This window comes from Burkholderia sp. Ac-20349, from assembly GCF_017104865.1.
GTDB classification, from domain to species: domain Bacteria; phylum Pseudomonadota; class Gammaproteobacteria; order Burkholderiales; family Burkholderiaceae; genus Burkholderia; species Burkholderia aenigmatica.
In genome coordinates this window covers 1-50,643 of record NZ_JAAGPM010000055.1, presented here as the reverse complement: position 1 = coordinate 50,643, position 50,643 = coordinate 1, and the positions used below count along the sequence as shown (strand labels likewise).

47 protein-coding genes and 1 pseudogene are annotated in these 50,643 nt (G+C 66.8%); 20 read left to right on the top strand and 28 right to left on the bottom strand.

Annotation, left to right across the window (positions count from 1 at the left end):
* The 3 genes from G3N61_RS39615 to G3N61_RS19385 all read right to left on the bottom strand — a co-directional run.
* A partial coding sequence (locus tag G3N61_RS39615; protein ID WP_241017816.1) for a zf-HC2 domain-containing protein occupies window positions 1-284 on the bottom strand: 284 nt, incomplete at its 3' end.
* Entirely contained in the window at window positions 274-915 is a 642-nt protein-coding gene (locus G3N61_RS19390; RefSeq protein ID WP_205823339.1) for an RNA polymerase sigma factor, read from the bottom strand. The genes G3N61_RS39615 and G3N61_RS19390, both read right to left, overlap by 11 nt.
* A 177-nt stretch (window positions 916-1,092) precedes the next feature.
* Complete coding sequence (locus tag G3N61_RS19385; RefSeq protein WP_043188170.1) at window positions 1,093-2,004, bottom strand: LysR family transcriptional regulator; 912 nt, start codon at window positions 2,002-2,004, stop codon at window positions 1,093-1,095.
* A gap of 166 nt (window positions 2,005-2,170) precedes the next feature.
* On the opposite strand from G3N61_RS19385, the gene gcl reads away from it, so the two are divergent.
* The 4 genes from gcl (at window position 2,171) to lysM (ending at window position 6,689) form a co-directional block, all read left to right on the top strand.
* The gene (gene gcl / locus G3N61_RS19380; protein ID WP_174914744.1) at window positions 2,171-3,946 is read left to right on the top strand and encodes a glyoxylate carboligase; all 1,776 of its coding nucleotides are present in this window, start codon (window positions 2,171-2,173) and stop codon (window positions 3,944-3,946) included.
* Window positions 3,947-3,993: 47 nt separating this feature from the next.
* A complete protein-coding gene (gene hyi / locus G3N61_RS19375; RefSeq protein WP_043188167.1) occupies window positions 3,994-4,803 on the top strand; it encodes a hydroxypyruvate isomerase in 810 nt (269 codons plus the stop codon).
* A 41-nt stretch (window positions 4,804-4,844) separates the two neighbouring features.
* Window positions 4,845-5,735 (top strand): 2-hydroxy-3-oxopropionate reductase, encoded by an 891-nt coding sequence (locus tag G3N61_RS19370; RefSeq protein ID WP_205823338.1) that lies wholly within the window; start codon window positions 4,845-4,847, stop codon window positions 5,733-5,735.
* 483 nt (window positions 5,736-6,218) lie between these two features.
* Window positions 6,219-6,689, top strand: coding sequence for a peptidoglycan-binding protein LysM (gene lysM / locus G3N61_RS19365; RefSeq protein WP_205823337.1), 471 nt, complete (start codon window positions 6,219-6,221; stop codon window positions 6,687-6,689).
* Between the two features lie 100 nt (window positions 6,690-6,789).
* Here the strand turns inward: lysM and G3N61_RS19360 are convergent, their stop codons facing one another.
* Window positions 6,790-7,812 carry an asparaginase gene (locus tag G3N61_RS19360; protein WP_205823336.1) on the bottom strand — a complete coding sequence of 341 codons (1,023 nt, stop codon included), beginning with the start codon at window positions 7,810-7,812 and terminating at the stop codon, window positions 6,790-6,792.
* Between the two features lie 271 nt (window positions 7,813-8,083).
* Here G3N61_RS19360 and G3N61_RS19355 point away from each other — a divergent pair, with 271 nt between their 5' ends.
* The 3 genes from G3N61_RS19355 (at window position 8,084) to G3N61_RS19345 (ending at window position 9,912) form a co-directional block, all read left to right on the top strand.
* On the top strand, window positions 8,084-8,374 hold the full coding sequence (locus G3N61_RS19355) for a PsiF family protein (RefSeq protein ID WP_043188161.1): 291 nt from the start codon (window positions 8,084-8,086) through the stop codon (window positions 8,372-8,374).
* Window positions 8,375-8,644: 270 nt separating this feature from the next.
* Entirely contained in the window at window positions 8,645-9,094 is a 450-nt protein-coding gene (locus G3N61_RS19350) for a membrane protein (protein WP_039367018.1), read from the top strand.
* A gap of 230 nt (window positions 9,095-9,324) precedes the next feature.
* The gene (locus G3N61_RS19345) at window positions 9,325-9,912 is read left to right on the top strand and encodes a YSC84-related protein (protein WP_043188158.1); all 588 of its coding nucleotides are present in this window, start codon (window positions 9,325-9,327) and stop codon (window positions 9,910-9,912) included.
* Window positions 9,913-10,017: 105 nt separating this feature from the next.
* Here G3N61_RS19345 and G3N61_RS19340 read toward each other — a convergent pair whose 3' ends face one another.
* The 9 genes from G3N61_RS19340 to mltG all read right to left on the bottom strand — a co-directional run bounded on the left by G3N61_RS19340 (window position 10,018) and on the right by mltG (window position 18,641).
* On the bottom strand, window positions 10,018-11,082 hold the full coding sequence (locus tag G3N61_RS19340; protein ID WP_043188157.1) for a glycosyltransferase family 4 protein: 1,065 nt from the start codon (window positions 11,080-11,082) through the stop codon (window positions 10,018-10,020).
* 252 nt (window positions 11,083-11,334) lie between these two features.
* Window positions 11,335-12,510 (bottom strand): AAA family ATPase, encoded by a 1,176-nt coding sequence (locus G3N61_RS19335; protein WP_205823335.1) that lies wholly within the window; start codon window positions 12,508-12,510, stop codon window positions 11,335-11,337.
* 30 nt (window positions 12,511-12,540) lie between these two features.
* Window positions 12,541-13,713 carry a mechanosensitive ion channel domain-containing protein gene (locus G3N61_RS19330; protein ID WP_205823334.1) on the bottom strand — a complete coding sequence of 391 codons (1,173 nt, stop codon included), beginning with the start codon at window positions 13,711-13,713 and terminating at the stop codon, window positions 12,541-12,543.
* A gap of 90 nt (window positions 13,714-13,803) precedes the next feature.
* A complete protein-coding gene (locus tag G3N61_RS19325) occupies window positions 13,804-14,160 on the bottom strand; it encodes a Rap1a/Tai family immunity protein (RefSeq protein WP_006485939.1) in 357 nt (118 codons plus the stop codon).
* A 119-nt stretch (window positions 14,161-14,279) separates the two neighbouring features.
* Window positions 14,280-14,990: an ankyrin repeat domain-containing protein gene (locus G3N61_RS19320; RefSeq protein WP_043188152.1), complete on the bottom strand. Its 711-nt coding sequence runs from the start codon at window positions 14,988-14,990 to the stop codon at window positions 14,280-14,282.
* Between the two features lie 43 nt (window positions 14,991-15,033).
* A complete protein-coding gene (locus tag G3N61_RS19315; RefSeq protein WP_205823333.1) occupies window positions 15,034-15,813 on the bottom strand; it encodes a TatD family hydrolase in 780 nt (259 codons plus the stop codon).
* 140 nt (window positions 15,814-15,953) lie between these two features.
* Window positions 15,954-16,982: a DNA polymerase III subunit delta' gene (locus G3N61_RS19310; protein ID WP_043188146.1), complete on the bottom strand. Its 1,029-nt coding sequence runs from the start codon at window positions 16,980-16,982 to the stop codon at window positions 15,954-15,956.
* A gap of 19 nt (window positions 16,983-17,001) precedes the next feature.
* Window positions 17,002-17,622, bottom strand: a complete 621-nt coding sequence (tmk, locus tag G3N61_RS19305; RefSeq protein WP_089450743.1) for a dTMP kinase — start codon at window positions 17,620-17,622, stop codon at window positions 17,002-17,004.
* Window positions 17,622-18,641 (bottom strand): endolytic transglycosylase MltG, encoded by a 1,020-nt coding sequence (gene mltG / locus G3N61_RS19300; protein ID WP_089450744.1) that lies wholly within the window; start codon window positions 18,639-18,641, stop codon window positions 17,622-17,624. Before mltG ends, tmk begins: the two co-directional genes overlap by 1 nt.
* A gap of 77 nt (window positions 18,642-18,718) precedes the next feature.
* Between mltG and G3N61_RS19295 the strand changes: the two genes are divergently transcribed.
* Window positions 18,719-19,753, top strand: a complete 1,035-nt coding sequence (locus G3N61_RS19295; protein WP_043188138.1) for a folate-binding protein YgfZ — start codon at window positions 18,719-18,721, stop codon at window positions 19,751-19,753.
* Between the two features lie 76 nt (window positions 19,754-19,829).
* Window positions 19,830-20,675 (top strand): NRDE family protein, encoded by an 846-nt coding sequence (locus G3N61_RS19290; RefSeq protein WP_205823332.1) that lies wholly within the window; start codon window positions 19,830-19,832, stop codon window positions 20,673-20,675.
* A gap of 20 nt (window positions 20,676-20,695) precedes the next feature.
* On the opposite strand, the gene G3N61_RS19285 is transcribed toward G3N61_RS19290, so the two are convergent.
* The 4 genes from G3N61_RS19285 to G3N61_RS19270 form a co-directional block, all read right to left on the bottom strand.
* Window positions 20,696-21,136 carry a GNAT family N-acetyltransferase gene (locus tag G3N61_RS19285; protein ID WP_089450745.1) on the bottom strand — a complete coding sequence of 147 codons (441 nt, stop codon included), beginning with the start codon at window positions 21,134-21,136 and terminating at the stop codon, window positions 20,696-20,698.
* A 42-nt stretch (window positions 21,137-21,178) separates the two neighbouring features.
* The gene (locus G3N61_RS19280) at window positions 21,179-22,138 is read right to left on the bottom strand and encodes an alpha/beta hydrolase (protein ID WP_089450746.1); all 960 of its coding nucleotides are present in this window, start codon (window positions 22,136-22,138) and stop codon (window positions 21,179-21,181) included.
* A gap of 170 nt (window positions 22,139-22,308) precedes the next feature.
* Window positions 22,309-22,788, bottom strand: coding sequence for a PaaI family thioesterase (locus G3N61_RS19275; RefSeq protein ID WP_046545900.1), 480 nt, complete (start codon window positions 22,786-22,788; stop codon window positions 22,309-22,311).
* Window positions 22,785-23,099, bottom strand: coding sequence for a Dabb family protein (locus G3N61_RS19270; protein WP_205823331.1), 315 nt, complete (start codon window positions 23,097-23,099; stop codon window positions 22,785-22,787). Before G3N61_RS19270 ends, G3N61_RS19275 begins: the two co-directional genes overlap by 4 nt.
* A gap of 127 nt (window positions 23,100-23,226) precedes the next feature.
* Between G3N61_RS19270 and G3N61_RS19265 the strand changes: the two genes are divergently transcribed.
* Together G3N61_RS19265 and G3N61_RS19260 are read left to right on the top strand one after the other, a co-directional pair.
* Window positions 23,227-23,475: an Arm DNA-binding domain-containing protein gene (locus tag G3N61_RS19265; RefSeq protein WP_089450748.1), complete on the top strand. Its 249-nt coding sequence runs from the start codon at window positions 23,227-23,229 to the stop codon at window positions 23,473-23,475.
* A 418-nt stretch (window positions 23,476-23,893) separates the two neighbouring features.
* Window positions 23,894-24,817: a recombination-associated protein RdgC gene (locus G3N61_RS19260; RefSeq protein ID WP_089450749.1), complete on the top strand. Its 924-nt coding sequence runs from the start codon at window positions 23,894-23,896 to the stop codon at window positions 24,815-24,817.
* A 94-nt stretch (window positions 24,818-24,911) separates the two neighbouring features.
* On the opposite strand, the gene G3N61_RS19255 is transcribed toward G3N61_RS19260, so the two are convergent.
* From G3N61_RS19255 to G3N61_RS19245, 3 genes are read right to left on the bottom strand one after another with little or no spacing between them, the layout of a single operon-like run.
* A complete protein-coding gene (locus G3N61_RS19255; protein WP_205823342.1) occupies window positions 24,912-25,244 on the bottom strand; it encodes a carboxymuconolactone decarboxylase family protein in 333 nt (110 codons plus the stop codon).
* Window positions 25,245-25,256: 12 nt separating this feature from the next.
* Entirely contained in the window at window positions 25,257-26,504 is a 1,248-nt protein-coding gene (locus G3N61_RS19250) for a PatB family C-S lyase (protein ID WP_205823330.1), read from the bottom strand.
* A gap of 60 nt (window positions 26,505-26,564) precedes the next feature.
* Window positions 26,565-27,953 (bottom strand): amino acid permease, encoded by a 1,389-nt coding sequence (locus tag G3N61_RS19245; protein ID WP_277405108.1) that lies wholly within the window; start codon window positions 27,951-27,953, stop codon window positions 26,565-26,567.
* Between the two features lie 302 nt (window positions 27,954-28,255).
* On the opposite strand from G3N61_RS19245, the gene G3N61_RS19240 reads away from it, so the two are divergent.
* Window positions 28,256-28,714 (top strand): Lrp/AsnC family transcriptional regulator, encoded by a 459-nt coding sequence (locus G3N61_RS19240; protein ID WP_043188112.1) that lies wholly within the window; start codon window positions 28,256-28,258, stop codon window positions 28,712-28,714.
* Between the two features lie 185 nt (window positions 28,715-28,899).
* On the opposite strand, the gene G3N61_RS19235 is transcribed toward G3N61_RS19240, so the two are convergent.
* Window positions 28,900-29,430 carry an isochorismatase family protein gene (locus tag G3N61_RS19235; protein WP_205823329.1) on the bottom strand — a complete coding sequence of 177 codons (531 nt, stop codon included), beginning with the start codon at window positions 29,428-29,430 and terminating at the stop codon, window positions 28,900-28,902.
* A gap of 821 nt (window positions 29,431-30,251) precedes the next feature.
* Between G3N61_RS19235 and G3N61_RS19230 the strand changes: the two genes are divergently transcribed.
* Complete coding sequence (locus tag G3N61_RS19230; RefSeq protein ID WP_205823328.1) at window positions 30,252-32,393, top strand: hypothetical protein; 2,142 nt, start codon at window positions 30,252-30,254, stop codon at window positions 32,391-32,393.
* A 161-nt stretch (window positions 32,394-32,554) separates the two neighbouring features.
* Here the strand turns inward: G3N61_RS19230 and G3N61_RS19225 are convergent, their stop codons facing one another.
* The 5 genes from G3N61_RS19225 to G3N61_RS19205 all read right to left on the bottom strand — a co-directional run bounded on the left by G3N61_RS19225 (window position 32,555) and on the right by G3N61_RS19205 (window position 40,036).
* Entirely contained in the window at window positions 32,555-33,955 is a 1,401-nt protein-coding gene (locus G3N61_RS19225) for a sensor domain-containing diguanylate cyclase (RefSeq protein ID WP_089450752.1), read from the bottom strand.
* A 261-nt stretch (window positions 33,956-34,216) separates the two neighbouring features.
* Complete coding sequence (locus G3N61_RS19220; RefSeq protein WP_089450753.1) at window positions 34,217-35,395, bottom strand: acetyl-CoA C-acyltransferase; 1,179 nt, start codon at window positions 35,393-35,395, stop codon at window positions 34,217-34,219.
* A 56-nt stretch (window positions 35,396-35,451) separates the two neighbouring features.
* Window positions 35,452-36,078, bottom strand: a complete 627-nt coding sequence (gene pncA, locus G3N61_RS19215; RefSeq protein ID WP_043188102.1) for a bifunctional nicotinamidase/pyrazinamidase — start codon at window positions 36,076-36,078, stop codon at window positions 35,452-35,454.
* Between the two features lie 40 nt (window positions 36,079-36,118).
* Window positions 36,119-38,203, bottom strand: a complete 2,085-nt coding sequence (locus G3N61_RS19210) for a 3-hydroxyacyl-CoA dehydrogenase NAD-binding domain-containing protein (protein WP_205823327.1) — start codon at window positions 38,201-38,203, stop codon at window positions 36,119-36,121.
* 189 nt (window positions 38,204-38,392) lie between these two features.
* Complete coding sequence (locus G3N61_RS19205) at window positions 38,393-40,036, bottom strand: 3-(methylthio)propionyl-CoA ligase (RefSeq protein WP_205823326.1); 1,644 nt, start codon at window positions 40,034-40,036, stop codon at window positions 38,393-38,395.
* Window positions 40,037-40,181: 145 nt separating this feature from the next.
* On the opposite strand from G3N61_RS19205, the gene G3N61_RS19200 reads away from it, so the two are divergent.
* The 5 genes from G3N61_RS19200 (at window position 40,182) to G3N61_RS19180 (ending at window position 43,989) form a co-directional block, all read left to right on the top strand.
* Window positions 40,182-41,750 carry a protein adenylyltransferase SelO gene (locus tag G3N61_RS19200; RefSeq protein WP_205823325.1) on the top strand — a complete coding sequence of 523 codons (1,569 nt, stop codon included), beginning with the start codon at window positions 40,182-40,184 and terminating at the stop codon, window positions 41,748-41,750.
* A 43-nt stretch (window positions 41,751-41,793) separates the two neighbouring features.
* Window positions 41,794-42,225 carry a peptide-methionine (R)-S-oxide reductase MsrB gene (gene msrB, locus G3N61_RS19195; RefSeq protein WP_043188091.1) on the top strand — a complete coding sequence of 144 codons (432 nt, stop codon included), beginning with the start codon at window positions 41,794-41,796 and terminating at the stop codon, window positions 42,223-42,225.
* A gap of 122 nt (window positions 42,226-42,347) precedes the next feature.
* Window positions 42,348-42,878 (top strand): septation protein A, encoded by a 531-nt coding sequence (locus tag G3N61_RS19190; protein ID WP_174961081.1) that lies wholly within the window; start codon window positions 42,348-42,350, stop codon window positions 42,876-42,878.
* Window position 42,879: 1 nt separating this feature from the next.
* Window positions 42,880-43,188 carry a BolA family protein gene (locus tag G3N61_RS19185; RefSeq protein WP_043188087.1) on the top strand — a complete coding sequence of 103 codons (309 nt, stop codon included), beginning with the start codon at window positions 42,880-42,882 and terminating at the stop codon, window positions 43,186-43,188.
* Between the two features lie 18 nt (window positions 43,189-43,206).
* Window positions 43,207-43,989 (top strand): peptidylprolyl isomerase, encoded by a 783-nt coding sequence (locus G3N61_RS19180; protein WP_043188085.1) that lies wholly within the window; start codon window positions 43,207-43,209, stop codon window positions 43,987-43,989.
* A 164-nt stretch (window positions 43,990-44,153) separates the two neighbouring features.
* Here G3N61_RS19180 and G3N61_RS19175 read toward each other — a convergent pair whose 3' ends face one another.
* A complete protein-coding gene (locus G3N61_RS19175; protein ID WP_205823340.1) occupies window positions 44,154-44,693 on the bottom strand; it encodes an N-acetyltransferase in 540 nt (179 codons plus the stop codon).
* A gap of 5 nt (window positions 44,694-44,698) precedes the next feature.
* A complete protein-coding gene (purL, locus tag G3N61_RS19170; RefSeq protein WP_205823324.1) occupies window positions 44,699-48,763 on the bottom strand; it encodes a phosphoribosylformylglycinamidine synthase in 4,065 nt (1,354 codons plus the stop codon).
* Window positions 48,764-49,106: 343 nt separating this feature from the next.
* Between purL and G3N61_RS19165 the strand changes: the two genes are divergently transcribed.
* Together G3N61_RS19165 and G3N61_RS19160 are read left to right on the top strand one after the other, a co-directional pair.
* Window positions 49,107-50,408, top strand: a complete 1,302-nt coding sequence (locus G3N61_RS19165; protein WP_043188080.1) for an FAD-dependent oxidoreductase — start codon at window positions 49,107-49,109, stop codon at window positions 50,406-50,408.
* A gap of 109 nt (window positions 50,409-50,517) precedes the next feature.
* A pseudogene (locus tag G3N61_RS19160) lies at window positions 50,518-50,643 on the top strand (SMP-30/gluconolactonase/LRE family protein); the annotation flags it as partial.

Below are 50,643 nucleotides of genomic sequence, written 5' to 3'. Positions count from 1 at the left end.
CGAGCTGGCAGATGTCGACGCAGGGGCTCGCGACGGTGCTCGCGGCCGGCGTGTCCGCCCTGCTGAGCCTGCTGCTGACGACCGACCAGCTGCATGCGTGGGGCTGGCGCGTCGCGTTCTCGGTCGGCCTGCCGCACGGCCCGCCCCAGCGCGACGATTCGCGTGCGCTCGCGGCGGCACGCTTCGCACCCTTCGACATGCTGCTGGACCCGCAACGCATCGGGCGCCGACAGCTCGCGGTCGACGTCCGCGTCCAGCAACGCTCGCACTTCGTTACAGTCCATCGATCGCCTCCGATGCGGTTCCGCCAGCCGGCGTACGGCCCGGCCTGCCTTCGGCCGCCGATGCCGGCGCGCCGCCCAGCAACGCGGCGAGCTTGCGCCGGCCACGCGCCAGCCGCGACATCACCGTGCCGACCGGCACGTCCGCGATCGCCGCAATCTCGCGGTAGCTCAGGTCCTCCATCTCGCGCAGCACGAGCACCTCGCGGTATTCAGGCGGCAGCTTCGCGAGGGCCTCGTTCACGAGCCGCACGTTCTCGCCACGCAGCAGGTGCGCAAGCGGATCGTCGGTGGCCGGTTGCCAGTCGTCGGGTACGTCGGTGTCGTCGAGCGTGTCGGGCAGCGCGACCTCGTGCGCATGCGTGCGGCGACGCCATTCCGTGTACCAGGTGTGGCGCACGATCGTCAGCAGCCACGGCCGCGCATTGTCGCCGCGGCACGAATCGACGAAGCGCAGCGCGCGCATGCACGCATCCTGGACGACGTCGTCCGCATCGCCGGCACTGCCGCTCAGCCAGCGCGCGAGGTTGTACGCGGCGTCGAGATGCGGCAGCACGAGCGCGCGAAACCGCTCGCCGCGCGCAACCGCGTCGTCCGCCGACCGCTCATCGACCGCCTGTCCGGCTTGCCCCACATGGCCTCCCTGGTCCCGGCGGCCGAAGCCGCGCCCGTTCCGCGCACGGCGCCCGGACAGACCGGCAACGTGCCCGCTCGATGACCTTACCGCCGTTGCGTCGAGTTTATTCCCGCGCCGTGCGCCGGACGCGTAAAAAATCGTCGGGCGATCCGGTGGCCGTGCCGTCCGCGCCGGTTACGGCGTGGTGCTCCAGTAACCGGGGCTGGCGTAAGCGGCACGCAGGTAGTCGATGAAGTAGCGCACCCGCGCCGGCACGTAGCGCTGCTGCGGGTAGACCGCGAGGATGTCGTAGTCGGGCAGCGCATACTCGTCGAGCACGGTCTCGAGTTCGCCCGTCTCGAGCTGCGCGGCGATTTCCCACGTCGAGCGCCAGCCGAGCCCGAGGCCTTCGGCCACCCAGCGGTGCAGCAGCTCGCCGTCGTTGCAGTCGAGATTGCCCGCCACGCGCATCGTCGCGATCTTGCCGTGGCGCTGGAAATACCAGCCGCGGTTCTGCCCGCCCTGCAGGTTGAACGCGAGGCAGTTGTGCTTGAGCAGGTCGTCGAGCGACTTCGGCCGGCCATGCCGGCGGAAATACTCGGGCGTGCCGCACACGACGCGCCGGTTCGACGCGAGCTTCACCGCGACGAAGTTCGGATCGACGGCGCCGCCGATCCGGATCGACAGGTCATAGCCCTCGCGCACCAGATCGACGACGCGGTCGGTCAGGTTGAACGACAGCTGCATCTCGGGCTTGTCGACCAGAAAACCGGGTGCGTGCGGCGCGACGTGCTTGCGCCCGAACGCGGCCGGCGCGGACACGATCAGGTGCCCGCTGACCGCGCGCCGTCCGGCGGCCAGCTCGTTCTCGGCCTGGTCCCATTCGGACAGGAGGCCGCGGCAGCGCTCGAGGAATGCGGCGCCCTCCTCGCTGACCACCAGCCGCCGCGTCGAGCGGTACATCAGCTTCACGCCGAGACGCTTTTCGAGCGCGTCGATGCGCCGTCCGAGCACGACCGGCGACACCCCCTCCTCGAGCGCCGCCGCCGCGAGGCTGCCGGCATCGGCCACCCGCACGAACGTCTCGATCTGCTTGAAGCGATCCATCTCCCGTCTCCGTTCCGACACCGGCGGAAAGCCCCGTCCGGCCGTCATTCCATACTTTTAGTTTCGAAAAAAGCGACTCCGGCTGATCTTATCAAACCTTTCCTGCGTCCCTAAAGTGTTCCCAACAGACCGATTCGCAAGATCCATCACATTCAAGGAGACATTCATGGCCAAGATGAGAGCCGTCGACGCAGCTGTGCTCGTGCTCGAGAAGGAAGGCATCCAGACCGCGTTCGGCGTGCCGGGCGCAGCGATCAACCCGTTCTATTCCGCGATGCGCAAGTCCGGCGGCATCAGCCACGTGCTGGCCCGCCACGTCGAAGGCGCGTCGCACATGGCCGAAGGCTTCACGCGCGCGGCCCCGGGCAACATCGGCGTGTGCATCGGCACGTCGGGCCCCGCCGGCACCGACATGATCACCGGCCTCTACTCCGCATCGGCCGACTCGATTCCGATCCTCGCGATCACGGGCCAGGCGCCGCGCGCCCGCCTCTACAAGGAAGACTTCCAGGCCGTCGACATCGAATCGATCGCGAAGCCCGTCACGAAGTGGGCCGTCACCGTGCGCGAGCCGGCGCTCGTGCCGCGCGTGTTCCAGCAGGCTTTCCACCTGATGCGCTCGGGCCGTCCGGGCCCGGTGCTGGTCGACCTGCCGATCGACGTGCAGCTCGCCGAAATCGAATTCGACATCGACACGTATGAACCGCTGCCGGTCTACAAGCCCGCGGCTACGCGCGCGCAGATCGAGAAGGCGCTCACGATGCTCAACGACGCGGACAAGCCGCTGATCGTGTCGGGCGGCGGCGTGCTCAACGCGGCGGCGGAAGACCTGCTCGTGCAGTTCGCCGAAACGATCGGCGTGCCGGTGATCCCGACGCTGATGTCGTGGGGCGCGATTCCGGACGACCACCCGCTGATGGCCGGCATGGTCGGCCTGCAGACGTCGCACCGCTACGGTAACGCCACGATGCTCGCGTCCGACTTCGTGCTCGGCATCGGCAACCGCTGGGCGAACCGCCACACGGGCAGCGTCGAGGTCTATACGAAGGGCCGCAAGTTCGTGCACGTCGACATCGAGCCGACGCAGATCGGCCGTGTGTTCGGCCCGGATCTCGGCATCGTGTCGGACGCGAAGGCGGCACTGGAACTGTTCGTTGCCGTCGCGCAGGAATGGAAGGCGGCCGGCAAGCTGAAGGACCGCAGCGCATGGGTCGCCGACTGCCAGGCACGCAAGCGCACGCTGCAACGCAAGACGCACTTCGACAACGTGCCGGTCAAGCCGCAGCGCGTGTACGAAGAGATGAACAAGGTGTTCGGCCGCGATACCTGCTACGTCAGCACGATCGGCCTGTCGCAGATCGCCGCCGCGCAGTTCCTGCACGTGTTCAAGGCACGCAACTGGATCAACTGCGGCCAGGCCGGCCCGCTCGGCTGGACGATCCCCGCCGCGCTCGGCGTGCGTGCAGCAGACCCGAGCCGCCCGATCGTCGCGCTGTCCGGCGACTACGACTTCCAGTTCATGATCGAGGAACTGGCAGCCGGCGCGCAATTCAAGCTGCCGTACGTACACGTCGTCGTGAACAACTCGTACCTCGGGCTGATCCGCCAGGCACAGCGCGCGTTCGACATGGACTACTGCGTGCAGCTCGCGTTCGACAACGTCAATGCGCCGGAACTGAACGGCTATGGCGTCGACCACGTGGCGGTCGCGGAAGGCCTCGGCTGCAAGGCGCTGCGCGTGTTCAAGCCGGAAGAGATCGAGCCGGCGCTGCGCCAGGCGCAAACGCTCGCGGAAGAGTTCAGCGTGCCGGTGGTCGTGGAAGTGATCCTCGAGCGTGTGACGAACATCTCGATGGGCACCGAAATCGACGCGATCAACGAATTCGAGGATCTCGCCGAAAAGGCCGAGCACGCCCCGACCGCGATCTCGATGCTCGACTGAAGCGCACGACATTTTTGACTGACTGACCGACCGAAGAGGCTTAGCTCATGCCGAAGTTTGCTGCAAACCTGACCATGCTGTTCAACGAAGTGCCGTTCCTCGACCGCTTCAAGGCGGCCGCCGATGCGGGCTTCGACGCCGTCGAGTTCCTGTTCCCGTATCCGTACGCGAAAGAGGAACTCGCCGAGCGGCTCGAGACGCATCGCCTGCGCCTCGTACTGCACAACCTGCCGGCCGGCAACTGGGACCAGGGCGAGCGCGGCATCGCGTGCCTGCCCGATCGCGTCGGCGAATTCCAGGAAGGGGTCGGCCGTGCGATCGAGTACGCGAAGGCGCTGAAGGTGCCGCAGCTGAACTGCCTCGTCGGCATCCCGTCGGCGAGCACCGCACGCGACAAGACGTTCGTCACGATCGTCGACAACCTGCGCTTTGCGGCCGATGCGCTCAAGCGCGAAGGCATCCGCCTGCTCGTCGAGCCGTGCAACAGCTTCGACATCCCGGGCTTCGCGCTGAACCGCTCGTCGGAAGGGCTCGACGTGATCCGCGCGGTCGGCTCGGACAACCTGTTCCTGCAGTACGACATCTATCACATGCAGCGCATGGAAGGCGAACTGGCCGCGACGATCGAACGCAACCTCGCCTCGATCGGCCACGTCCAGCTCGCGGACAACCCGGGCCGCAACGAGCCGGGCACGGGCGAGATCAACTACGCGTTCCTGTTCGCGCTGCTCGACCGGCTCGGCTATGCCGGCTACGTCGGCTGCGAATACAAGCCCCGCACCACCACGACGGAAGGCCTCGGCTGGCTGCAAAGCGTCGCCGGCTGCGCAGCCGGTTCGGCGCGCCGCGCCGCCTGAGCACCGCCCTTTCCGCATACGCCCCTATAGGAGACTTTCACATGGCAACCATCGGTTTCATCGGCCTCGGCATCATGGGCGCGCACATGGCGCGCAACCTGCTCAAGGGCGACCACCAGCTCGTCGTGAACGGCGCATTCCCGATCCCGGACGACCTGCGCGCCAGCGCGAAGGTCGTCGCGAACTCGACCGAAGTCGCGCAGAACGCGGACATCATCATCGCGATGGTGCCGGATACGCCGGACGTGCGTAACGTGCTGTTCGCCGACGACGGCGTCGCGAAGGGTCTCTCGGCCGGCAAGCTCGTGATCGACATGAGCTCGATCTCGCCGCTCGACACGCAGGAATTCGCGAAGCAGATCAACGCGCTCGGTTGCGACTACCTCGACGCGCCGGTGTCCGGCGGCGAAGTCGGCGCACGCGAAGCGACGCTGACGATCATGGTCGGCGGCCCGGAACAGGCATTCGAGCGCGCGAAACCGCTGTTCGAGAAGATGGGCAAGAACATCACGCTCGTCGGCGACAACGGCGCGGGCCAGACCTGCAAGGTCGCGAACCAGATCATCGTCGCGCTGAACATCGAAGCGGTCGGCGAAGCGCTGCTGTTCGCCGCCCGCTCGGGCGCGGATCCGGAGCGCGTGCGCCAGGCGCTGATGGGCGGCTTCGCCGCATCGCGCATCCTCGAAGTGCACGGCGCGCGGATGACGAAGCGCACGTTCGATCCGGGCTTCCGCATCGAGCTGCACCAGAAGGACCTGAACCTCGCGCTCGACGGCGCACGCAAGCTCGGCCTCGCACTGCCGCACACGGCCAGCGCGCAGCAGCTGTTCAGCGTGTGCGCGGCGCACGGCGGCAAGGCATGGGATCACTCGGCGCTCGTGCGTGCGCTCGAGATCATGTCGAACTTCGAGATCGAGAAGACGGCAGGCTGAACGCGGGCCGCCTCGCGCGGCCGCCTTCTGTCGATGCAGCAACGCGTGGTCCGTCGCGATGACGGACACGCGAATGACACACGTGACCGGCACGGCCGGTCGCATCGATGCGCGACGCACTCGCGCATCACGGTGGGGCGCCCCGCCCTGCACTGCCGTCGGCATGCGGGACGGGGCGAAAAACGCCGCTCTGGGCTGAGAGCGGCGTGGTGGGGTCCGCAGCGGCACCCGGCGGCGCCGGGGAAGCCTTGGTCGGTCAGACGTCGTCGTCGGGTGTCCGCCTGTCGGATTTCGCGTATTACATTTCTTTACGTTCAAGCGTGCGATTTTTCATGCAATCGTCGCGCTGAACGCCTACACTTTCGCCACGCCTTTCGAGAAAACCGCCGCGCTTGCGTTCACCTCCGGTGACCGCGCCCAGCGCGGTGTTTTTTTCGCCACTTCACGGCGCGTTTTCTTTTCAACCACCTAAGGAGTGCAACGATGGGTCTTCTTTCGTTTATCAAAGAGGCGGGTGAAAAACTGCTGGGTCATGCCGACGCACAAGCAGCGGAAGATCCGAATGCCGCAAACCAGACTGCGGCCGATGCCATCAAGAACTACATCAACACGCAGGGTCTCGATACGTCGAACCTGACCGTCGCGTTCGACGGCGCGTCGCGCACCGTGACGCTGACGGGCAGCGTCGCCGACCTCGACACGAAGGCCAAGGTCAAGGTCGCGGCCGGCAACGTGCAGGGCGTCGCAGGTGTCAACGACGACGATCTGCAACCGGACGATCCGGAAGTGCAGTACCACGACGTGAAGCCGGGCGACACGCTGTCGGCCATCGCCAAGGAAGTCTATGGCGACGCGAACAAGTACCCGGTGATCTTCGAGGCGAACAAGCCGATGCTGTCGAGCCCGGACCGGATCTACCCGGGCCAGAAGCTCGTGATTCCGCCGCAGTCCTGAGCATTCCTGCCGGACTGACGGACGCAAAAAAGGCAGGCCGATGGCCTGCCTTTTTTCATGGTGACGCGCGCGGCCCGAGCCGCGCGTCTCGGTCAGCCGGTCACAGCGTATCGAACCTGCGTTGCAGTTCGTCACGGCCGTGAATGCCGTTCGCGAGCGCGAGCATCAGCAGCACGCGCGCCTTGAACGGGTTCAGCGACCCTGCGCTCACGAAGCCGAGCGCATCGTCGTTCGCGGCGCCGTTGCGCATCACGTGCCCCGACCCGACGCGCGACGCGCGCACCACCGCAACGCCCGCGTTCACCGCATCGGCCAGCGCCGCCTGCAGCGTCGCATGGATCGACCCGTTGCCCGTGCCCGCGACGACGAGACCGCGCACGCCGGCTGCGACAAGCGCGTCCACTGTCGTACGCGTCACGCCCGCATAGCTGGCGACGACTTCGACGGGCGGCCACGCAGCGGCGATCGCCAGCTGCGTGTCGCGCGAACGCGTGACACGGCGCGCGAATTCGACCCGGCCGTCCTGCACCCAGCCGAGTGCACCGAGTTCCGGCGACTGGAACGCGTCGACTGCATAGGTGCTCGTCTTCACGACATCGCGCGCGCCGTGGATCCGGTTGTTGAATGCGACCAGCACGCCCTGCCCGCGCGCGGACGGATGCGCGGCCACCGTCACCGCGTTCAGCAGGTTCAGCGGGCCGTCGGACGACAGCGCGGTCGCCGGGCGCATCGCGGCCGTCAGCACGACCGGCTTGTCGCCGTTGACGACCAGGTGCAGCGCATACGCGGTTTCCTCGAGCGTGTCGGTGCCGTGGGTGATCACGATGCCGTCGACCGCCGGATCGGCCATCAGCGCGTCGATCCGTGCGGCGAGCGTGTTCCACAGCGGCAGCGCGAGATCCTTGCTGTCGATGCTGGCGATCTGCTCGGCGTCGATGCGCGCGACGGACGCGAGCGCCGGCACCGCGTCGACCAGGAAATTGACGCCGAGCGCACCGGCCTGATAGCCGGCCGTGCTGGCCGCGTCAGGCGCGGCGCCGGCGATCGTGCCGCCGGTGGCGAGCACGGCGATGCGCGGCAGGGCCGCCGCGGACGAAGGGGATACGGAATTCGGAGTATTCATGGCCGCGATTGTAAAGGCTTGCGGCCGGGATCCGGCAGGTTCCGGCGCGACGGTCGAGGCCGGCCGGCGCACCTCATGGTTTGTCCCGATCGTCCGGCCGGGTACGCCGTCAACGGCCGTGGTATCCGCAACGTTATAGGAAGTGCCGTTTTGGTGTTTTCACATTGATTTGCCATAATCGGTGCGCGCGGCGCGATGCGGCCCTATCCCCATCGCGCGGTGCTTCGTGACGGCGTCGATAACACGCAATTCACCCCATGGGAGTGTCGAAATGAAAATTCAATCGCTCGTAGCCGCAGTGCTTCTCGGCGGCATGCTGGCTTCCCCCGCGTTCGCGGCGAACAGCCAGCAGGACAAGATGAAGGCCTGTAACACGCAGGCAGCCGGCAAGACGGGCGACGAACGCAAGGCGTTCATGAAGGATTGCCTGTCGGCGAAGCCCGCGAAAGCAATGTCGCAGCAGGAAAAGATGAAGGCGTGCAACACGCAGGCCACCGGCAAGAAGGGCGACGACCGCAAGGCGTTCATGAAGAGCTGCCTGAGCAGCCAGCCGGCCGCCTGAGTCCCGGCGCTCCCGTCTCGAATGCCGCGCACCGCTTCGGCGGGCGCGGCATTTTTGTTTTCGTTGCACGCGCATCGACGCACCCCGCCCCCGCGCTTTTGCCACGCCTCCCGCCCCGCTTTCCCGGCCCGCCGGACCTGCACCGCCACATGGTGCGGCAATTCGCCGCGTTTTCTTCTATGATGGCTGCAACGCGGCCCATCCAAGTACAAGAAGCGCCATCGGGCCGCCCTCGAGACAGACGCGTACGCGCGTCAAACGGAGGCATGGATGGCATGGAGACAACACCGCTGGTTCCGCCGCTGGCTGATCGTGATCGTATTCTGGGCCGTGCCCGTTGCGATCGTCGCCGTGCGCGAGATCCGCGAGGAAATGGCGTACAACAAGGCGGACCTGCAGCTCGCGCTGACCACCTGGCAGCTCACCGACGCGCAGCAGGCAGCCGGCGCCGCCGCGAAGTGCCACGGGGATCCTGACGAGGCGCGCGCGGCCGGCTGCCCGGCCGACGTGCTCGCCGCCAATGCGCCGCGCCAGCAGGCGGCCCGCGACGAATACGTGGTGCGCCGCAGCACGCTCGCGAGCTACCTGTGGCATGCGTTCGTCGGCTACTGGGTCGTGCCGGCCGCGTTCCTGTTTGCCTGCGGCGTCGTGATCGCGCTGATCCGCCGCGCGCTGCGCCGTCCCCCGATCAAGCCGCCTGTTCCGCCCGTCACGCACTGATGCGCGCGGCCGGCGCCGCCGCCCGTCCGACCGCCGTGTTTCCCGCATGCCGACCCGACCTCGGCGCGCGGGCGCCGCTTCGTCCGTTGGCGCGCCGCGACATCCCCGCGCGATTTGACGCTTTTTCACGTCGCAACGAAAAGAGGCTGTAATCCGCTGTGATATAACTGCCGACGTGATCCGCTCCCTGAGCGAGACTCACTCCGAACATCATCCGATGGAGAAGAACGATGCAAAAACGGAATCTTGTGCTGAAAGCCGCCGCTGCGCTCATCGTCGGTAGCCTCGCGCTCACCGGTTGCACCACCACCCCGGACAAGCCGGACAACGCCGCAACCAACGCGTCGAAGCGCCAGGCAATCGACTCGAGCGTCGACGCCACGCTGTCGCGCATGTACTCCACGGTCAAGGGTTCGCGTGAACTCGTCGCGAAGTCGCGCGGCGTGCTCGTCTTCCCGGACGTGATCCAGGCCGGCTTCATCGTCGGCGGCCAGTCGGGCAACGGCGCACTGCGCGTCGGCGGCAGCACGGTCGGCTACTACAACACGTCGTCGCTGTCGGTCGGCCTGCAGGCCGGTGCGCAGTCGAAGGCAATCGTGTTCCTGTTCATGACGCAGGAAGCGCTCGACGAATTCCGCGGCTCGGACGGCTGGGCAGCCGGCGCCGGCGCGTCGGTCGCGCTCGTGAAGATGGGCGCGAACGGCGCGGTCGACACGACCACGGCCACCGCACCGGTCCAGGTCATCGTGCTGACGAACGCGGGCCTGATGGGCGACGTGTCGATCAACGGCACGAAGGTCTCGAAGCTGAAGATCTGACGCTGACGCACTGCCCGTGCGCACGGCGCGCGGGCCATGCGCAAACGGCGATGTCCTTGCGGGCATCGCCGTTTTTTTATCCGCGCGCGTGCTGCGCCATGAACGTCAGGTCGTCGAGTCGATCACCTTGAAGCGCGAGCGCTTCTGCGCGCGGATCACCGACTGGTAGACGTCGACATACTGCTGCGCCATGCGGCGCGACGTGAAGCGCGCCTCGAAGCGCTGCCGCACACGCGCACGCGGCAGCAGGTGCAGCCGGTTCACGGCGGCCACCGCGCTGATTTCATCCTCGACGATGAAACCCGACACGCCCTCGTCCACCACTTCGGGCACCGCGCCGCGATTGAACGCGATCACCGGCGTGCCGCACGACATCGCCTCGATCATCACGAGGCCGAACGGCTCCGGCCAGTCGATCGGAAACAGCAGCGCATGCGCGCCCGACAGGAATTCGGCCTTCTGGTGATCGGCGATCTCGCCGATGTATTCGACGTGCGGCAACGCGAAGAGCGGCTTGATCTCGCGCTCGAAGTATTCCTGGTCGGCCGAATCGATCTTCGCGGCGATCTTGATCGGCAGCCCGCACTGGCGGGCGATGCGGATCGCCGTGTCGACCCGCTTTTCCGGCGAGATGCGGCCGAGGAACGCGAGATAGCGCGGCTCGACGGGCTGCGGCATGTACAGCGTATCGGGCAGCCCGTGATAGACGGTCGTCAGCCATTTCGCCTGCGGCAGCGGCTGGCGCTGCGCGTTCGAAATCGAGATCACCGGCGCCGTGTTGAACGTGTCGAACACCGGCTGCTGCTCGGGCAGGTCGAGCCGGCCGTGCAGCGTCGTCACGTAAGGCGTTTCCTGCCGGTTGAAGACCGAGAACGAGTAGTAGTCCATGTGGAAATGGAGCACGTCGAAATCCTTCGCGCGGCGCGCGACCGTCTCCATCAACAGCATGTGCGGCGCGACCCGGTCGCGGATCGACGAATCGAGCCGCAGCGCACGCGGCCAGACCGGCTCGAGCTTCGCCCGCGTCGTCGAATCGCCGCTGGCGAACAGCGTCACATCATGGCCGAGCTCGACGAGCGCCTCGGTGATGTACGACACGACACGCTCCGTGCCGCCGTACAGCTTCGGCGGCACCGATTCGGTCAGCGGCGCGATCTGGGCAATTCTCATGGTCCACGTCTCCTGTGTCCTGTCCGTTGCGGCACGACCGGGGACGTATGCGCTTGCGCAACCCGCTCGCCCCCATACGGCACCGGCCGGCACGGCGCCAGCCAGATATCTCATTATTATTCGCGATCCCGCTGCCCGGGACCGCCCGTCTTGCATTTTATGGGTGTTGTTACAGGCAGGATACATTCCGCCTGCCGGACCGATCCGGCCCCAACGCGGCCATCACGCCCGCACGCAGGCCGCCCCCGCTCGTCAGCGCGACGGCCACTTCCATGCCGGCAGGTCGCGCGTGTCGGCATCGACGAGCCCCGTCGCGCCGAGCCGCTTGTCGAGCACCAGCGATTCGCAGCCGGCCTCGCGCTCGAGCGTCGCGATGAGCCGCGCCGCGTGCGACACGACGAGCACCTGCGAACGCCGCGCCGCCTGCGCGATCAGGCGGCCGAGCGCAGGCAGCAGATCGGGGTGCAGGCTCGTCTCCGGTTCGTTCAGCACCATCAGCGCCGGCGGCCGCGGTGTCAGCAGCGCGGCCGCGAGCAGCAGGTAGCGCAGCGTGCCGTCCGACAGCTCGGCCGCCGCAAGCGGCCGCAACAGCCCCGGCTGGCGCATCAGCACGTCGAAGCGGCCACGGCCGCCCGGATTGTCGATCTCGACCGACGCGCCGGGAAACGCGTCGTCGAGCGCCGCATCGAGTGCCGCGCCGTCACCGATTTCGCGGATCGTCTGCAACGCGGCGGCCAGGTCGGCGCCGTCGTCCGCGAGCACCGGCGTATGGGTGCCGATATGCGACTGCCGCGCCGGCGCCTGCGCATCGGTCCGGAAATGGTCGTAGAACCGCCACGAGCGTATCCGCTCGCGCACCGCGATCATCTCGGGCGCGCCGGTCGGATCGGCGAACTCGGTCATCATGCTGTCGAAGCTGGCCACCGGCTGCGGAATCGTCTGCCAGTCGCCCGACGCGGTGCGCGCGCGGATCTGCGCGCCCTGCCGGTCCACCAGCAGCGTCGATGGGCGCAACAGCGCGCCGCCCCAGATGCACTCGCGCTTGACCACCGGATCGAGCGAGAACTGCGAGCTGCTCGGGATCGGCATGCCGAGATCGATCGAATAGCCGAAATCGTCGCAGGCGAAGCCGAGCTTCAGGCTCACGGGCCCCTTGCGTACCGTGCCGGTGACCGGTGCGTCGCCATCCAGCATCGCCCGCGAGAAGCGCTCGGGGCCCGCCCACAGCGTCGACGGCAAGCCGCCTTCGCGGGCCAGCGACGGGATCACGCGCCCCTGTGCGGTGTCGGCAAGCAGCCGCAGTGCGCGGTACACGCTCGACTTGCCGCTGCCGTTCGGGCCCGTGACGACGTTGAGCGCCGCGAGCGGCACGATCAGCTCGCGCAGCGAGCGGTAATTGGCGATGGCGAGCGTGTTCAGCGCGGTCATGACGATGGAGGGTGAGCATGCGGGCCGCGTTCAGCGGCCTTCGGCAGCGTGCGGATCGGCCGCGGTGTTGGCCGCCGTGCTGGCGGCAGGCGGCCGCGCGTGCGGCCGTTCGGGGTTCGGCTCATCCGGCGCCGATTCGTGCGGATACAGCTCCATCCGGCTGCGCGGCAGGCATTGCGGATAGCGGTCCTGCAGGTACGCGATCAAGCCTTCGCGCACGCGGCAGCGCAGATCCCAGCACGACGACGAATCGGCCGCGCTGACGAGCGCGCGCAACTGCATCGCACGCTCCGTCGCGTCGGTCACCTGCAGCACCTGCACGCGGCCGTCCCACTCGGGCGCCGCATGAACGAGCCGCGCGAGCTCCTCGCGCAGCGGTGCGAGCGGCGTGCGGTAATCGACCGACAGGTAGACGGTGCCGATGATTTCCGAGCTGCTGCGCGTCCAGTTCGTGAACGGGTTCTCGATGATCCACTGCAGCGGCACGACGAGGCGCCGCTGGTCCCACAGCCGCACCGACACGAACGACCCGGTGATTTCCTCGATGCGCCCCCACTCGCCCTGGATCACGACCACGTCGTCGAGCCGGATCGGCTGCGTGAGCGCGATCTGCAGCCCGGCGATCAGGTTGCCGAGCACCGGCCGTGCGGCGATACCGGCGACCAGACCCGCGACGCCGGCCGACGCCAGCAGGCTCGCGCCGACCTGGCGCACGTTCGGGAACGTCATCAGCGCGGCGCCGGTACCGATGATCACGATCAGCACCATCACGGTCCGCACGAGCACCCTGGCCTGCGTATGGATGCGCCGGGCCTGGAGGTTGTCGGCGGTATCGATCGGATGCGCCTGGATGATGGCGTCGCCGACGCCGGCGGCGAGCCGCACCAGCAGCCACGTGAGCGACACGATGGAGCCGACCGCCGCCGCCGTGCGCATGCCGCGCACGAACGACATGCCGTCGTCCGCCTGGACCCACAGGAATTCGAGCGCCAGCAGCGCGAGCACGACGAGCGACGGTCGGTCGATGTAGCGCAGGATCGCGCTCATCAACGGATACGGCTGCGCGATGCGCTTGACGATGCGTGCGCCGAGACGGTGCACGATCGTGACGACCAGTATGACGATGACCGACACGCCCAGCGTGCCGAGCCACGAATGGAGCGGCGCATCGGTGATGCGCTGCAGTTCCTCGATTGAAATCATCGGCGCCCGTGGGTGATGAGGCGCGCACGCCTCGTCCTGGATGCGTCGGCGACGTCCGGGCCACGCGCAGGCCCCGGACACGGCGTCAGATCAGTTGCCGCTCCTGCAGGGAAACGCCTTGCCGAGACCGAGCGACACCGCGGTGCTCGCGTTGTAGTCGGCCAGCTTCGGATTTTCCGCGATGTACTTGCGCACCGCGTCGGTCATCTGCTGCGCCCGGATGTCGGGCGGCAGGCAGAAGTACTGGCCGACCCGCGGCCCGGTCGTGCCGCCGATCGCGTCGATGGTGTTGTAGACGCCATCGGCGGCGCCTTCGATGTAGGCCGCGCACGACGCCCGCGACTTGACGTCCGTCTTCGCGCACAGCCGGTCGAGATCCGCGCCCGTGAAAGCCGCCGCCGACAACGGCACGGCAAACGCCGCGGCACAAAACATTGCGCGCAACATGGTGTTCCTTATGTCAATGCGGCCCGAGACCGCCTGCTGCCTTGGCCGGCGCGGCGCCGGGACGCCCTGCTCCGGCCGGAATCCGGCCGGGCGGGCACCGTCTGCCGCACCGAAAACCGTCATTTTGCACTCTTTTGTGCATCTGCCGGCGCCGATCCACCCACGCGCTCGGTCCGCTTGCTCAGGATGTCGATCGCGTCCGGCGCCTTGTAGTGCTTCGCGAATTCGAGCGCGGTGATGCCGAGCTGGTTCTTCACCTGCGGGTCGGCGCCCTGGTCGAGCAGCAGGTTGACCGTCGACGCATGGTTGCCGCGTGCCGCCATCATCAGCGGCGTCGTGCCGTTCGGCGACGCGGTATCGATATACGCGTCGTGGTCGAGCAGCAGCTTCACCACCGCGTCCTGGCCGTTGGTGGCCGCATAGTGCAGCGGCGCCCAGCCCTTCTTGCTGACTTCCGCACCCTTGTCGATCAGCAGCTTGGCGAGGCCGACATCGCCGTTCAGCGACGCGAGCATCAGCGCGTTTTCACCGGCCTTGTCTTCCTTCTCGAGATCGACGTTCGGCGTCGTGGCAAGCGCCGCCGCGACCTTGTCGGACTTCTCGCGCGCGGCGATCACGATCAGCGGGTCGCCGTTCGGCGCAATCGTGTTCGGGTCGAGCTTGCCGCTCTTGAGCTGCTTGCCGATATCGGCGATGTCGTCGAACTTGACGGCCTTGACGATCGCATCGAGCGATTCGGCATGCGCGCCGGCTGCCGCGAACAGGCCGCTCGCGACGAGCGCGGCGGCAACGAGTGCACGTTTCGGCAGAGGGTTGATCGGCTTCGTCATTGTTGTGGGCTCCTTCCCTGGGTTGTCGGCTGCGCGCACGTCGTTAGCGGGCGATCTTGAACAGCCGGAAAAAGTTCTGCGTCGTCGCGTCGGCCAGCGCCTCGACGGCGATGCCGCGCTCGGATGCGATAAAGCGTCCGACATGGCTGACGTACGCAGGTTCATTCGGCTTGCCGCGATACGGCACCGGCGCGAGGTACGGCGAGTCGGTCTCGATCAGCAGCCGGTCGAGCGGCACGCGCCGCGCGACGTCCTGCACGTCGGTCGCGTTCTTGAACGTGACGATGCCCGACAGCGAGATGTGGAAATTCTGTGCGAGCGCCTGCTCGGCCACCGGCCACGGCTCGGTGAAGCAGTGCATCACGCCGCCCGGCACGTCCGCGCGCTCCTCGCCCATGATCCGCAGCGTGTCCTCCGACGACGAGCGCGTGTGGATGATCAGCGGCTTCATCGTCGCGGTCGCCGCACGAATGTGCGTGCGAAAGCGTTCGCGCTGCCATTCCATGTCGGCGATCGAGCGGCCTTCGAGACGGTAGTAGTCGAGGCCCGTTTCGCCGATCGCGACGACCTTCGGGTGCGCGGCCAGCTCGACGAGCTCCGCGAGCGTCGGCTCGCGCATGTCCTCGTGATCGGGATGCACGCCGACCGACGCATAGACGTTGTCGTGCGCGTCCGCGATCGCCAGGACCTCCGGCAGCGTCTCGAAATCGACGGATACGCACAGCGCGTGCGTGACGTCGTGCTCGCGCATGTTCTCGAGAACGGCCGGCAGGCGGTCGGCCAGGCCCTTGAAATTGATATGGCAGTGAGAGTCGACGAACATCGTGTTTCCTAATACGTAAGGCGGGCGCTCATGCGCGCGCCGGCATGCGGCAACGGGCGGCGTTCGCGGGCCGGCCGGCCACGGTCGCATCGCGGCGTGGGCCGGTCATCGTTTCGCAATCCGCGAGAAACAATGCCGGATCACGCGAACATTTCCCGGTATCCGAGAAACAATTCCTCGAATACGAGCCGCGCGTTGAGCGGATGGTTCTCGACCGTCCGCTGCCGCGTCACGGCCTTCATGAAGCGGGCGAACGCGTTCGCATCGACCGCCTCCGCGCAACGCGCGAGCGCCGCCGCGTGCATCGGGAAATAGCGCGGCGCGCCCGCCATCCGCTGGGCAAGCAAATCGTACAGCCAGCGCTGCAGCCAGCCGAGCACCAGCGGCACCGGCAGCTTCTGCAGCGTCTCGCCGCACGCGAACGGATCGCAGGCCGCACCGGCCGCGAGCTGCCCGAGCGTGTAGTCGCGCAGCGGGCGGTTCTCGTCGCTTGCGAGCGCCAGCGCGGCGAGCGGCGCGCCGCCTGCCTCGGCAAGCAGCGCGGGCGCATGCTCGACGCCCTGCGCGGCCAGCCAGGCCGCGGCCGCGTCGGGCGCCGGCACGGTCATCGGCCACTGCCGGCAGCGGCTGATGATCGTCGGCAGCAGCCGGTCGATGCGCGCCGACACGAGCAGGAACACGACGCCGGACGGCGGTTCCTCGAGCGTTTTCAGCAACGCGTTCGACGCGGCGACGTTGAGCGCCTCGGCCGGATACAGCACGACGACGCGCGCGCCGCCGCGGTGCGAACCGACCCCGCAGAAGTCGAGCAGCGCACGCACCTGCTCGATCTTGATTTCCTTGCTCGGCGCCCGCGTCTTCTTGCCGCCTTCGTCCGCGTCGGCCGCCTTCGCGTCGTCCGCGGCGCCCGGCGCCTCGCCCGCCAGCGCCTCGGGCAGCACGATCCGGTAGTCCGGATGGTTGCCCTGCGAGAACCAGGTGCAGGCCGCGCAGGTGCCGCACGGCTCGCCGTTCGGCTGCGGCGATTCGCACAGGAAGCCCTGCGCGAGATGCTGCGCGAACTGCAGCTTGCCGATCCCGGCCTGGCCATGCAGCAGCAGCGCGTGCGGCCATTGTGCACGCAGCTGCTGCAGGCGGTTCCAGTCGTCGGTCTGCCACGGATAGATCATGTGGTGCGTTCCTTGCGAATTACAGCGCGGCGAGCACGCGGTCGAGCTGCTGGCGGATTTCGGGGATCGTCTGCGTCGCGTCGACGATCGCGAAGCGGTGCGGCGCCTCTTCCGCACGCCGCAGGTATTCGCCGCGCGTGCGCGCGAAGAACGCGTCGGACTCGCTTTCGAACTTGTCGGGCATGCGCGCGGCGCCGCGGCGCTCGCTCGCGACCTGCGGCGCGACATCGAACAGCACCGTCAGGTCGGGCTGGAAGCCGCCCTGCACCCAGCGCTCGAGCGTCTCGAGCTTGTCGCGCGGCAGCCCGCGGCCGCCGCCCTGGTACGCGAACGTCGCATCGGTGAAGCGATCGGACACGACCCAGTCGCCGCGCGCGAGCGCCGGCTCGATCACAAGCGCGAGATGCTCGCGGCGCGCGGCGAACATCAGCAGCGCTTCCGTCTCGAGATCCATCGGCTGGTTCAGCAGGATTTCGCGCAGTTTCTCGCCGAGCTGCGTGCCGCCCGGCTCGCGGGTGACGACGACCTGCCGGCCAGCCGCAGCCAGCTTGCCCTGGAGGCGTTCGCAGAACCATTGCAGGTGGGTGGTCTTCCCCGCCCCGTCGATCCCTTCGAACGTGATGAATTTACCGCTCGCCATTATTGACCTCGTATGTACTTGTCCACGGCCTTGTTGTGGTCGCCGAGCGTGTCCGAGAACACGCTCGTGCCATCGCCTTTCGCGACGAAATAGAGCGCGCTCGTCTGTGCCGGATTGATCGCCGCCTGCAGCGCGGCCACCCCCGGCAACGCGATCGGCGTCGGCGGCAGCCCGCGTCGGGTGTAGGTATTGTAAGGAGTGTCGGCCTGCAGGTCGCGCTTGCGCAGACGGCCGTCGTACGCGTCGCCGAGCCCGTAGATCACCGACGGATCGGTCTGCAGCGGCATGCCGATGCGCAGCCGGTTCGCGAATACGGCCGCGACGAACGCGCGATCGGCCGCGTGGCCCGTTTCCTTTTCGACGATCGACGCGATCGTCAGCGCTTCGTAAGGCGTCTTGTACGGCAGCCCCGGCACGCGTGCCGCCCAGGCCTCGTCGAGACGCGTCTGCATCAGATGGTACGCGCGCCGGTAGATGTTCAGGTCGCTCGTGCCCTTGTCGAACAGATAGGTGTCGGGGAAGAACAGCCCCTCGCCGCTGCCGCGCTGCACCGCGTTGTCCGACGCGCCGATCGCGCGCAGCAGCTCGGCATCGCTCATGCCTGCCGTCGCGTGCGCAAGATCGGGGTTCGTGTCGAGTTCCGCGCGCATCCGCTTGAAGGTCCAGCCTTCGATGATCGTCGCGACATACTCGTTCACGTCGCCGCGCGCGATCTTCTGCAGGACCTCGTAAGGCGTGATGCCGGTCTTGAATTCGTAGTTGCCGGACTTGAGCCGGCTCGACAGCCCGAGCACGCGCGTCATCGCGACGAAACCGAACGGCTCGACCGGTACGCCGCCGCGCTTGAGCTGCAGCGCGACGCTCTTCACGGTGCTGCGCGGCTTGATCGTGACGTCGAGCGATGCCGAACCCAGCAGCAGCGGCCGGGTTGCCCAGTAATACCCGCCGCCCGCGCCGGCAGCGGCCACAACGACGGCCAGCGCCACGATCGTCGCGGCGCATTTCTTCAGTAGGGACATGGAAACGTGACTCAGGTAAGACCCATATAATACTTGCTCGCCTTCGTCAAAGTCAGGGTTGACTGTTCCCTCATTCCATGAGCACATCGTTCGTTTCACCGGCTGCCCAGGCCGCACCTGCCTCGCTCCCCGTTTTCCCCCGCCCGTCCGCCGCCGATTTCGACGCGCCGGGCGCCTGCATGCCGCTGCCGCAGTTCGGCGTGATCGACGTGGCCGGCGACGACGCCGCGACGTTCCTGCACAGCCAGCTCACCAACGACATCGAACATCTCGACGCCGCGACTGCGCGGCTGTCCGGCTATTGCTCGCCGAAGGGCCGTCTCCTCGGCTCGTTCCTCACGTGGCGCGCCGGCCACGGCGTGCGCCTGCTGGTGTCGAAGGACGTGCAGCCCGCCGTGCAGAAGCGGCTGTCGATGTTCGTGCTGCGCGCGAAAGCGAAGCTGACCGATGCAAGCGACGCGCTCGCGGTGGTCGGGTTCGCGGGTGACGTGCGCGACGCGCTGTCGGGCATCTTCGACGCGCTGCCGGACGGCGTGCACGTGAAGGTCGACGGCCCCGCCGGCACGCTGATCCGCGTGCCCGATGCGGCAGGCCGCAAGCGCTACCTGTGGATCGGCCCGCGCGCGGAAGTCGACGCACGCATCGCCGCGCTCGGCGATACGCTGCCGGTCGTGTCGCCGGCCGTATGGGACTGGCTCGACATCCGCGCGGGCGAACCGCGCATCACGCAGCCTGCCGTCGAACAGTTCGTGCCGCAGATGGTCAACTTCGACGTGATCGACGCCGTTAACTTTCGCAAGGGGTGCTACCCGGGCCAGGAAATCGTCGCGCGCAGCCAGTACCGCGGCACGATCAAGCGCCGCACCGCCCTCGCGCACATCGCCGGCGAGACCGATACCGTGCATGCCGGCGTCGAGCTGTTCCACAGCGACGATCCCGGCCAGCCGTGCGGGATGATCGTCAACGCGGCGGCCGCGCCCGCGGGCGGTGTCGACGCGCTCGTCGAGATCAAGCTCGCCGCGCTCGACAACGGCACGGTGCACCTCGGTTCGGCCGACGGCCCGGCGCTCGCGTTCGATACGCTGCCGTACGCGTGGCCGACGGAAGCGTGACGCACTGACAACCCGTTCGCGCGCCGGCTCGCGAGTCGCAGCCGGCGCCCGATGTTTCCTGCGAGAGATTCACCCGATGTGTCTGATTGCCTTCGACTGGCAGCCCGATGCCGCCGCCGGTCCCGTCTTTACCCTCACCGCCAACCGCGACGAGTTCTTTCGTCGGACCAGCGCGCCGCTCTCGTGGTGGGAAGATGTACCGGGCGTGCTGGCCGGCCGCGATCTCGAAGCGGGCGGCACATGGCTCGGCGTATCGCGCGACGGCCGTTTCGCCGCGCTGACGAACTACCGCGCGCCGTTCGACATCCGCGCGGGTGCCCCCACCCGCGGCAAGCTCGTGTCCGATTTCCTCGGCGGCCCATCCGTTGCGCCGCTCGACTACCTCGGGCAGCTGGCCGAGCATGCGGCCGTCTACAACGGCTTCAACCTGCTCGTCGGCGACTGGCGGCGGCGTGAACTGGCGTGGCTCTGCAATCGCGCACCCGAAGGCGAAAGCAGTGTCGCCGCACCGGTCGCGATCGCGCCCGGCGTGCATGCGCTGTCGAATGCGCGGCTCGATACGCCCTGGCCGAAAGTGGTACGCAAGCGCGCGGAACTCGGCACGCTGCTCACCGACAATCCGACCCCGTCGCTCGACGAACTGATCGCGCTGATGCGCGACCCGCATGTCGCGGACGACGACGCGCTGCCGCACACGGGCATTCCGATCGAGCGCGAGCGTGCGCTGTCGGCCGCGTTCATCGAGACCCCCGAATACGGCACGCGCGGTACGACCGCGCTGCGCGTCACGATGAAGGAAGGCGTGCGGCTGACGGTTGAGATCAAGGAACGCTGCGACGACGACGGCTCGCACCGCACCGTCCGCCCGGGCACGTTCGAGCGCGCGTTCACGTTCGACCTCGACGCGACCCCGCCGCGCTGAGCACGCGAGCGGGCGCCGCGCTACGGCGCGCGCGCCATCTCGACGTGCGGCACGCCGGCTTCGACGAACGGTTCACCGACTGCCGCGAAGCCGTGCCGCAGGTAGAACGACACGGCCGAATCCTGCGCATAGAGCCGCACGACGATTTCACCGCGCCGCCGCGCCACATCCAGCAGCGCGTTCAGCACGGCTGACCCGACACCCTGCCCGCGCGCGTCGGCCAGCACCGCGACGCGGCCGATCGTGCCTGACGGCAGCAGCCGCCCGGTCGCGACCGCACGGCGGACGCCCGTCGACGCATCGATCCGGTATGCCACCGCATGCAGCGACAGCAGATCGTCGTCGTCGAGCTCCCATTCCGGCGGAATCTGCTGCTCGCGCACGAACACTGCATCGCGGATCCGCGCGGCGTCGCCGCCCAGTGCCGTCCAGTCACCCGTTTCCACCACGCCGTCCGTCATCGCTGCTCTCCACGCGGCGCGCTCGCCGTCAAGCGCCCGTCGTCAAACGTCGTCGAATGCGGCTTTCAGCGCCGCGACCGCGTCGGCATGCGCGGCCCGTACCTCCGGCACGTAGCCGCCCATCTTGAAGAACTCGTGGATCATCCCCGCGTAGCAGACCAGCGTGACCGCGTTGCCCGCCGCACGCAACTTCTCCGCATAGGCGGCGCCCTCGTCGCTCAGCGGATCGTATTCGGCCGTCGCGATCCACGCTGGCGCGACGCCCGCGAACGACGGCGCTTCGCGCGTGCCGTCGAGCGGCGCAAAACGCCAGTCGTCTCGGTCCGCCCGATCGCGCACGTATTGTGTGAAGAACCACTGGATCGTGTCCTGCGTCAGCAGGTAGCCGTTCGCGAGCCGTGCGTGCGATTCGGTATCCTGGAAGCCCGTCACGCCCGGGTAGATCAGCATCTGCAGCGCCAGGCGAATGCCTGCGTCGCGCGCGAGCACCGCGCAGACGGTCGCGAGCGTGCCGCCCGCGCTGTCGCCACCGACCGCCAGCCGTTCGGCATCGATGCCGAACGTGGCGGCCTCGCGATGCAGCCATTGCAATGCGTCGTCGGCGTCATTCACGGCGGTCGGGAACCGGTGTTCGGGCGCGAGCCGGTAGCCGACCGACAGCACCGCACACTGCGCATCGTGTGCGAACATCCGGCACAGTGCATCGTGCGTGTCGACGCTGCCGACCGTGAAGCCGCCGCCGTGGTAATAGACCAGCGCGGGCAGCGGCTCCGCCAGGCTCGGCGCGACCGGCAGGTACAGCCGCGCACCGATCGTGCGGCCGTCGCGCGTCGGCACGACGCATTCCTCGACCGAATGCATCGGCGCCGATGCGACGTCGAGGATCGGCGCGCTCTTCTCGTACGCGGCGCGCGCCTGCTGCGGCGTCTGGTGGTGATAGGACGGACGTTTCGCACGCTCGATCATGTCGAGCACCTGGGCGATCTTCGGATTCAGCGGCATCGGTTGAGGACGGCGCCTGCGCGACGCCGTGAACGGACAAGCGTGCATGATGCCATGCGCGCGTCGTGCGAGCGTGGCGCGCCGCGCGTTTCGAAATTCCGGTGCGCCAATGCGCTCCATAAAACAAAACGGCCCTGCCTGTGAAGAGGCAGGGCCGTGCGTCCGGGCGCTTACGCGTCGCTCGGGCCGGGCTGAGCGTCCGGCGCCGTGCGCGAGCGTTGCCGCTTGATGTCGCGGCCCACCGCGAGCCGCCGCATGTACTTGAACGTACCGAGCGCCTTCGCGACGAAATTGCCGTCGCTGTCGCGCACTTCGCCTTCGCAGTAGGCCATCGTTGTCGAGCGATGCATCACGCGTCCGTAAGCGCGCAACTCGCCGCGCCCCGGCTGCATGAAGTTCACCTTCATCTCGACCGTGACGACGCCGATACCGTCGTCGGTCAGGCTGCGCGCCGCCATCGCAAGCGCGATGTCCGCGAGCGTCATCGTCACACCGCCGTGCGCGATGCTCCATGTGTTCATGTGCCGTTCTTCGAGCGGCAGCACAATCTCGCTGGCGCCGTCCTTCGCGGACACGAGCTGCACACCGAGCATGTCGACGAACGGGCTTTCGATCGACGGGCCGTCCGTCGGGGTTGCCGCGTCGCTCATCGTGCGATGTCGACGATGTAGTCGACGCATTCGCGCGACTCGGCCACCGCGACGACGAATTTCTTCACTTCCTGGTGAACCGGGTGCACCTGGTAGGCGTCGAGCGCGGCCTTGTCCGTGAAATCGGACACGAGCACGATGTCGGCGGTGGCGTCGAGGCCCGGCGTCGCCACGCCGACGTCGATCTGCAGCGTGCCCGGCACGAGGTCGCGGCAGCCTTCGAGCTTTTCCTTCAGCTTCAGCGCGTTCTGGGCGCGCGTCGCGCCTTCGGCCGATTCCTTCAACTTCCACATGACGATATGTCGGATCACTTCGGTTGCTCCTGTTCGTTCTGGTTCGGCGACTTGCCTGTCACCCTTGCCAATCGGGCATCTTACGCCCTTTCGCCGTTTGCTCGCGTTCGCTGGAAATTGCGTCCGGCCGAGAAAGGTGCGGGTAATGAAGCGGGTATCGTTTCGATCACCCGACGACGATACCGGCTTTGTCACCGTGCCACTTGACGACAACAAGATCCGACAAGCAAAGGCAGACGACAAGCCTACCAAACTTGCCGGCTTCAATGGACTGGATCTGTCGGTGAATCCGTCCGGCTCCAGGCTCAGGCGAGACAAGTACAGAATGGCCGGGAAAGAGAATCTCTTTGCCATCGGCGAATATCGCAGCATCAGCCTTCAAGACTCGTGCTGAATGCGACGGTGCCCGCGAGTTCGTCAAGAAGGGACTGCACCCATCCCATATGCGACAGGACGTCCTGTCGGCGCGGCTCAACGAAGGCAAAGCACGTTTTCGAGCACTCAGCGACGAGTGGCTGGAGAAGAAGTGAACGACGTGGACTGAGCGACTCTTTGGCGAGATGCTGCGCATGCTCGAAACCGATGCGTACCTGTACATCGGGAACCGCCCCGTGCGCTCAGTCACCGCAAACGATGTGCTCGCTTTGATGTCGCGGCGAAGAGCGTGGCCCCCCTTCCCTAGCGAATTTGGCGACCGATGCCCACCTACCCAGCACTACAACCGTCAACGGCCTGAACCGTCACACCGAGCGACCGAATCCGCACCCAAAGCATCACCGTCATATAGAATGGTGCGCTTTGCCCGTACTCCTATGTGGTTCAAGAACCTTCAGCTTCATCGTCTTCCGGCACCTTGGGCCGTTACCCCCGATCAGATGGAAAAATGGCTGGCGCCCCACGCGTTTCAGCCGGGCAACAGCGTCGAGATGCAGAGCCACGGATGGGCGTCGCCGCGTGACGACGGCGCGCTCGTGTATTCGATCAACCGGCAGATGTTGCTGACGTTTCGTGCCGAGAAGAAGCTGCTCCCGGCGTCGGTCGTCAATCAGGTGACCAAGGACCGCGCGCTCGAAGTCGAGGAGCAGCAGGGCTTCAAGGTAGGGCGAAAGCAGATGCGCGAACTCAAGGAGCAGGTGACCGACGAACTGCTCCCGCGCGCATTCACCATTCGCCGCGATACCCGCGTGTGGATCGATACGGTGAACGGCTGGCTCGTCATCGATGCGGCGTCACAGGCGCTTGCCGACGATGTTCGCGGCCTGCTCGTCAAATCGATCGATCAGTTGCCGCTCGCCGGTGTTCAAGTGGTGCGTTCGCCGGTCGCCGCGATGACGGATTGGCTGTTGTCCGGCGAGGCGCCGGGCGGATTCACCGTGGACCAGGACGCCGAGTTGCGCTCGAGCGGCGAAGGCGGCGCCACGGTGCGATACGTCGGCCACGCGCTGGAAGCGAACGACATGCGCCGGCACATCGAGGCCGGCAAACAATGCATGCGCCTTGCGATGACCTGGGACAACCGGATCTCCTTCGTGCTGACGCCGTCGCTGACGATCAAGCGCGTTACGCCGCTCGACGTGATCAAGGAAGCGGCGGATCCGACCGCGCAGAACGACGCTGAACGCTTCGACTCGGATGTCACGCTGATGACCGGTGAATTGGGGCGGATGTTCACCAGTCTCATCGATATCCTGGGCGGCGAGCAGCGCGACTCGGTTCCTCAGGCGGCCGCAGCCTGAACGCCGTCGGCGGCCGAGAAACCTCGCCCCGCCCGCGACGGCGAGGTTTCGAGCCCGCGCGACAGAAAGTGCTGTCCGCGCGTACCACTCCCCGTCAGGCCCTGTCGAAGGCGTCGAGCGTGCGCGCGGAATAGACCAGCGTGGCGCCGGCATTCAGATGGATCGCGACGCCGAGCGCTTCCGACAGTTCGTCGACCGTCGCACCTGCCTTCTTCGCTTCGCCTGCGTGGAATGCAATGCAACCGTCACAACGCGTGGTCACGGCAACAGCAAGGGAGATCAGCTCCCTTGTCTTTGCATCCAGGAAATTGGTCTTCTCACCAGCCTGACCAAGCGACACAATGCCTTTCATCGTGTCCGGGGCGAGCGTCGAGAATTCCCTGAATCGCCGCACAAGTTGCTCACGATACGCGTTCCAATCGACCATCATTTTTCTCCGTTACACAGACACTTGGATGGATTGAGCAATGGACGCTACGGCGTCGCGATAATCGACGATCGCATCGCGCATCCTTTCGAGCGCGCGTTGCACCTGGACGCGCGGGCACGCGAGATTGAGCCGTACGCGGCAACGACCGTTTTCGACAAACATCTCGCCACCTTCGAGAATGACCCCGGCCTTTTCCAGAAAGAATCTGGTCAGGTTCACCGACTCGTCGAAGTAGGCATGCAGGTCTATCCACGCCAGGTACGTTGCATCAGGCACACGGAATCCGGCCTCGGGCAGATGCTCGTTCAGAAATTGTCGTGTCCATGCAAAGTTACCGTCCAGGTACGAGCACAACGCCTCCAGCCACGGTGCGCCATCTCTGTACGCACCCGTCGCGGCTGCCAGACTGAGCGGATTCACAAACGGGTAATGCCGCCGCTTCCATGCGTCGCGCAATTCCGGATCGGGGATGATCACCGTCGCAATCATCATCCCGGCCAGGTTGAAGGTCTTGCTGACGGCCATGCACGTGATGATGTCTCTGCTTTTAGGAAACAGCTTGGCCAACGGCGTGTGACTGCGACCGGCTCTGAGCAGATCGCAATGGATCTCGTCGGAAACAATCTTGACGCCGTTCGCGATACAAAGCTCACCCATGCGACGCAGTTCGTCGTCGGTCCAGATGCGGCCGGTCGGGTTGTGCGGATGACAAAGGAAAAACAGCTTGACCGCCGGATCGCTGACCTTTGACGCGAAGTCGTCGAAGTCGATTGCGTATTCGCCGTCGTCGGACACGAGCAAGCATGACGTCACGAACTCACGATCGCGTTGAACCGTCGCATGCTTGAAGTAGCCATAGGCCGGCGCCAGGGTGAGTACCTTGTCGCCGGGTTGGCATATGTACTCGACCAGACCGAAGAGTGCCGGTATGACGCCCAGCGACACCTGCATCTCATCGCGCGTGAAGCGCCAGTCGTACCGCTCGACACACCAGGCATGGAAAACCTGATAGAGCTGATCGTCGAAGTTCATCGTGTAGCCGAAGACCGGATGACTCAAGCGTTCGGCGATCGCGTCGAGCGCTGCATCCGGTGCAGCAAACTGCATGTCGGCGACCCACATCGAGATCAATTCTTCCGTCGGTCTGCCAAGCGACGGGCGGGCACCATCGGCCCCGAAGAGGTAGTTTTCGAAGCCCTCTTCCGCCAAGGCATTGGTGCCACGGCGGGAAATCAAGCGGTCAAAGTCGTATCCCATGTGTGTTCACTCGTTAAATGAAAATGGCACGCAACCGACATCCGTCGTGTTGCCCCGAAGTCAGTTGAGATGCGACCGTTGCCGCGCGTACGTGAAATACACCACGAGCCCGATCGCGAGCCAGACCAGAAACGCGATCCACGTCGTGGCTTGCAGGAAGGCCGTCAGCGTGATGCAGAATGCAATCGCGAGGATCGGGACGAGCGGCACAGCCGGGCAGCGAAATGCGCGCGGGAGATCGGGCCGGGTCTTGCGCAGAATGATGACGGCGACGGAAATCAGGCTGAACGCCGCCAGCGTTCCGATGTTGATCAGTTCGGTCAACACGTTGAGCGGTACGACCGCTGCGACCAGGCCGAACAGAATTCCGACGATCCAGGTCGCGAAGAACGGCGTGCCGAGATTGGCATGAACGCTCGACAGTCGCTTCGGCAGCAGGCCATCGCGAGACATCGCAAACACGATGCGCGTCTGGCCGTAGGTCATCACGAGAATGACGGTGGTCATGCCGAGAATCGCGCCGAGATCGACGAATCCGGCGACCCAGTTCTCTCCCGCGTATTGGAGCGCAAGCGACACAGGGTGGTCGACACCCAGGAACTTTTGGTATGGAACGATGCCGGTCATGATTGCGGACACGACCACGTACAACACCGCACACACCGCCAGCGATCCGATGATGCCGATCGGCAGATCCCGCGCAGGTCGCTTCACTTCCTCGGCGGCGGACGTCACCGCGTCGAAACCGATGAACGCGAAAAACACCAGTGCCGCAGCGCTGAATACGCCCGAGTAACCGAAGGGCGTAAACGGATGCCAGTTCACCGGTTGAACGTGACGTGCGCCGACGACGATGAACAGCAGGACGACACCGACCTTCAACCCCACCATCACGTTGTTGATCCGGGCCGATTCCCGCATCCCGAGCGACAACATGGCGGTCAACACCAGCATGATCAGGAATGCCGGAAGGTTGAACCACGTCTGGACGCCGGGAATGGCGCCGGGAGCGGCCGAGAGCGCGGCCGGCAGATGCAGCCCGAATCCGCCGATGAGCGACTGAAAGTACCCTGACCAGCCCACCGACACCGCAGAACTCGCCAGGCCGTATTCGAGCATCAGGTCCCAGCCGATCATCCATGCCACCAACTCGCCCATCGTGGCATAGCTGTAGGTATAGATCGAACCCGCCACCGGCACCGACGACGCGAATTCCGCGTAGCACATCGCCGCGAATCCGCACGCGAGCGCCGCGATCACGAACGAGATGGTCAACGCCGGGCCGGCGGTCAGCGCCCCGGTGCCGGTCAGCACGAAGATGCCGGTACCCACGATCGCGCCGATCCCCATCAGGATGAGATCGAATGGCCCCAACACCTTTTTCAGGCCATGTGGCGCGTGACTGGCTGCGACCATCGCCGCAAGGTCCTTGGTTCTGAACAAACTCAACTGACTCCTCCATTTCTTTTATGTGGGCGGCCTGACCCGTCTTGAGGCTCGGCCATTCGAACTTGGCGGACGTCGTTCAGAGGCGCCGATGGCACCCTGCCCGCCCGCTCCCGTTCGGTTAATGATCGTCGATGGAACGGTTAATAGGATTTCTCGAACGCAAGCCGTTTGTCGGATCGAGAAAATATAATTAACCGGCTTGAGTTCGATACTGGCCGGTCCTAAGGACGGCATGCTGGGGGCTTTTTTACGTGCCAGCGTGCGCGGGCCAGGATGCACACAGCGACCGAGGGGAAAACGAGATGACGGATCTGGACGACACCGACCGGAAGATTCTGGAATTGCTGCAGGCCGACGGCCGACTCGCAAACGCGGAAATTGCGGAACGGGTTGGATTGTCAGCGCCCGCTTGCTGGAAGAGGCTCAAGCGGCTGGAGACGCGGGTGATCCAGGGCTATCACGCAACCTTGAATCAGCAGGAGCTCGGGCTGGGACTGTTTGCCTTCATCAACATCATGCTCGACAGTCACTCCGAGAAGGCGATGCGTACGTTCGAAGCTGGAGTGATGGCCCTTCCCAACGTGGTGGCCTGCCACAACGTGTCGGGCAAATACGACTATCTGCTACAGGTGGTCGTCCGCGACATGGAGTCCTTTCATCAACTCGCGATGCACCGTATCCGCACCCTAGGCAACATCAAGGAGATGTACACCGGCTTTTCGCTCAAGGAGATCAAGCGCTCAACGAGCCTTCCTCTTTGACGCCTGGATCGCCCTGGTCGTGGCCATATGTCGGATCACTTCGTTTGCGCCTGTTCGTGTTGATCCGCCGTTCCGGCTGAAACACTTGCCGGTCACGCATGTTCCACCGCCCCGCCATTCGCTCGCGCCCCGGACAGCGCAGCCGGGTGCTGAAAGGCAGGGATCGAGCGGGCATCAGCCGCGATTCACTTGATCAGACGCAACACATCGCGAAAACGCGGATGACGGCTGGAGCCCAGCCATTCGAACGCGATCATCTCGACCGTCGCGATTTGCGCCCCCGCCGCCCCGAGCCGAGCGATCCCCGCGTCCCGGTCGATCGTCTTGCGCGACCCCACGGCATCGCTGACCACCGTGACTTTGCGGCCGCTTCGCAACAGCCCGACGGCCGTTTGCAACACGCACACGTGCGCCTCGCAACCGGCGACGATGACGCTATTGCGCCCGGCCGGCAATGCATCGACCAGGCCTTCCGCGCACGCGTCGAAATGATCCTTGACGACGGTGTTCGAGCACAGCTCCTTGATCTCCGGTACGTTCCGGCCCAGCTGGACGGGGCTCTGCTCAGTACCCATCACCGGCACGCCGACTATCTGCGCGATACGGGCAAGTCGGACAGCCTGCGCGACGACGGTTACCTCTTCGTGGATGGCTGGCATCAGCCGCGCCTGAAAATCTACCAATACGACCACTGAATCGTCGGACACGTGCAGCACGGCGCATTCTCCGGAGTGAAGGTGACGTCACCCGCCATCGACCGTCGATGATGGGTCGCTCTGTCGCAAAATCGTCAGTCCCGCAAAAGATGGATATCGAATCGCATCGATGACTGACTGCGTCGATTCGATAAACGATGGCGAGCCCCCAGCCTACCAAACTTGCCGACGTCGTTGGCGCGATCGCATGGCGCTCGGCTCTCGGAATCACCCGCTGGCCCGGTCGCAGGAACGCCGGTTGCTCACCGCTCCGCATTGCCGAATCCATCGCATTCCGCGCCTTCCGTTTGCACCGCCCAAGACACGGCAACAGGCGAACCGTCACGATTCAATCCCGGCTCGTAATCAATCGCCAATACGGATATTGATTGCCAATCCATTTTCACCAAAATCGATAATCAGCGCACCTCCATGCCCTCATGAATTCGCATATTTTACCGACCCGACAAGCAATAATTGCGACCTCATTCCAGAGCATTATTCGAAAACCCTGAAATCATTATTGACTTCGACTTTATCCGAACTTTAGAATCCCCTACGACGGCTTACATTTCGTTTTTCACGCCGCACACACCAGCGCCGGTACTGTACCGAAACGCCAGCAGAGAAGTTTTCCGTGCCCAGCCGAGGCATCGCCTCCTTTTGTTTTAAATTCCGGCATTAACCGCCAACCGGTTATTTCTCATTCAGTTCGCCTCAGAATCACGTCCTGATTAATTCCATCATTTCCAGGAATTATGCAATACCGGACGCAGCAGACCGAGCACCCGCTCATTCGATAATTCCCATAAAAATCGCCAGTCATCAGGAGGGACATCAACATGCATCGCCTTGCGAAGTCGCTGTGTCTCGGATTCATCTGCGCCAGCCTGCTCGCAGCCTGCAACGACGACGTCACATCGAGCAGCCCGCCGTCGAACACCGCCGCGCTGTCGTTCCGGATGGACACCGGCGGCCAGATCAACGCGTTCTACCGGCAGGACAACGTCGCCGCGCACCTGCTGGTGCGCTCGTCGACGAAACCGCGCCTGCTCGTGGTCTTCCCCGCCGGCAACAGCGGCACGGGGCTGTGGTTCGACGACACCGCGCAGCCGGTGAACTGGAACCTCGACACGCCGCCGTCCGCGCTGTCGGCACCCGACACGCACGGCCGCCCGCTGTACGGCATCGGCGCCGACGTGTCGGTGGACACCGACACGCTGACGATCCGCCAGGGCGTGCTCAGCAACGTGCGCTTCCTGCGCGACTTCAACGGCGGTGCAACGATTCCGCAGCAGATCCTCACCGCGCCGACGGTCCAGGGCAGCGCCGTGCAATGGCAACGCGACCGGATCGACGGCGCGCCCGGCTATTCACTGCGCATCACGCTGCGCGACGGCGGCAGCATCGCGCCGGCAGCGGGCGGCAAGTTCGTCCTGAGCGCCCCGGCGGGCTCGCACACGCTGCGGCTGCATGTCGATGCGCTGTCGGGCGAGACACCGTTGTCGCCGATCACGCGCGCCGACCTGCTCGCGCCATCGGTGAACCCTGACCCGGTAAGCCAGAACGTGCTCGAGTTCCTGAGCTTCCACGACAAGCTGCTGGCCGGCTCGTGGCAGTACGACACCTACTTCGGCCGCGACACGCTGATCTCGGTGCGCATGCTGATGCCCGTACTCGAACCCGCGGCGATCGAGGCCGGCCTGTCGTCGGTGCTGGGCAGGCTGTCGACCGACGGCAAGGTCGCGCACGAGGAAGGCATCGGCGAATTCGCGCTCGTCGACAACCAGAAGAACGGGCGGCCGAACGATCCGACGCCGACCTACGACTACAAGATGATCGACAGCGACTACCTGCTCGCGCCGATCGCGGCCGCGTGGCTGATCGACGATACGCGCGGCCAGGCCCGCGCGGCCGCCTATCTCGCGCAGCGCGGCAGCGACGGGCAGACCCATGGCAGCCGCCTGGTCGTCAACCTGCTGCATGTCGCGACGACCGCGCAGCCGTTCGCGCAGCAGCCGTCGGTCGCGAACCTGATCCACCTGCGGCCCGGCGAGATCGTCGGCAACTGGCGCGACAGCACCGACGGGCTCGGCGGCGGCGTCTACCCGTACGACGTGAATGCCGTGCTTGTGCCGGCCGCGCTCCGCGCGGCGAACGCGTTCCTCACGCGCGGCCTGCTCGACCCTTACCTGGATGCCGGACAACGCGCGACGCTCGCCAACACGGCGAACCAGGCAGCCACCTGGGAAACGCAGGCACCGTCGCTGTTCCAGGTCAGCGTGCCGGCCGCGCAGGCGGCCACCGACGTATCGGCCTATGCGCCGTCCGCGGGCGTGCCGGCCGGCGCTGCACCGGGCACACCGCTGTCGTTCTACGCGCTGTCGCTCGATCAGCAGGGCAACCCGATTCCGGTGATGAATTCGGACGGCGGCTTCGCGCTGCTGTTCGGCACGCCGCCGGACGACGCGCTTCAGCGGATCGTCACCGACGTCACGCGGCCGTTCCCGACCGGGCTCGTGACCGATGCCGGCATGCTGATCGCGAACCCCGCGTATGCAAGCCAGGCGCTGTGGCCGAAGTTCACCAGTTCCGCGTATCACGGCACGGTGATCTGGTCCTGGCAGCAGGCGATGTGGGTGGCCGGGCTCGATCGTCAGCTCGCGCGCCAGGACTTGTCGGCCGCGACGCGCGCGCTGCTCACACAGGCGCGGCAGACGATCTGGCAGGTGATCTCGAACGGACGCGACATGCGGACGTCGGAAATGTGGACGTGGTCCTACGTGAACGGCAAGTACCAGACCGATGCGTTCGGCACGCGCAGCGCGGACGCGACCGAGGCGAACGCCGCACAACTGTGGAGCACCACGTATCTCGCGATCCGCGATCCGCAGCAGCGCACGGGCAAGTACTGGTGGCAGGCGTCGCAGCAGATGCAGGATGCTCAGCCGAAGAAGAGCGCGGCGGCTCTGGCAACGCGGTAGCGGATCGCCAGTCGCGTGCTGACCGGGTATGCAAAAGCCCCGAGGGCGCTACCGCCTCCGGGGCTTCCTTAGAGATCGAGGCGCTCGACACAGCCTCTGTGCCCGCGTTGCCGAATGTCCCGCGTCCGGTCACCGGCGCCCGCTTGCCGCGCAAACCCGCATCACCGCGCGACGACCCGGTTCCGCCCTTCCCGCTTCGCCTGGTACAACCGTTCGTCGACCACGCGCAGCAACGCATCGACCGTGCTGCCGTCGGCCCCGTATTGCGCGACGCCGACGCTGACCGTCACCTGCACGCGCTTGAAATCGAGCCCGAACGGCGAGCTCGCGATCGACGAACGCACACGCTCGGCCGTCATCCGCGCGCCTTCGAGCGGCATATCCGGCAACAGCGCCATGAACTCCTCGCCGCCGACCCGCGCGAGCCCGCCGGCCGGCCGGATCGCATCGAGGCACTGGCGCACGACGCCGCGCAGCACCTCGTCGCCGATCTGGTGCCCGTATGCATCGTTGATGTTCTTGAAATTGTCGAGATCGAGTGCGAGCAGGCAGAACGGCGTGCCGTCGCGCTCGGCCCGCACCATCTCGCGCTCGACCTGCGCGATGAACTGCCGGCGGTTCGACGCGCCCGTCATCGGATCGGTCGCGGCCATGTATTCGAGCTTCTGGTTCGTGCGCCGCAGTTCCTGCAGCGCGCTCTCGGTACGCGCCATCGATTCCGACAGCCGGCTCATCAGGTCTTCCTGACTGTAGATCGCCGAGAACGAGCGGGTCGTCTGCAACGCCTGCACGACGCCGTAGCTGAGCAGGAAGAAGCCGCCCGCGAAAATCGCGTGCGCGAGCCACCACATGTGATTCCACGGCTTGCCGAGGATGAACGCGAGCGACGACAGCGCGAACGCCATGATCGACACGCCGTAGATCACCATCAGCGGCGAGCGGATCCGCCGCGCGAGCAGCACGGCGACGTTCAGCAGCGAGAACACGAGCGCGCCGCCTTCCATCGACAGCCGCGTGCCCAGCGCGCCCGCGATCGGCGAATACGCGATGTACGCCACGGCCACGTTGACGATCACGAAGAACGCGATCCACGGCAGCCACGTGCGCACGCTCGTGCGTTTCTCGAAGCGATCAGGCGGACGCGAATACGACATCAGGCCCGTGAGCAGCAGGATCGACATCACGAGCCGCGACGCGGGCCCGTACAGCAGGAACAGCCAGATGTTGTGATGCGCCATCCCGGTGAACGCACCGTGCAACGCATAGATCATCGCGAAGCCAAGAAAGCCAAGTGTCAGCCAGCGCAGCAGCGGCTCGCCGGACGACCGGTAGCACACCCACGTCACGTAGGTGACGAACGCGCCTTCGAGGGTCGCGGCAGCAATCGCGATTTCATGGAATGCGTGGCTCTCGAACACGACGCGCGGGTCGCTGAAGAACCACAGATAGGCGATCAGATAGGCGGGCAGCAACGCGAATCCGACCAGCAGGCATTTCGCGTAGAGCCTCGCGGCCGCGCTGACGACGCGCGGCGGTTCCCCGGCTGCATAGGTCGTACTCATTCGGTCCCCGGTCGGTCTGCTGCGTTGGTTCGAACCTTCGCGGCACGGATCGCACAACGCACGATCCGGCCCATCGTGCCGAAAGGCAAATGTCAGAGCAAGTATAGGTGGGGCAATTCGTTTGACAAGTAAGGGGAAACGGCATTGCCGGGCGCACGCCTTTTGCTTCCCGATTGTTTCGAATGGCGACTCGATCGCGCCAATTCGCGTCGCGGCCGCCCGCTTCGCCGAAGCGAAACCGCGGCCGCCTCCTGCCAAAGATCAGAGGATTTCGAACAGGCCGGCCGCGCCCTGCCCGCCGCCGATGCACATCGTGACGACCGCGTACTTCACGCCGCGCCGCTTGCCTTCGATCAGCGCATGGCCCGTCAGGCGCGCGCCCGACACGCCGTACGGATGGCCGACCGCGATCGCGCCGCCGTTGACGTTCAGGCGGTCCTCAGGAATCCCGAGCGTGTCGCGGCAATACAGCACCTGCACCGCGAACGCTTCGTTCAGCTCCCACAGGCCGATATCGTCAACCTTCAGCCCCGCCTGCTTCAGCAGCTTGGGCACCGCGAACACGGGGCCGATGCCCATCTCGTCCGGCTCGCACCCGGCCACCGCGAAACCGCGGAACACGCCGAGCGGCTGCAGCCCTTCGCGCTGCGCGACGTCGGCGCTCATCACGACGCAGGCCGACGCGCCGTCCGAGAACTGGCTCGCGTTGCCGGCGGTGATCACGCCGCCCGGCACGGCCGACCGGATCTTCGACACGCCTTCCAGCGTCGTGTCGGGGCGGATCCCTTCGTCGGCCGAGACCGTCACTTCCTTCGTGAACAGGCGCCCCGTCACCTTGTCGGCGATGCCCGCGAGCACGGTGATCGGCGCGATCTCGTCGCGGAAACGCCCGGCTTCCTGCGCGGCCGCGGCCCGCAGTTGCGACTGCACGCCGTACTCGTCCTGCCGCTCCTTCGAGATGCCGTAGCGCTTCGCGACGTTCTCGGCTGTCTGCAGCATGTTCCAGTAGATCTCGGGCTTGTGCTGGGCCAGCCAGCCTTCCTGGATCATGTGGTGGTTCATCTCGTTCTGCACGCACGAGATCGATTCGACGCCGCCCGCGACATACACTTCGCCTTCGCCCGCGATGATCCGCTGCGCGGCCAGCGCGATGGTCTGCAGCCCCGACGAGCAGAAACGGTTCACCGTCATCCCCGGCACGGTCACGGGCAGCCCCGCGCGCAGTGCGATCTGCCGCGCGATGTTTGCGCCGGTCGCGCCTTCGGGGTTCGCGCAACCCATGATCACGTCCTCGACGCGCGCCGGGTCGAGCTTCGCGCGTTCGAGCGCGGCCGCGACCGCGTGGCCGCCGAGCGTCGCGCCGTGCGTCATGTTGAAAGCACCGCGCCAGGATTTCGCCAGCGGCGTGCGGGCGGTCGATACGATTACGGCTTCGGTCATGCGAGTCTCCTTCGGTCCTGCATCATGTCCTGAATCGGATGGGGAATGCGCTACGCCTACGGGCGCGCGCCCGCGGACGTCACATGCGCGACGCCCGCTGCCTGCATCTGCTGCCATGCGTGGGCGAGCGACCCGTTCAGGTCGATCGCACGGCACGCATCGTTGATCACCGCGGCTTCGAAACCGGCCGCGCGCGCATCGAGCGCCGACCACGCGACGCAATAGTCGGTCGCGAGCCCGCAGCACCACACGCGCTTCGCGCCAAGCTCGCGCAGATAACCCGCGAGCCCGGTGCGCGTCGTGCGGTCGGCTTCGACGAACGCGGAATAGCTGTCGACCTGCGCGTCGCCGCCCTTGCGGATCACGAGCCGCGCATGCGGGATGTCGAGATCGCGGTGCAGCGCCGCGCCTTCGGTGTCCTGCACGCAGTGCACGGGCCACAGCACCTGTTCGCCATACGGCAGCGCGAGCGTAGAGAACGGTTCGCGGCCCGGATGGTTCGCCGCGAACGACACGTGCTCGCGCGGGTGCCAGTCCTGCGTCAGCACGACCTGGTCGAAGCGTTGCGCGAGCGCGTTGATCACCGGCACGACCGCGTCGCCGTCGGGCACCGCGAGCGCGCCGCCCGGCATGAAGTCGTATTGCACGTCGATCACGAGCAGTACGTCGTCGGTGCGTTTCATTGCGTTTCTCCGGGTGTGCGTCGCGCCGCGATCCGGCGCGTCAGCCGTTGAACCCGCGGCCGGCCTTCGCGAGCTCCGCGATCGACGGCGCGAGCTGCCATGCGTCGCCGTTCGGCGCGGCCGCGTAGCGGCGAATCGCGCGCTCGACGTTGTAGAGGCCGACCACGTCCGCGTACAGCATCGGGCCACCGCGCCACAGCGGGAAGCCATAGCCGGTCAGGTAGACCATGTCGATGTCGGACGCCTTCGATGCGATCTTTTCCTCGAGGATCTTCGCGCCTTCGTTGACGAGCGCGAACACGAGCCGCTCGACGATCTCGTCGTCGCCGATCTTGCGCCGCTCGACACCGCGCTCCTTCGAATACGCGACGACCATCTCGTCGACGAGCGAAGACGGCTTCGCCTTGCGCTCGCCCGGCACATAGTCGTACCAGCCGGCGCCCGTCTTCTGGCCGAAGCGGCCCTGCTCACACAGGCGGTCGGCGATCTTCGAGTACTGGAGACCGGGCTGCTCGACGTAGCGGCGCTTGCGGATCGCCCAGCCGATGTCATTGCCGGCGAGGTCGCTCATCCGGAACGGCCCCATCGCGAAACCGAATTTCTCGATCGCACGATCGACCTGTGCGGGCAGCGCGCCTTCCTCGAGCATGAAGAGCGCCTGGCGGATGTACTGCTCGATCATCCGGTTGCCGATGAAGCCATCGCACACGCCCGACACGACCGCCGTCTTGCGGATCTTCTTCGCGACGGCCATCACGGTGGCTAGCACGTCCTTCGCGGTCTGCGCGCCGCGCACGACCTCGAGCAGCTTCATCACGTTCGCCGGGCTGAAGAAGTGCATGCCGACGACGTCCTGCGGGCGCTTCGTGAACGCCGCGATCTTGTCGACGTCGAGCGTCGACGTATTCGACGCGAGGATCGCCCCCGCCTTCGCGACCTCGTCGAGCTTCGTGAACACCTGTTCCTTCACGCCGAGTTCCTCGAACACGGCCTCGACGATCAGGTCGGCGTCCTTCAGGTCGTCATAGGACAGCGTCGGCGTGATCAGCGCCATGCGCGCGTCGAGCTTTTCCTGCGTGAGCTTGCCCTTCTTCACCTGCGCGTCGTAGTTCTTGCGGATCGTCGCGATGCCGCGCTCGAGCGCGTCCTGCTTCGTCTCGAGCAGCGTGACGGGCAGGCCTGCGTTGATGAAGTTCATCGCGATCCCGCCGCCCATCGTGCCCGCACCGATCACGCCGACGCGGCGAATCTCGCGCAGCGGCGTATCGGCCGGCACGTCGGGAATCTTGCTCGCCGCGCGCTCACCGAAGAACGCGTGCCGCAGCGCGCGGCTTTCCGGCGTCATCATCAGCGCGACGAAACCGTCGCGCTCGGCCACGCTGCCCTTGTCGAAACCATGCAGCACGCCGGCCTCGATCGCGTCGATGCACTTGTGCGGCGCGGGGAAGTTCGGTGCGGCGGCCTTCGCCGAATTGCGCGCGAACTGGATGAAGCCCGCGGCGTTCGGGTGAACGATCTTGCGATCGCGCACGCGCGGATGCGGCCCCTTCTGGGCACCGACCTTGCGCGCGAACGCGACGGCCGCGTCGAGCAGGTCGCCATCGGCCATTTCGTCGAACAGCCCGCTCTTCGCAAGCTGCTCCGACGGCACGGGCGCGCCCGACACGATCATGTTCAGCGCGGTTTCGAGCCCTACCGCGCGCGGCAGGCGCTGCGTGCCGCCCGCGCCCGGCAGCAGGCCGAGCTTCACTTCGGGCAGCGCGACCTGCGCGCCGGGTGCCGCGACGCGGTAGTGCGCGCCGAGCGCGAGCTCGAGGCCGCCGCCCATCACGACGCTGTGCAGCGCCGCGACGACGGGCTTCGCGCTCGCCTCCACCGCACGAATCACAGTGTGCAGCGTCGGCTCCTGCAGCGCCTTCGGCGTATTGAATTCGGTAATGTCGGCGCCGCCCGAGAATGCGCGTCCCGCGCCGGTCAGCACGATGGCCGTGACCGACGGGTCCTGCGCGGCGCGATCGAGCGCGTCCATGACGCCCTGACGGGTCGACAGACCAAGCCCGTTGACGGGCGGATTGTTGAGCGTAAGGACGGCCACGCCGTCGCGAGTCGAGTAATCCACTGCCATCTGCCTGCCTCCATGCATCGCGCGCCGGGGTGGCTGCGCTTCATTGTGCGCGGTCGAACAGCCGCATGTCCGAATGAACTGAGGCAGCATACAACGAAAAAGCACGGTCGTTCAATTTGAATTTTATTCCCGATCCGGGGACGGATCGGGCGACCGCTGCGCGAGCCGCTTCCGGCCCGGGCGCCGGCGTTACGGCTCGCAGACCGCCGTCGGCAACACGTAATCGCGGAACGTCTCGCGCAGCTTCAGCTTCTGCAGTTTGCCGGTGGCGGTATGCGGCAGCGATTCGACGAACACGACGTCGTCGGGAATCCACCATTTCGCGACCTTGCCTTCGTAGAACGCGAGCAGCGCGTCACGGCTCAGGTTCGCCCCTTCGCGCGGCACCACGACGAGCAGCGGGCGCTCGGTCCATTTCGGATGCGCACAGGCGATGCACGCGGCCTCGGCCACGCCCGGGTGCGCGATCGCGACGTTCTCGATGTCGATCGAGCTGATCCACTCGCCGCCCGACTTGATCACGTCCTTGCTGCGGTCGGTGATCTGCAGGAAGCCGTCGGGGTCGATCGTCGCGACGTCGCCGGTCGGGAACCAGCCGTCCGACAGCGGCGACGACTCGCCGCGAAAGTAGTGGTCGATCACCCACGGGCCGCGCACCTGCAGCTCGCCGAACGCGACGCCGTCCCACGGCAGCTCGTGGCCGTCCTCGCCGACGATGCGCATGTCGACACCGCAGATCACGCGGCCCTGCTTCTCGAGCAGCTTGCGCTGCGCGTCGAGCGGCCGCTGCGATTGCGCCCAGTTGAGCTTCGCGAGCGTGCCGAGCGGCGACAGTTCGGTCATCCCCCATGCGTGGATCACGCGCACGCCGTATTCGTCCTCGAAGGTGCGCAGCATCGCGGGCGGGCACGCGGAGCCGCCGATCACCGTGCGGTTCAGCGTCGAGAAGCGCACGCCGGCTTCGCGCATGTAATTGAGCAGCCCGAGCCACACGGTCGGCACGCCCGCGGAGAACGTCACGCGCTCCGCTTCCATCAGCTCGTACAGCGATTTCCCGTCGAGATCCTTGCCGGGCAGCACGAGCTTGCCGCCCGTGAGCGGCACCGCGTACGGCAGCCCCCATGCGTTGACGTGGAACATCGGCACGACGGGCAGCACGGCGTCCATCGCGGACAGGTTCATCGCGTCGGGCAGCGCGGCGCCGTACGCGTGCAGCACGGTCGAGCGGTTCGAATACAGCACGCCCTTCGGGTTGCCGGTCGTGCCCGACGTGTAGCAGAGCCCCGACGCCTGCTGCTCGTCGAGGCGCGGCCAGTCGTAGCGGCCGTCCTCCGCTTCGACGAGGGTTTCATAGCAGAGGAACGGCGTCGTGCCGGACGGCAGGTGCGCGGCGTCCGTCATCGCGACCCAGCCCTTCACGTGCGGGCATTGCGGCGCGATGGCGTCGACGAGCGGGGCGAAATTGATGTCGAAGAAGACGTAGCGGTCGTCCGCGTGATTGACGATGTACGCGATCTGCTCGGGGAACAGGCGCGGGTTGATCGTGTGGCACACGGCGCCCATGCCGCCGATCCCGTAATACGCTTCCAGATGCCGGTAGCCGTTCCACGCCAGCGTGCCGACGCGATCGCCGGTCTCGACACCGAGCCGCGCGAGGGCCTGCGCCAGCTGCTTCGCGCGGCGTTCGCAATCGCGGTACGTGTAGCGATGCAGATCGCCTTCCACGCGCCTCGACACGATCTCCGTATCGCCGGCATGCCGTGCGGCATGAGAAATCAGCGAGGACACCAGCAACGGCATGTCCATCATCTGGCCCAGCAACGGTTTACCCATCGTCTTGTTCTCCGTGAGGATGCGAATCGGTGCTCTGCGACGCGCCCGTCAGCGGCCCCGGACGGGCGTGGCGCACGGTGCGCGCGCCACCATGCGGGCGGCGCGGCGCCGCCTTACAATATCGGCTTACCCAGAGGCGCTCAACATGTCGTTTTCCCGAAGCGAAGCCGATCCGGCTGACACTCTCCCCGACCTCGCCGCCACGCTCGGCGCACCCGCCGAAGGTGCGTTCGTCACGCTCGGCGACGCGTTTCATACGCGGCTGCCGGCCGCGCCGCTAGCCGCGCCGTACGTCGTCGGCTTTTCCGATGAAGTCGCGCAATTGCTCGACCTGCCGCCGTCGATCGCCGCGCAGCCCGGCTTCGCCGAGCTGTTCGCCGGCAATCCGACGCGCGACTGGCCCGCGCACGCGATGCCGTACGCATCGGTGTATTCCGGCCACCAGTTCGGCGTGTGGGCCGGCCAGCTCGGCGACGGCCGCGCGCTGACGATCGGCGAGCGCACCGGCACGGATGGCCGCCGCTACGAGCTGCAGCTGAAAGGCAGCGGCCGCACGCCGTACTCGCGGATGGGCGACGGCCGCGCGGTGCTGCGCTCGTCGATCCGCGAATTCCTGTGCTCGGAAGCGATGCATCACCTCGGCATCCCGACCACGCGCGCGCTGACGGTGATCGGCTCCGACCAGCCGGTGGTGCGCGAGGAGATCGAGACCTCGGCCGTCGTCACACGCGTGTCGGAGAGCTTCGTGCGCTTCGGCCACTTCGAGCACTTCTTCTCGAACGATCGCCCCGACCTGCTGCGCCAGCTCGCCGATCACGTGATCGACCGCTTCTACCCGGATTGCCGCCGCGCCGACGATCCGTACCTCGCGCTGCTCGAGGCCGCGACGCTGCGCACGGCCGACCTCGTCGCGCAGTGGCAGGCCGTCGGCTTCTGCCACGGCGTGATGAACACCGACAACATGTCGATCCTCGGCGTGACGATCGACTACGGCCCGTTCGGCTTCGTCGACGCGTTCGACGCGAACCACATCTGCAATCACTCGGATACGAGCGGGCGCTATGCGTACCGGATGCAGCCGCGCATCGCGCACTGGAACTGCTATTGCCTCGCGCAGGCGCTGCTGCCGCTGATCGGGCTGCAGCACGGTATCGCCGACGACGACGCGCGCGCCGAGCGTGCGGTGGAAGACGCGCAGGCCGCGCTCGCGAAGTTCCCGGAACGTTTCGGCCCCGCGCTCGAACGCGCGATGCGCGCGAAGCTCGGCCTCGAGCTCGAACGCGAGAACGATGCCGAGCTCGCCAACAAGCTGCTCGAAACGATGCATGCGAGCCACGCGGATTTCACGCTGACGTTCCGCCGGCTCGCGCAGATCTCGAAGCACGACGCGAGCCGCGACGCGCCGGTGCGCGACCTGTTCATCGACCGCGACGCATTCGATGCGTGGGCGAACCTCTATCGCGCGCGGCTGTCCGAGGAAACGCGCGACGACGCCGCACGCGCGGCCGCGATGAATCGCGCGAACCCGAAATACGTGTTGCGCAACCATCTGGCCGAAGTCGCGATCCGGCGCGCGAAGGAAAAGGATTTTTCGGAAGTCGAGCGGCTCGCGCAGATCCTGCGCCGGCCGTTCGACGAACAACCGGAGCATGAAGCGTACGCGGCGTTGCCGCCCGACTGGGCCGGGTCGCTCGAAGTGAGCTGCTCGTCCTGAGCCCCAACCCGCGCGTATCGACCGACCGATCAGGAGAACCCCCATGTCCCACGATTCCGACGACAAGACCTTCCCGTACCAGAAGGACGACGCCGAACTGCGCCGCCGGCTCACGCCGATGCAGTACGAAGTCACGCAGCACGCGGCCACCGAGCGTGCGTTCACCGGCGAATACACCGACACCGAAGACGCCGGCATCTACCACTGCGTCGTCTGCAGCACGCCGCTGTTCGAATCCGGCGCCAAATTCCATTCGGGCTGCGGCTGGCCCAGCTACTTCAAGCCGCTCAACGGCGAGGTGATCGACGAAAAGGTCGACTACTCGCACGGGATGGTGCGCGTCGAGGTGCGCTGCAACCACTGCGGCGCGCATCTCGGCCACGTCTTCGAGGACGGCCCGCGCGACCAGACCGGTTTGCGCTACTGCATCAATTCGGCTGCGTTAAACTTCGAGTCCCGACCCGAAAACGAATGAGCGGCGCCGGGCGGATCCGCGGGGCGCCCCACGCCGCCGCCCGATCCGCTCCAGCGGTGCCTGGCGGGTCCCTACAACGGTGAAAGGCCGCGCAAGCGGCCTTTCACGCAGCTGCGAGCGCCATGAAATTCCTGTTCGATCTGTTTCCGATCATCCTGTTTTTTGTCGCCTTCAAGGTCTGGGGCATCTTTACCGCCACCGCCGTCGCGATCATCGCGACGCTGGCCCAGGTCGCATGGGTCGCCTTCCGGCACCGGAAGGTCGACACGATGCTGTGGGTCAGCCTCGGCGTGATCGTCGTCTTCGGTGGCGCCACCCTCGTCCTGCATGACGAGAAATTCATTCAATGGAAACCGACTGTGCTGTACTGGCTGTTTGCGATCGGGCTGCTCGCCGCACGCTATGCGTTCGGCAACAACCTGATCGAGAAGATGATGGGCAAGCAGCTCACGCTGCCGCACCCCGTGTGGGACAAGCTGAACGTCGCCTGGGCGCTGTTCTTCGCGGTGCTCGGCGTCGCGAACCTGTACGTGGTGCACAACTTCACCGAATCGCAATGGGTGAACTTCAAGCTGTTCGGCACGACCGGCGCGATGGTCGTGTTCATCATCCTGCAGAGCCTGTGGCTCACGAAATACCTGAAGGACGAGTGACATGACGGACGCCTTTCTCCACGCGTCGCCCGACGAACGCATCGCGCTGATCGAAGCGCGCCTCAACGCGGCGCTCGCCCCGCTGTCGCTCACCGTGCGCGACGACAGCGCGCAGCACGCGGGCCACGCCGGCGCGTCCGCCGGCGGCCACTTCACGGTCACGATCGTGTCGGCCGCCTTCGCGGGCAAGCCGCGCGTCGCGCGGCACCGGCTGGTGTATGATGCGCTCGCTGATGCGATGCAGCGCGGCATTCACGCGCTCGCGATCGTGGCTTACACGCCCGAAGAATTCAACGAATCTTCAATCTAGTCTCATTAGGAATTCCCGATGATCCTGAAATCCCCCCGCCTGTGGGTCGCGGCGGCTGCTTTCGCAGCGGCACCGGCATTTGCCCAGAACATCGCTGTCGTCAACGGCACGCCGATTCCGAAGTCGCGCGCCGACGCCATGGTGGCTCAGCTCGTCCAGCAAGGCCAGGCTGACAGCCCGCAACTGCAGCAGGCCGTGCGCCAGGAACTCGTGAACCGCGAAATCCTGATGCAGGAAGCAATCCGCGAAGGCATCCCGAACCGTCCTGACGTGAAGGCGCAAGTCGCCGTCGCGCAGCAAACCGTCGTGCTGCGTTCGATGATCGAGAGCTTCCTGAAGAAGAACCAGCCGACCGACGCCGAAGTGAAGGCGCGCTACGACGACCTCGTCAAGAGCGCCGGCGGCAACCGCGAATACCACCTGCACCACATCCTCGTCGACAACGAACAGCAGGCGAAGGACCTGATCGCGAAGATCAAGGCCGGCGCGAAGTTCGAGGATCTCGCGAAGCAATACTCGAAGGATCCGGGTTCGGGCAAGAACGGCGGCGATCTCGACTGGTCCGATCCGAAGGCGTACGTGCCGGAATTCGCGGCAGCTGCGCAGAAGCTGCAGAAAGGCCAGATGACCGACACGCCGGTGAGGACGCAGTACGGCTGGCACATCATCCGCGTCGACGACATCCGCGACGTCGCCCCGCCGCCGCTCGAGCAGGTGAAGGCGCAGATCGCGCAACAGCTCGTGCAGCAGAAGCTGCAGGCGTTCGAGGAAGGCCTGCGCCAGCAGGCAACCGTCAAGTAACGCCGGCACGCGCCGCACGCGCATCGAAAAGCCGCTCTTCGGAGCGGTTTTTTTATGGCCCGCGCACTGATTGCCGGTGCATCACGCTGCGCCGCGCTCCACCTCCACCAAAAGAAAAGGCCGCTCCGAAGAGCGGCCTTTCGCGTGCACCAGATCGACTCGCGTTACGCGGGATAGAACACGTCGTGATAGCGGACGTCGCCCGACGGCCGTGGCGCCGAATCGTCGAGCGACAGCGCCAGGAAATACTCGGGCGGCACGCCCGGGAACACGATGTCGCCGGATGGCGCAAAGCCGAACCGCGTGTAATAAGCAGGTTCGCCGAGCAGGACGCAGCCGCGCGCGCCAAGCCGGCGCAACGCGTCGAGCCCCGTGCGCACCAGCCCCGCGCCGATACTCTGCCGCTGGCAGTCGGGCAGCACCGCGAGCGGCGCCAACCCATACCAGCCGTCGAACGGTTCGCCGCCGATCGACACCGGCGAGAACGCAACGTGCCCGATCAGGCGGCCGTCGCGCTCCGCGACGAGCGATACGCTCAGCGCACCGTCCGCCCGCAGCGTGTCGACGATCCGCCGTTCGAACTGCCCGCCTTCCGGTTCGCCCGCGAACGCGGCGACGATCACGCGACCGATCGCGTCGGCCTCGCTCGCGCGCGCGTCGCGCAGCGTGACGACCTCGACCGGCGCGTTCGGGTCGAACATCATCCCGATCAGCCGATCCAGCGGCGCGCGTTGCGGAACACGCGCATCCACGGGCTCGCTTCACCCCAGCTTTCCGGGTGCCAGCTCATCGCGACCGTACGATGCACACGCTCCATGTGCGGCATCAGCACCGAGAAGCGGCCGTCGGCCGTCGTGACCGACGTGATGCCGGCCGGCGAGCCGTTCGGGTTGAACGGATAGCCCTCGGTCGCTTCGCCGCGGTGGTCGACGAAACGCATCGCGACCGCGACGCGATCGATGTCGCCCTGCTGCGAGAAGTCCGCATAGCCTTCGCCGTGCGCGACTGCGACCGGAATCCGCGAACCTTCCATGCCCGCGAAGAAGATCGACGGCGACTTCTCCACTTCGACGAACGAGAAGCGCGCCTCGAACTGCTCGGACTTGTTGCGCGTGAACTTCGGCCACGCTTCCGCGCCCGGGATCATCGACGCGAGGCTCGACAGCATCTGGCAGCCGTTGCAGATGCCGAGCGCGAACGTGTCGGGACGCGCGAAGAAGGCCGAGAACATGTCGGCGAGGTTCGCGTTGAAGCGGACCGTCTTCGCCCAGCCTTCGCCCGCGCCCAGCACGTCGCCGTACGAGAAGCCGCCGCATGCGACCGCCCCCGCAAAATCGGCGAGCGTTGCGCGGCCGGCGAGCAGGTCGCTCATGTGCACGTCGTGCGCATCGAAGCCCGCGCGGTCGAACGCGTAGGCCGTTTCCAGATGCGAGTTCACGCCCTGCTCGCGCAGGATCGCGACGCGCGGCCGTGCGCCGGTCGCGATGAACGGCGCGGCGATGTCGTCGGCCGGATCGAAGCTCAGCACCGGCGAGAGGCCCGGATCGGCCACGTCGAGCAGCGCGTCGTATTCGGCATCCGCGCACGCGGGGTTGTCGCGCAGGCGCGCGATGCGCCAGCTCACTTCGCTCCAGGCGCGATGGAGTTCGCTGCGCGGTGCGTCGAAGATCTTCTTCGCGTCGCGGTACACCTCGATCACGTCGCGGTCGTTGACCGAGCCGATCACATGCGAGCACGCCGACAGGCCGAACTCGCGCAGCGCGCCGAGCACCGCGTCGCGGTCGGACGCACGCACCTGCACGACGGCGCCGAGTTCCTCGGAGAACAGCGCGCGCAGCGTGCGGTCTTCGCGGCGGCCGCTCGTCTGCTTCGCCCAGTCCTTCGCGTCGCCGTAGTCGGATTCGTGATTCGGGTCGAGCGTCAGCATGTCGACGTTCAGCGACACGCCGGCGTGGCCCGCGAACGCCATTTCGCAGACCGTCGCCCACAGGCCGCCGTCCGAGCGGTCGTGGTACGCGAGCAGCTTGTCCTGCGCATTGAGCGACTGGATCGCGTTGAAGAAACGCTTCAGGTCTTCAGCGTCGTCGACGTCCGGCGTCGTGTTGCCGACCTGCTGCGTGACCTGCGCGAAGATGCTGCCGCCCATCCGGTTCTTGCCGCGGCCGAGATCGATCGCGATCAGCACGCTGTCGCCCGCGTCGGCGATGCGGCGCAGCTGCGGCGTCAGGTGACGGCGTACGTCCTCGACCGGCGCGAACGCGGAGATGATCAGCGACACCGGCGACACCACTTCCTTCGCGACGCCCTGCTCGTCCCACTTCGTCTTCATCGACAGCGAATCCTTGCCGACCGGGATGCCGATCCCGAGCGCCGGGCACAGTTCCATGCCGATCGCCTTGACCGTGTCGAACAGCGCGGCGTCCTCGCCGGCCGTGCCGCACGCAGCCATCCAGTTCGCCGACAGCTTCAGCTTGTCGAGCGACGCGATCGGCGCGCTCGCGATGTTCGTGATCGCCTCGCCGACCGCCATGCGGCCCGAGGCCGGTGCGTTGATCACTGCGAGCGGCGTGCGCTCGGCCATCGTCATCGCCTCGCCCTTGAAGCCCGCGTAGTCGAGTGCCGTGACCGCGCAGTCGGCCACCGGCACCTGCCACGGGCCGACCATCTGGTCGCGCACCGACGTGCCGCCGACCGAGCGGTCGCCGATCGTGATCAGGAACGACTTGCTGCCGACCGTCGGGTGCTTCAGCACGTCGACCGCGACCTCCGACAGCGCGATGCCCGTCACGTCGACGGGGGCGCGCTCGGTTGCCACGCGCGTGACGTCGCGATGCATGCGCGGCGGCTTGCCGAGCAGCACTTCCATCGGCATGTCGACCGGATATTCGTCGGCGCCCGTCGCTTCGTCGTCGACGAGCTTCAGCTGGCGTTCGTCGGTCGCGACACCGACCACCGCGAACGGGCAACGCTCACGTGCGCAGATCGCCTCGAAGCGCGGCAGGTCGGCCGGCGCAATCGCCAGCACGTAGCGCTCCTGCGCTTCGTTCGACCAGATTTCGCGCGGCGACAGGCCCGATTCCTCGAGCGCGACCTTGCGCAGCTCGAAGCGCGCGCCCTTGCCCGCACCGTCGACGATCTCGGGGAACGCGTTCGACAGGCCGCCCGCACCGACGTCGTGGATGCTCAGGATCGGGTTTTCCGCGCCGAGCTGCCAGCAGCCGTTGATCACTTCCTGTGCGCGACGTTCGATTTCGGGGTTGCCGCGCTGCACCGAGTCGAAGTCGAGTTCGGCCGTGTTCGCGCCGGTCGCCATCGAGCTCGCGGCGCCGCCGCCCATCCCGATCCGCATGCCGGGGCCGCCGATCTGGATCAGCAGCGAGCCTGCCGGCACGTCGTGCTTGTGCGTATGTTGATCCGCGATGTTGCCGAGGCCACCCGCGATCATGATCGGCTTGTGATAGCCATGCACCTTGCCGCCGACGTTCTGCTCGTACACGCGGAAGTAGCCGCCGAGGTTCGGGCGGCCGAATTCGTTGTTGAACGCGGCGCCGCCGAGCGGGCCGTCGATCATGATCTGCAGCGGCGACGCGATGCGGTCCGGACGGCCATACGGGCCGTGCGCGTCGTTCGGGTTGCGCTCGCCGACCGGCTGCGCCGCGTCACGTGCGTTTTCCCACGACTGGCGGGCATCCGGCAGGTCGAGGTTCGACACGGTGAAGCCCGTGAGGCCGGCCTTCGGGCGCGCACCGCGGCCCGTCGCGCCTTCGTCGCGGATCTCGCCGCCGGCGCCGGTCGCCGCACCCGGGAACGGCGAGATCGCCGTCGGGTGGTTGTGCGTCTCGACCTTCATCAGCGTGTGCGTGAGCTCGGTGTGGCGGCCATAGCGCTCGCCCGGCTCGCCGGCCGCGCCTGCGTTGCGCGGGAACCAGCGTTCGGCTTCGGCGCCGACCATGATCGACGAGTTGTCCGAATACGCGACGATCGTGCCCTGCGGGTTCAGCTTCTCGGTGTTGCGGATCATCGCGAACAGCGACATGTCCTGCGCTTCGCCGTCGATCGTCCACTGCGCGTTGAAGATCTTGTGGCGGCAGTGTTCGCTGTTCGCCTGCGCGAACATCATCAGTTCCACGTCGGTCGGATTGCGTTCCAGCCTGCGGAACGCGTCGACCAGGTAGTCGATCTCGTCATCGGCGAGCGCGAGGCCCAGCTCGGCGTTCGCGCGTTCGAGCGCGCCACGGCCGACGCCCAGCACGTCGACGCTCGCGAGCGCCTTGGCCGGCAGTTCGTCGAACAGGTGCTTCGCGTCGTCGCGTGCCGCGACCACGCTTTCGGTCATCCGGTCATGCAGCACGGCCGCGACGGCTGCGCGCGCGTCGTCCGACAGCGCCTTCTTGCCGCCGAGCAGGCCCGACTTCAGCGTGACCGTGAATTCGATACCGCGCTCGATGCGGCGCACCTGCGTGAGGCCGCAGTGCTGCGCGATGTCGGTCGCCTTGCTCGCCCACGGCGAGACCGTGCCGAAGCGCGGCAGCACGACGAAGGTCTCGGCCGTACCCTTCTCGGCCGCCGGCTCGAACGGCGCGCCGTAGTGCATCAGCGCATCGATGCGCGCGCTGTCGTCGGCCGACAGCGGCTCGGCCGCATTGACGAAGTGCAGGAACTGCCCGCGCACCGCGACGATGTTGGCGTCGATTTGCTTGAGCGTGTCGAGCAGACGGGTTTGACGGAAATCGGAGAGGGCCGAAGCGCCGGGAAAACACGAGAAGTGAGCCATGGGCTGGACTGACGTCGATGAGTCGCGCAAGGTGGCGACGTAGGGCGAAAGGAAGGCCGTAATTATACCCGGAAGTCGGTCGCCCAAGACCGGCCGTTCGGCAGCCCGCATGCACCGCAACGGTGCCGCGGTCCGCGCCGTGCACAGATCGCTCGCCGGATTGCCCGCCGGGCCGCCCCGCGCGGGCGCGGCAACCGGCGGCCGTGGCGCGACTGCACGATCCCTGCTCGCCCGGCGCTGGTTCGCGCGATTTTGGCGCTATCATTCCGGCTTCACCGGGCCGGGGCCCTCAGCGAATTCTCACCGGACGGCGCCTGCGCGCCGCCCGTCATCGAAGCAATCCATGGATGTCATCGTCATCGGCGGCGGAATCAGCGGCGTCGCCACCGCCTACCAGTTGCGCGCGGCTGGCCACCGCGTGTGCGTGGTCGAACGCCACGCGACCGTCGCGCAGGGTGCGACCTACGGCGACGGCGGCGCGCTGCAGCCGAGCCCGCTCGACGTCTGGTTCGGCCCGACCTTCATGCGCCAGCGCCAGCCGCGCGACAGCGGCATCGTCTACAAGCCGGGCTTCAACGGCGGCGTGCGCCGCTTCGTCAAGCAGCTCGGCACGCTGCGCGAGCCCGACGCATTCGCCGCCCAGTACGCGCGGCTGCGCCCGCTGATCGACGCGTCGCGCGACACGCTCGCCGACATCGAGACGCACCTCGAACTCGAATTCGACCAGAAGCCCGGCATCCTGCACGTCGTGCGCGATCCGCGCGACTGGGACGCGATGCAGCCCGCGCTCGACCTGCTGCGCACGCTCGACCAGCCGTACCGCCTGCTCTCCGCCGACGAATGCGCGGCCATCGAGCCGTCGGTGCCGGCCGAGCCCGGCTTCGCCGGCGGCGTGCTGCTCGAGACCGAACGCACCGGGAATTGCCCGCTGTTCACGAAGCTGGTCAAGCAGGCGCTCGACGAGCATGGCGTGCAGTTCCGCTTCGGCGCGGAAGTCGCCGCGATCCGCGTCGACACGGGCCGCGCCGCGGTCGAGCTCGTCCCGACCGGCGACCGGCGCGCGTCGAATGCGCGCGAGGTCGACGTGATTTCCGCCGACGCGATCGTGGTCGCCGCCGGCGCCGGCAGCCTGCCGCTGCTCGCCCGGCTCGGCTGGCGCCTGCCGCTGCATCCGGTGCGCGTCCATACGCTCACCGCGCCGATCGCCTACGAAGAACACGTGCCGCACCTGAACGTCATCGATTCGATCAAGCGGATCTCGATCACGCGCACTCACCAGCGGCTGCGCGTCGGCGGCGGCGCCGTGCTGCAGAGCGTGCCCGACACCGCGAAACCGCTCGCCGAGCCACTGTCCGAGGCGGCGCTCGCGTTGCTCGGCCAGGCCGTCCACGACTGGGTGCCTGGTGCCGCCAGAATCTCGGCCGCGTTGTCGTGGCAAGGCATGCAGCTGCTGTCGCCGGACGGCCTGCCGGTCGTCGGTCCGACCCCGCATCCGCGCGTATTCGTCAATTTCGGGCACGGCCCGGCCGGTTGGGGACTCGCATGCGGGTCTGCTAAAGTGGTGACCGACTATCTGGGCGGCGACCTGCAACACTGGCCCGCCGACACGCTCGCCGCGCTGCGCGCCGGGCGCTTCACGACCTGACCGCCGCGGGCTCGTCCCCGGCGGCCGCCTTGCCAGCCGCCACGACCCCGCGATGACCGTTACCCGCCCGCTCCCCGATTCCGATCCCGTTGCGCTGCTGCGCGTCGCCGACCTGCGCAGCGGCGTGTTCACGCGAATCGTCGACGTCGAGCCCGATCTGCCGACGCGGCTGAACGACGGGCGTTGCGATCCGTCCGGCGCGTTCGTGTTCGGGATGAAGGACGAGGGTAGCGAG

Coding starts and splice junctions, on each gene's coding strand:
- G3N61_RS19385 (WP_043188170.1), bottom strand. CDS start 2,004: ATGGATCGCTTCAAGCAGATCGAGACGTTCGTGCGGGTGGCCGATGCC.
- gcl (WP_174914744.1), top strand. CDS start 2,171: ATGGCCAAGATGAGAGCCGTCGACGCAGCTGTGCTCGTGCTCGAGAAG.
- hyi (WP_043188167.1), top strand. CDS start 3,994: ATGCCGAAGTTTGCTGCAAACCTGACCATGCTGTTCAACGAAGTGCCG.
- G3N61_RS19370 (WP_205823338.1), top strand. CDS start 4,845: ATGGCAACCATCGGTTTCATCGGCCTCGGCATCATGGGCGCGCACATG.
- lysM (WP_205823337.1), top strand. CDS start 6,219: ATGGGTCTTCTTTCGTTTATCAAAGAGGCGGGTGAAAAACTGCTGGGT.
- G3N61_RS19360 (WP_205823336.1), bottom strand. CDS start 7,812: ATGAATACTCCGAATTCCGTATCCCCTTCGTCCGCGGCGGCCCTGCCG.
- G3N61_RS19355 (WP_043188161.1), top strand. CDS start 8,084: ATGAAAATTCAATCGCTCGTAGCCGCAGTGCTTCTCGGCGGCATGCTG.
- G3N61_RS19350 (WP_039367018.1), top strand. CDS start 8,645: ATGGCATGGAGACAACACCGCTGGTTCCGCCGCTGGCTGATCGTGATC.
- G3N61_RS19345 (WP_043188158.1), top strand. CDS start 9,325: ATGCAAAAACGGAATCTTGTGCTGAAAGCCGCCGCTGCGCTCATCGTC.
- G3N61_RS19340 (WP_043188157.1), bottom strand. CDS start 11,082: ATGAGAATTGCCCAGATCGCGCCGCTGACCGAATCGGTGCCGCCGAAG.
- G3N61_RS19335 (WP_205823335.1), bottom strand. CDS start 12,510: ATGACCGCGCTGAACACGCTCGCCATCGCCAATTACCGCTCGCTGCGC.
- G3N61_RS19330 (WP_205823334.1), bottom strand. CDS start 13,713: ATGATTTCAATCGAGGAACTGCAGCGCATCACCGATGCGCCGCTCCAT.
- G3N61_RS19325 (WP_006485939.1), bottom strand. CDS start 14,160: ATGTTGCGCGCAATGTTTTGTGCCGCGGCGTTTGCCGTGCCGTTGTCG.
- G3N61_RS19320 (WP_043188152.1), bottom strand. CDS start 14,990: ATGACGAAGCCGATCAACCCTCTGCCGAAACGTGCACTCGTTGCCGCC.
- G3N61_RS19315 (WP_205823333.1), bottom strand. CDS start 15,813: ATGTTCGTCGACTCTCACTGCCATATCAATTTCAAGGGCCTGGCCGAC.
- G3N61_RS19310 (WP_043188146.1), bottom strand. CDS start 16,982: ATGATCTATCCGTGGCAGACCGACGACTGGAACCGCCTGCAGCAGCTG.
- tmk (WP_089450743.1), bottom strand. CDS start 17,622: ATGGCGAGCGGTAAATTCATCACGTTCGAAGGGATCGACGGGGCGGGG.
- mltG (WP_089450744.1), bottom strand. CDS start 18,641: ATGTCCCTACTGAAGAAATGCGCCGCGACGATCGTGGCGCTGGCCGTC.
- G3N61_RS19295 (WP_043188138.1), top strand. CDS start 18,719: ATGAGCACATCGTTCGTTTCACCGGCTGCCCAGGCCGCACCTGCCTCG.
- G3N61_RS19290 (WP_205823332.1), top strand. CDS start 19,830: ATGTGTCTGATTGCCTTCGACTGGCAGCCCGATGCCGCCGCCGGTCCC.
- G3N61_RS19285 (WP_089450745.1), bottom strand. CDS start 21,136: ATGACGGACGGCGTGGTGGAAACGGGTGACTGGACGGCACTGGGCGGC.
- G3N61_RS19280 (WP_089450746.1), bottom strand. CDS start 22,138: ATGCCGCTGAATCCGAAGATCGCCCAGGTGCTCGACATGATCGAGCGT.
- G3N61_RS19275 (WP_046545900.1), bottom strand. CDS start 22,788: ATGAGCGACGCGGCAACCCCGACGGACGGCCCGTCGATCGAAAGCCCG.
- G3N61_RS19265 (WP_089450748.1), top strand. CDS start 23,227: ATGAAGCGGGTATCGTTTCGATCACCCGACGACGATACCGGCTTTGTC.
- G3N61_RS19260 (WP_089450749.1), top strand. CDS start 23,894: ATGTGGTTCAAGAACCTTCAGCTTCATCGTCTTCCGGCACCTTGGGCC.
- G3N61_RS19255 (WP_205823342.1), bottom strand. CDS start 25,244: ATGGTCGATTGGAACGCGTATCGTGAGCAACTTGTGCGGCGATTCAGG.
- G3N61_RS19250 (WP_205823330.1), bottom strand. CDS start 26,504: ATGGGATACGACTTTGACCGCTTGATTTCCCGCCGTGGCACCAATGCC.
- G3N61_RS19240 (WP_043188112.1), top strand. CDS start 28,256: ATGACGGATCTGGACGACACCGACCGGAAGATTCTGGAATTGCTGCAG.
- G3N61_RS19230 (WP_205823328.1), top strand. CDS start 30,252: ATGCATCGCCTTGCGAAGTCGCTGTGTCTCGGATTCATCTGCGCCAGC.
- G3N61_RS19225 (WP_089450752.1), bottom strand. CDS start 33,955: ATGAGTACGACCTATGCAGCCGGGGAACCGCCGCGCGTCGTCAGCGCG.
- G3N61_RS19220 (WP_089450753.1), bottom strand. CDS start 35,395: ATGACCGAAGCCGTAATCGTATCGACCGCCCGCACGCCGCTGGCGAAA.
- pncA (WP_043188102.1), bottom strand. CDS start 36,078: ATGAAACGCACCGACGACGTACTGCTCGTGATCGACGTGCAATACGAC.
- G3N61_RS19210 (WP_205823327.1), bottom strand. CDS start 38,203: ATGGCAGTGGATTACTCGACTCGCGACGGCGTGGCCGTCCTTACGCTC.
- G3N61_RS19205 (WP_205823326.1), bottom strand. CDS start 40,036: ATGGGTAAACCGTTGCTGGGCCAGATGATGGACATGCCGTTGCTGGTG.
- G3N61_RS19200 (WP_205823325.1), top strand. CDS start 40,182: ATGTCGTTTTCCCGAAGCGAAGCCGATCCGGCTGACACTCTCCCCGAC.
- msrB (WP_043188091.1), top strand. CDS start 41,794: ATGTCCCACGATTCCGACGACAAGACCTTCCCGTACCAGAAGGACGAC.
- G3N61_RS19190 (WP_174961081.1), top strand. CDS start 42,348: ATGAAATTCCTGTTCGATCTGTTTCCGATCATCCTGTTTTTTGTCGCC.
- G3N61_RS19185 (WP_043188087.1), top strand. CDS start 42,880: ATGACGGACGCCTTTCTCCACGCGTCGCCCGACGAACGCATCGCGCTG.
- G3N61_RS19180 (WP_043188085.1), top strand. CDS start 43,207: ATGATCCTGAAATCCCCCCGCCTGTGGGTCGCGGCGGCTGCTTTCGCA.
- G3N61_RS19175 (WP_205823340.1), bottom strand. CDS start 44,693: ATGATGTTCGACCCGAACGCGCCGGTCGAGGTCGTCACGCTGCGCGAC.
- purL (WP_205823324.1), bottom strand. CDS start 48,763: ATGGCTCACTTCTCGTGTTTTCCCGGCGCTTCGGCCCTCTCCGATTTC.
- G3N61_RS19165 (WP_043188080.1), top strand. CDS start 49,107: ATGGATGTCATCGTCATCGGCGGCGGAATCAGCGGCGTCGCCACCGCC.